The organism is Streptomyces sp. NPDC003379 (genome assembly GCF_053589195.1).
The window spans coordinates 171783-229162 of the sequence record NZ_JBSFRK010000010.1; the positions used below are offsets into that span (position 1 = coordinate 171783).

The 57380-nt window shown below is 71.2% G+C and carries 47 protein-coding genes, 1 other RNA gene, 1 pseudogene and 1 riboswitch (2 of these 50 cut by a window edge); of the genes and pseudogenes, 21 read left to right on the plus strand and 28 right to left on the minus strand.

The window, feature by feature from the left end; translation table 11 throughout:
• Together ACWDVB_RS12210 and ACWDVB_RS12215 are read left to right on the plus strand one after the other, a co-directional pair.
• On the plus strand, window positions 1-1009 hold the 3' portion of the coding sequence (locus ACWDVB_RS12210; RefSeq protein WP_451514571.1) for a DUF6177 family protein. 440 nt of this gene lie to the left of the window's left edge; the window shows 1009 of its 1449 coding nt (coding positions 441-1449); its start codon lies off the left edge, out of view; its stop codon occupies window positions 1007-1009.
• A gap of 8 nt (window positions 1010-1017) precedes the next feature.
• The gene (locus ACWDVB_RS12215) at window positions 1018-1209 is read left to right on the plus strand and encodes a hypothetical protein (protein ID WP_451514572.1); all 192 of its coding nucleotides are present in this window, start codon (window positions 1018-1020) and stop codon (window positions 1207-1209) included.
• Window positions 1210-1875: 666 nt separating this feature from the next.
• On the opposite strand, the gene ACWDVB_RS12220 is transcribed toward ACWDVB_RS12215, so the two are convergent.
• The 10 genes and pseudogenes from ACWDVB_RS12220 to ACWDVB_RS12265 all read right to left on the minus strand — a co-directional run bounded on the left by ACWDVB_RS12220 (window position 1876) and on the right by ACWDVB_RS12265 (window position 17539).
• A complete protein-coding gene (locus tag ACWDVB_RS12220) occupies window positions 1876-4065 on the minus strand; it encodes an AIPR family protein (protein WP_451514573.1) in 2190 nt (729 codons plus the stop codon).
• A gap of 129 nt (window positions 4066-4194) precedes the next feature.
• Window positions 4195-5709, minus strand: coding sequence for an HsdM family class I SAM-dependent methyltransferase (locus ACWDVB_RS12225; protein ID WP_451514574.1), 1515 nt, complete (start codon window positions 5707-5709; stop codon window positions 4195-4197).
• 78 nt (window positions 5710-5787) lie between these two features.
• On the minus strand, window positions 5788-7350 hold the full coding sequence (locus ACWDVB_RS12230) for an N-6 DNA methylase (RefSeq protein ID WP_451514575.1): 1563 nt from the start codon (window positions 7348-7350) through the stop codon (window positions 5788-5790).
• Between the two features lie 5 nt (window positions 7351-7355).
• Window positions 7356-8837: a restriction endonuclease subunit S gene (locus ACWDVB_RS12235; RefSeq protein WP_451514576.1), complete on the minus strand. Its 1482-nt coding sequence runs from the start codon at window positions 8835-8837 to the stop codon at window positions 7356-7358.
• Window positions 8834-12520, minus strand: coding sequence for a DEAD/DEAH box helicase family protein (locus tag ACWDVB_RS12240; RefSeq protein ID WP_451514577.1), 3687 nt, complete (start codon window positions 12518-12520; stop codon window positions 8834-8836). Before ACWDVB_RS12240 ends, ACWDVB_RS12235 begins: the two co-directional genes overlap by 4 nt.
• 711 nt (window positions 12521-13231) lie before the next feature.
• An RNA gene (gene rnpB, locus ACWDVB_RS12245) (RNase P RNA component class A) lies at window positions 13232-13646 on the minus strand.
• A gap of 118 nt (window positions 13647-13764) precedes the next feature.
• Window positions 13765-14547: pseudogene (locus tag ACWDVB_RS12250) on the minus strand (DMT family transporter); the annotation flags it as partial.
• Between the two features lie 19 nt (window positions 14548-14566).
• On the minus strand, window positions 14567-15436 hold the full coding sequence (locus ACWDVB_RS12255) for an AraC family transcriptional regulator (RefSeq protein WP_451514578.1): 870 nt from the start codon (window positions 15434-15436) through the stop codon (window positions 14567-14569).
• Window positions 15437-15492: 56 nt separating this feature from the next.
• Window positions 15493-15894: a TetR-like C-terminal domain-containing protein gene (locus tag ACWDVB_RS12260; RefSeq protein WP_451514579.1), complete on the minus strand. Its 402-nt coding sequence runs from the start codon at window positions 15892-15894 to the stop codon at window positions 15493-15495.
• A gap of 202 nt (window positions 15895-16096) precedes the next feature.
• Window positions 16097-17539: an RNB domain-containing ribonuclease gene (locus tag ACWDVB_RS12265; RefSeq protein ID WP_451514580.1), complete on the minus strand. Its 1443-nt coding sequence runs from the start codon at window positions 17537-17539 to the stop codon at window positions 16097-16099.
• Between the two features lie 744 nt (window positions 17540-18283).
• Between ACWDVB_RS12265 and yaaA the strand changes: the two genes are divergently transcribed.
• Window positions 18284-19084, plus strand: a complete 801-nt coding sequence (gene yaaA / locus ACWDVB_RS12270; protein ID WP_451514581.1) for a peroxide stress protein YaaA — start codon at window positions 18284-18286, stop codon at window positions 19082-19084.
• 351 nt (window positions 19085-19435) lie between these two features.
• Here yaaA and ACWDVB_RS12275 read toward each other — a convergent pair whose 3' ends face one another.
• Window positions 19436-20080, minus strand: coding sequence for a TetR/AcrR family transcriptional regulator (locus ACWDVB_RS12275; protein ID WP_451514582.1), 645 nt, complete (start codon window positions 20078-20080; stop codon window positions 19436-19438).
• Window positions 20081-20208: 128 nt separating this feature from the next.
• Here ACWDVB_RS12275 and ACWDVB_RS12280 point away from each other — a divergent pair, with 128 nt between their 5' ends.
• Together ACWDVB_RS12280 and eda are read left to right on the plus strand one after the other, a co-directional pair.
• On the plus strand, window positions 20209-20652 hold the full coding sequence (locus ACWDVB_RS12280; RefSeq protein WP_451514629.1) for a VOC family protein: 444 nt from the start codon (window positions 20209-20211) through the stop codon (window positions 20650-20652).
• A gap of 89 nt (window positions 20653-20741) precedes the next feature.
• Entirely contained in the window at window positions 20742-21380 is a 639-nt protein-coding gene (gene eda, locus ACWDVB_RS12285) for a bifunctional 4-hydroxy-2-oxoglutarate aldolase/2-dehydro-3-deoxy-phosphogluconate aldolase (protein ID WP_451514583.1), read from the plus strand.
• Between the two features lie 19 nt (window positions 21381-21399).
• Here eda and ACWDVB_RS12290 read toward each other — a convergent pair whose 3' ends face one another.
• The 4 genes from ACWDVB_RS12290 to ACWDVB_RS12305 all read right to left on the minus strand — a co-directional run bounded on the left by ACWDVB_RS12290 (window position 21400) and on the right by ACWDVB_RS12305 (window position 25729).
• Window positions 21400-22878, minus strand: coding sequence for a bifunctional RNase H/acid phosphatase (locus tag ACWDVB_RS12290; protein WP_451514584.1), 1479 nt, complete (start codon window positions 22876-22878; stop codon window positions 21400-21402).
• Between the two features lie 47 nt (window positions 22879-22925).
• The gene (locus ACWDVB_RS12295) at window positions 22926-23669 is read right to left on the minus strand and encodes a zinc ribbon domain-containing protein (RefSeq protein ID WP_451514630.1); all 744 of its coding nucleotides are present in this window, start codon (window positions 23667-23669) and stop codon (window positions 22926-22928) included.
• Window positions 23666-24517, minus strand: a complete 852-nt coding sequence (locus tag ACWDVB_RS12300; RefSeq protein ID WP_451514585.1) for a Nif3-like dinuclear metal center hexameric protein — start codon at window positions 24515-24517, stop codon at window positions 23666-23668. The genes ACWDVB_RS12295 and ACWDVB_RS12300 overlap by 4 nt, the downstream gene beginning before the upstream one ends.
• Before the next feature lie 117 nt (window positions 24518-24634).
• A complete protein-coding gene (locus ACWDVB_RS12305) occupies window positions 24635-25729 on the minus strand; it encodes an ABC transporter substrate-binding protein (protein WP_451514586.1) in 1095 nt (364 codons plus the stop codon).
• 218 nt (window positions 25730-25947) lie between these two features.
• Here ACWDVB_RS12305 and ACWDVB_RS12310 point away from each other — a divergent pair, with 218 nt between their 5' ends.
• Window positions 25948-27006, plus strand: a complete 1059-nt coding sequence (locus ACWDVB_RS12310; RefSeq protein WP_451514587.1) for a hypothetical protein — start codon at window positions 25948-25950, stop codon at window positions 27004-27006.
• 391 nt (window positions 27007-27397) lie between these two features.
• Here the strand turns inward: ACWDVB_RS12310 and ACWDVB_RS12315 are convergent, their stop codons facing one another.
• The 3 genes from ACWDVB_RS12315 to ACWDVB_RS12325 all read right to left on the minus strand — a co-directional run bounded on the left by ACWDVB_RS12315 (window position 27398) and on the right by ACWDVB_RS12325 (window position 30388).
• The gene (locus ACWDVB_RS12315) at window positions 27398-28345 is read right to left on the minus strand and encodes a 3-oxoacyl-ACP reductase (RefSeq protein WP_451514631.1); all 948 of its coding nucleotides are present in this window, start codon (window positions 28343-28345) and stop codon (window positions 27398-27400) included.
• A gap of 16 nt (window positions 28346-28361) precedes the next feature.
• Entirely contained in the window at window positions 28362-29438 is a 1077-nt protein-coding gene (locus ACWDVB_RS12320; RefSeq protein ID WP_451514588.1) for a Zn-dependent alcohol dehydrogenase, read from the minus strand.
• 95 nt (window positions 29439-29533) lie between these two features.
• Window positions 29534-30388, minus strand: coding sequence for a MaoC/PaaZ C-terminal domain-containing protein (locus ACWDVB_RS12325; protein ID WP_451514589.1), 855 nt, complete (start codon window positions 30386-30388; stop codon window positions 29534-29536).
• A gap of 237 nt (window positions 30389-30625) precedes the next feature.
• Here ACWDVB_RS12325 and ACWDVB_RS12330 point away from each other — a divergent pair, with 237 nt between their 5' ends.
• Entirely contained in the window at window positions 30626-31195 is a 570-nt protein-coding gene (locus ACWDVB_RS12330) for a DinB family protein (protein ID WP_451514590.1), read from the plus strand.
• Between the two features lie 72 nt (window positions 31196-31267).
• Here the strand turns inward: ACWDVB_RS12330 and ACWDVB_RS12335 are convergent, their stop codons facing one another.
• The 3 genes from ACWDVB_RS12335 to ACWDVB_RS12345 all read right to left on the minus strand — a co-directional run bounded on the left by ACWDVB_RS12335 (window position 31268) and on the right by ACWDVB_RS12345 (window position 36607).
• Entirely contained in the window at window positions 31268-32716 is a 1449-nt protein-coding gene (locus tag ACWDVB_RS12335) for an MFS transporter (RefSeq protein WP_451514591.1), read from the minus strand.
• 521 nt (window positions 32717-33237) lie between these two features.
• Window positions 33238-34422: a lipid-transfer protein gene (locus ACWDVB_RS12340; protein WP_451514592.1), complete on the minus strand. Its 1185-nt coding sequence runs from the start codon at window positions 34420-34422 to the stop codon at window positions 33238-33240.
• A 13-nt stretch (window positions 34423-34435) separates the two neighbouring features.
• Window positions 34436-36607, minus strand: coding sequence for an acyl-CoA dehydrogenase (locus tag ACWDVB_RS12345; RefSeq protein ID WP_451514593.1), 2172 nt, complete (start codon window positions 36605-36607; stop codon window positions 34436-34438).
• 294 nt (window positions 36608-36901) lie between these two features.
• On the opposite strand from ACWDVB_RS12345, the gene ACWDVB_RS12350 reads away from it, so the two are divergent.
• From ACWDVB_RS12350 to ACWDVB_RS12370, 5 genes are all read left to right on the plus strand, one after another.
• Window positions 36902-38644, plus strand: a complete 1743-nt coding sequence (locus ACWDVB_RS12350) for an MFS transporter (RefSeq protein ID WP_451514594.1) — start codon at window positions 36902-36904, stop codon at window positions 38642-38644.
• Between the two features lie 116 nt (window positions 38645-38760).
• Window positions 38761-39423: a class I SAM-dependent methyltransferase gene (locus ACWDVB_RS12355; RefSeq protein ID WP_451514632.1), complete on the plus strand. Its 663-nt coding sequence runs from the start codon at window positions 38761-38763 to the stop codon at window positions 39421-39423.
• A 10-nt stretch (window positions 39424-39433) separates the two neighbouring features.
• Entirely contained in the window at window positions 39434-40450 is a 1017-nt protein-coding gene (locus tag ACWDVB_RS12360) for an N-acetylmuramoyl-L-alanine amidase (RefSeq protein WP_451514595.1), read from the plus strand.
• A gap of 182 nt (window positions 40451-40632) precedes the next feature.
• Entirely contained in the window at window positions 40633-41496 is an 864-nt protein-coding gene (locus tag ACWDVB_RS12365) for a hypothetical protein (protein WP_451514596.1), read from the plus strand.
• Window positions 41497-41606: 110 nt separating this feature from the next.
• Window positions 41607-42617 (plus strand): LLM class F420-dependent oxidoreductase, encoded by a 1011-nt coding sequence (locus tag ACWDVB_RS12370; protein WP_451514597.1) that lies wholly within the window; start codon window positions 41607-41609, stop codon window positions 42615-42617.
• A gap of 7 nt (window positions 42618-42624) precedes the next feature.
• Here the strand turns inward: ACWDVB_RS12370 and ACWDVB_RS12375 are convergent, their stop codons facing one another.
• Window positions 42625-43173 (minus strand): hypothetical protein, encoded by a 549-nt coding sequence (locus ACWDVB_RS12375; protein WP_451514598.1) that lies wholly within the window; start codon window positions 43171-43173, stop codon window positions 42625-42627.
• A gap of 117 nt (window positions 43174-43290) precedes the next feature.
• Here ACWDVB_RS12375 and ACWDVB_RS12380 point away from each other — a divergent pair, with 117 nt between their 5' ends.
• Entirely contained in the window at window positions 43291-43584 is a 294-nt protein-coding gene (locus ACWDVB_RS12380) for a hypothetical protein (RefSeq protein WP_451514599.1), read from the plus strand.
• Between the two features lie 21 nt (window positions 43585-43605).
• Here ACWDVB_RS12380 and ACWDVB_RS12385 read toward each other — a convergent pair whose 3' ends face one another.
• Genes ACWDVB_RS12385 through ACWDVB_RS12395 form a run of 3 tightly spaced genes read right to left on the minus strand, consistent with a single transcriptional unit; the run spans window position 43606 to window position 46813 of the window.
• Entirely contained in the window at window positions 43606-44688 is a 1083-nt protein-coding gene (locus ACWDVB_RS12385) for a prenyltransferase (RefSeq protein ID WP_451514600.1), read from the minus strand.
• A complete protein-coding gene (locus ACWDVB_RS12390; protein ID WP_451514601.1) occupies window positions 44685-45449 on the minus strand; it encodes a class I SAM-dependent methyltransferase in 765 nt (254 codons plus the stop codon). Before ACWDVB_RS12390 ends, ACWDVB_RS12385 begins: the two co-directional genes overlap by 4 nt.
• Window positions 45449-46813 (minus strand): glycosyltransferase family 4 protein, encoded by a 1365-nt coding sequence (locus tag ACWDVB_RS12395; protein ID WP_451514602.1) that lies wholly within the window; start codon window positions 46811-46813, stop codon window positions 45449-45451. Before ACWDVB_RS12395 ends, ACWDVB_RS12390 begins: the two co-directional genes overlap by 1 nt.
• 204 nt (window positions 46814-47017) lie before the next feature.
• On the opposite strand from ACWDVB_RS12395, the gene ACWDVB_RS12400 reads away from it, so the two are divergent.
• Window positions 47018-47638 (plus strand): TetR family transcriptional regulator, encoded by a 621-nt coding sequence (locus ACWDVB_RS12400; protein WP_451514603.1) that lies wholly within the window; start codon window positions 47018-47020, stop codon window positions 47636-47638.
• Window positions 47639-47663: 25 nt separating this feature from the next.
• Here ACWDVB_RS12400 and ACWDVB_RS12405 read toward each other — a convergent pair whose 3' ends face one another.
• The 3 genes from ACWDVB_RS12405 to ACWDVB_RS12415 form a co-directional block, all read right to left on the minus strand.
• Window positions 47664-47897 carry a ferredoxin gene (locus ACWDVB_RS12405; RefSeq protein WP_451514604.1) on the minus strand — a complete coding sequence of 78 codons (234 nt, stop codon included), beginning with the start codon at window positions 47895-47897 and terminating at the stop codon, window positions 47664-47666.
• Window positions 47897-49363 (minus strand): aldehyde dehydrogenase, encoded by a 1467-nt coding sequence (locus tag ACWDVB_RS12410; RefSeq protein ID WP_451514605.1) that lies wholly within the window; start codon window positions 49361-49363, stop codon window positions 47897-47899. Before ACWDVB_RS12410 ends, ACWDVB_RS12405 begins: the two co-directional genes overlap by 1 nt.
• A gap of 92 nt (window positions 49364-49455) precedes the next feature.
• On the minus strand, window positions 49456-49809 hold the full coding sequence (locus ACWDVB_RS12415) for a DoxX family protein (protein ID WP_451514606.1): 354 nt from the start codon (window positions 49807-49809) through the stop codon (window positions 49456-49458).
• A 193-nt stretch (window positions 49810-50002) separates the two neighbouring features.
• Here ACWDVB_RS12415 and ACWDVB_RS12420 point away from each other — a divergent pair, with 193 nt between their 5' ends.
• The 7 genes from ACWDVB_RS12420 to ACWDVB_RS12450 all read left to right on the plus strand — a co-directional run.
• Window positions 50003-51070 (plus strand): MBL fold metallo-hydrolase, encoded by a 1068-nt coding sequence (locus ACWDVB_RS12420; protein WP_451514607.1) that lies wholly within the window; start codon window positions 50003-50005, stop codon window positions 51068-51070.
• A 60-nt stretch (window positions 51071-51130) separates the two neighbouring features.
• Window positions 51131-51200, plus strand: a riboswitch (cobalamin riboswitch).
• A gap of 143 nt (window positions 51201-51343) precedes the next feature.
• The gene (locus ACWDVB_RS12425; RefSeq protein WP_451514608.1) at window positions 51344-52576 is read left to right on the plus strand and encodes a prenyltransferase/squalene oxidase repeat-containing protein; all 1233 of its coding nucleotides are present in this window, start codon (window positions 51344-51346) and stop codon (window positions 52574-52576) included.
• Window positions 52573-53235, plus strand: a complete 663-nt coding sequence (locus tag ACWDVB_RS12430; protein ID WP_451514609.1) for an SCO2322 family protein — start codon at window positions 52573-52575, stop codon at window positions 53233-53235. Before ACWDVB_RS12425 ends, ACWDVB_RS12430 begins: the two co-directional genes overlap by 4 nt.
• 25 nt (window positions 53236-53260) lie before the next feature.
• Window positions 53261-54448 carry an energy-coupling factor transporter transmembrane component T gene (locus ACWDVB_RS12435; protein ID WP_451514610.1) on the plus strand — a complete coding sequence of 396 codons (1188 nt, stop codon included), beginning with the start codon at window positions 53261-53263 and terminating at the stop codon, window positions 54446-54448.
• Window positions 54445-56163: an ABC transporter ATP-binding protein gene (locus ACWDVB_RS12440; RefSeq protein ID WP_451514611.1), complete on the plus strand. Its 1719-nt coding sequence runs from the start codon at window positions 54445-54447 to the stop codon at window positions 56161-56163. The genes ACWDVB_RS12435 and ACWDVB_RS12440 overlap by 4 nt, the downstream gene beginning before the upstream one ends.
• A complete protein-coding gene (locus ACWDVB_RS12445) occupies window positions 56160-57008 on the plus strand; it encodes an ECF transporter S component (RefSeq protein WP_451514612.1) in 849 nt (282 codons plus the stop codon). The genes ACWDVB_RS12440 and ACWDVB_RS12445 overlap by 4 nt, the downstream gene beginning before the upstream one ends.
• Before the next feature lie 336 nt (window positions 57009-57344).
• Window positions 57345-57380 carry the start of an aggregation-promoting factor C-terminal-like domain-containing protein gene (locus ACWDVB_RS12450; protein WP_451514613.1) on the plus strand. It continues 408 nt past the right edge of the window, so only the first 36 of its 444 coding nucleotides appear in the window; the start codon lies at window positions 57345-57347; its stop codon lies beyond the right edge, outside the window.

Here is a 57380-nt window from a genome sequence, read left to right on the forward strand (position 1 = left end):
CACGGACAAGGCCGCGGTCGTCATCCAGGACCGCCCTGTCGTCGCGATGACCAGCTGGCTCGCCGACGCCCTTCGTACCGCCGCTACGAGCGACCGCGCCCTGCAGATCGTCACCCCGCCCCACACCAGCCTCACCCTCCCCACCCGCAACGCGCTGCACGGCCACCCCAACCGCTGGGTCGTCCAAGACCCCGACTGCGGCTACTACGACGGTCTGACCGGCGTCGAACTGCACTGGCAAGAGGGCCACTTCACACCCGTAAAATCCGCAGAGGGGAATCCACGGCTCGCGGAAGCCTTCAAACCCGAGCCCGCCACCGCCACCGCCACAGCCACCGCCTCCGACGCTTCGGGCGAACGCCAACTGCTCCTCTCCCTCCACACCGCACACCCCGCCGACGAAGACCTCCTGCTCGGCGGCGCCTTGGAGGCGGCCTGGCAGACCCTCACCGACGCCCCACCGGCCGGCTGGTCCACAGCCGAACCCATCGCCCTACCCTGGTCCCGGCGTCAATTGACCGAACTTGCGCGCGCCCGCGCCCAGAAGAACGCCCCCACCTGGCTGACCACCATCGGCACCCAGGACCGCCCGGCCATCGCCACCACCCACATCACTCACACCACGGCAGGCATCGAGGAACACACCACCCTCGCCCTCGGCTACGCCCCCGACGAAGCCCCACCCCTGGACGCCATCACCCCACTGGCCGAGACCCTCGCTACCGAGCACAACCTGACGTCCATGCTCACCACCCTCCGCACCGCCCGCCGAGACCTCACTGTCCCGCCCCGGTTCGAAGCCCCGCCCATGCCCCTGTCCTTCACTTTGGGGGCAGCCGCCGTGCACGACATCGGCCTCACTCACGCCCAACACCCACCCCAGGGCCCCAACCCCAGCTGCCTCGGCCCCACTGCGCGGCCCGCACTCCACTACGTCCTGGGCCACGGCACCGACCCGAACTCCTGGACCGCGCTCCAGCAGCTCGCCCAGCACCTGAAGCAGACATAGGAGCGGGCATGGCGGACACCGCAGGGACGCCCCCGAGCCTGGACAAGTGGACACGCGACGCGCCCAACGCCATCCAGGCGATGGTCGAGTCCATCCGGGGAACCTCACAGCTTTCGACCGCGCCCCCCTCACCTTCCAAACGCCCCTGGAACGACTGCGTCATCCGCCTGCCCTGGTGGGACTTCGCGGAGGAAGACTAGCTCTGGCTCCGCGCCAACTCGTCGCGTGCGCCGCCGGGATATTCGCCCAAACTTGCGGCGGACGATGGATGAGAGTGCCCGGTGCCTCCGCGTCCTCTGAACGCCGGTGCCTGATCTGCCCCACCGGACGGGACCGAATTACCCCGCTAGGCCGATCTCTCTGCGCCCGTGCTCAACTCCACCCGGTCTCGCAGTGGATCCGCCGGGTAATCGAACGGGCCCTGGACGCCGGTGGCTTCGGCCCGAACTGTCAATCCCCGGGCTTCGTGGAGACGTTGGTTATGCGGTCCGGCTCTCCTGAATTGACGCCCAGAGCCTTCCGACGGTCTCCACCAAGGAGCACACCGAGCCTCCTATGGGACCCTTATCATCCAGGCTTTGGGCTTAGCTGACAGAGACTCGACGGTACACCGCGTCGCCCAACGGAGCTCTGCCTCGTCCGTCAGGCCATCGGCGAACAGCACCCCATCCAGCTCGCCGAAGCGGCCGAGCAGACACTTGCGGCCAACCCCTCCGAAACTGACGTGACCGAGTCCGCCGACCTGTACTCAAAGTCCGCAAACATACCCGTATCAGCTTGTGACGTTATGGGCGGTGCCTTATCAGCAGCACCCTCCGTGCGTGCGACTTCCACGCCCTGCCGCAGCGCCAGAGAATACGACCCGATCAGCTTGTCTCTTGCTCGCCCACTCCTTCGCCCTCTGTGTCTTCGAGCAGCCGACGAGCGAGGTCAACGAGGGTGTCTCCGCCCTCAGTCGCCCAACGCGCGGTGCCCTGGTTGGAGACGGGACGCTCCTCCCATTCGGCGAGTTCCCACATGCGGGCGATAAGCCCGGAGGGCGAGTAGCGGTTACCGTCGGCGGCCCACAGAAGCGGCTTGGTGTGATGGTTGACCCACGTGGCTCGTGCACGCAGTTCGTTGGCGGCGAGCCAGGGTTCCAGAGCCCTGCGCTCGGGCTCGATGTAGGTGTGCAGGAACATTGGTGCTCCGTCCTTCAACGCACCCTGACCAACGATGACGTGCACAGCATTGGGACGACGGCGTTTGCGTTCCTTGGTCGGACGATTGCGGTACTTCTCTGGTAGCTCGCTATCGCCGGACGCTCCCGAGTCAAGAGTGTCGAGTACGTCCGTCACCAGTGCACGCACCGACCCGCCATCCGCGCACAGATACTGGATACGGGAGCGCTCGCCGATCGCATCCATGGCCATGACCAGAGCGGGGACCGTATGAGCAAGCAGCTCAGGCACCTGCCGGATAGCGTTCTCCGCCCACGCAAGCGTGGGATCGGGCTCCTCGATGGTCCCATCGGCCTCGTCCGCGTCACGGAGCTGCCGGAATACCAAGTGGGCGATGAGGTATGTTCCGTGCTCGACAGCGGCGGCAGCCCGACCTGAGTAGCTCTTGCGGAGTTCAGCCAGTCCCGCGCGTACGGCACGCAGCACCCTTACCGCGTTCCACAGCAGGAAGACGCTTGGCTGCGGGCGGAAGAGCGCGTCGTACACGCCCTGCCCACCCCGCTCCCACAGAACGTCCAGGTTCGACGCGATGCGGGCCGCGTACTGGCTTCCCGAATGTGCACAGGCAAGGGCACATGCCGCCTCCACCACGGAGCAGCCAGCGTCTTGCATCGGCTCCAGTTCACCACGCCGCACCCCGTATACGAGGCCGAACTCGGCCTCCATCTCCTCGATGAGAGCTGCCTGCACGGGGTCGAGGGCGATGAAGTCCCTGGCCTCCACGCTGTTCTGGCGGTTGGTGGCACGGGTGGCCTGCTTCGCGAACTCTGTCGCCCCACCCGTGACAATGACCCTGATCCCGACGTCCGCCGCATACGCGTCGTTGCCGCCCTTGGCGACGGCATCGGCGATCGAGCGGACAGTCTGGGCGCCGTTGACGACGCTCGCTCCATGGATCTTCAGGTTGAGCGGATACCTCTCCGGCACTCCGATCTGCCGGTGCGTCGCCTCTAGGGACTCGCATAGGACAGTGATCCCGTTGTTGAAGTACCAGAAGTGATTGGGCTCTTCGACGAGCGTGGTGACAAGTTCGTTGTTGATTGAGGTCAGACCAAGCGGGTTACGGATGTTGCGTGCGAAGAGGCCATTGCCCACCTGCGCCCAGGAAGCGACCTGATCCGCTGACACCACGCCCTGATAGGACTCGTACAGGTTGGGGAGCTTGAACCAGGGGCTGAGGTCCGCTTCCAAGTTGATGGGCTGGTCTGTAATGTCGTCGCGCACCAGAGCGTAGATCTCGCGGGCGAGGATCACCTTATGGTCGAGCCGGTCACCGTGGTGGTTGAACTCCCGCTCACCGTTGACCAGAGCCTGGTTCAGCTCCGCCGACAGCGGATCGGTCCCCATGAGCACGATGACTTGCGTAACCGGAACCGGGCCGCTTCCCATCAGCTGCTTCGCCTGCTCCGCGAGGAGCCGCCCGCGCGGGTTGAACTGAGCGAACTGCTCGCTATCGATCAGCCGCAGGCCGGCGAAGAGGCCATGGATCACCGGGAGTTTCGCAGTGGCATTCCCCTTGTTGGACCACTTGCTCTGCACCAGGTAGACGTGCTTGCGATCGTGGTCCACTGCGATCGCGTCGATGCCCTGGTCGGCTCCGCCGTCGATGACGGTAAGAGCGGCATCACTCGGGCTCCAGCCGGTGACGATCCGTACGGCGTGCGCGGCCAGCGCCCGGCTGCGGAAATTGCTGACCCTGCTTTCGTCAGAGTGATTGGCGAAGTCGCTGACATCGATGAGGTCGGCATAGGTCTCATCCAGGGCCCGTGCGACCTGACGGACCTGCGTAGGCACATCCTGACTGGACGGACGAGAGGTGCGGTTCGGTGCGGGCATGCGTGCGAAATCCCCGATCTTCCGTACGACGGCGGGCTCAGTCGACGTGTTGCGACTGTGTGCGGCTGATACGGGCAGAGAACTACCCGGCGATGCGACAGGTTCCCCCTGCCTGGGCCTCACCCCGCTTTACGCGAGGCTCTCCGCCACTGTGCGGAAGCGTTTGCCCGCCTCGTCAAGATGCTCGGCAATAGACAGAGCGATATCTCCTGGGGAGCCAAAGTCGTCGAGAGTTTCGGCGAGGCTGGCCCGCAAGTCAAGGCTGACACCTGGCCTTTGGAGCAGTTCGCTCACGGGATACGAACGGAAACGTGGGGACGAGGTGCGCCCTCGGTGGTCGAGCTCGCCAGGCCGGTACGCGGCGAGGAAGTCCGCGAAATCGGCCTCGGTGAGGGGCCTTCCCGTGTCCGTGTGGTGATTGTCGGTCCGGGCGTCGTACACCCATAGCTCGCGGGTGGCCGGCTCATCGGTCGGCCGGGGCACGGACTTGGTGAAGAAGAGGATGTTCGACTTGGAGTTGGTGCCGTGGAAGATTCCTGTGGGCAGCCGCAGCAGGGTGTGAACGTCACAGTTCTTGAGGAGCGCTTGGCGGACCGTGGCGGCGGCACCGCTACCGAAGAGGACTCCGTCGGGAACGAAAACGGCAGCCCGTGCGCCCTGCGGCAGCGTGATGGCAAGGTGCTGGAGGAAATTGGTTGGCAGGTCGGCCTTCTGCGCCCAGAAGTCGTCGCGCTGGTCGGTGTCCGGGACGATATCGCCGCTCTTGAACGGCGGATTACAGATGGCCACGGTCGCGGCCACGTCCCTGTGGTAGCGGCGGACGGCGACGTCCTTCGCCTTGAGGGAGTCGGCGCGCAGGACGGGCGGCATCTCCGAGAGGACTCGTCCTGTGTTGAGCAGGATGTTCATCGTAGCGAACCGGCACATCTGTGCGTCGATGTCGGCCGCCGCGATGGCAGTCGAGTCGACGTACATGCCGGAGGCAGCCATCTCTCGGTGCGCGGCAATGAGCGTGCTACCGAGACCACCAGCCGCGTCGATCACCCTGTCTTCCCTTGTGACGGCGAGAGCCTTGGCAACGACAGCGAGGAGTGACGGAGGGGTGAGGATCTGCCCGGTCTGCCGCTTGGTGAGGAAGTCCTCACGACAGTCAGCGAGCATGGCGGAGAACGCCTCGCCGAGAGCGCCCGACGGGACATCGGTCCACCGGTAAGGGGCAAATTCCTCGACGATGAGCTGCCTGAGCTCGGACATCCGGTCGATGTTCCAGGGCTGGGCATCGTGGAAGAGGACGCTCGCGGTGGCCCTGCGCGGGTCGGTGGGGTTCGGAGTGCCGAGCTCATCCATCAGGTCTGCGAGGAAGGTATGGAGATCCTCGCCATTGAGGTCGGTGAGCTTGGGCCACGTGCCGACCGGCGCGACGGGCGGCTTGGCAAACCGTCTGGGGCGCTGCGTGTGTTCGTGGTCGAGCTTGAGGAAGAGCAGGTAGGCAATGTGCTCGACGAACTCGAGACGGGTCAGGGCCTTGAAGCTGGGCTTCTCACGATAGAACTTCCATAGGCGCTCCGTGATCCGCCTGCTCGTCCATGCGCCTTCTTGCGGCTCCCCGACCGCTCTCCGACCACTGCCCCGCCCGACCGTCATGCTTCGCCCTGCCTTCCGTCGTGCTCCCGAGCGGGCCTGGGCCTCACGGCTCCGTCGACCCGCTCGGGTGACGGCGGCTTACCGCTCTTGTGCTTCTTCACCTTCGGTGGTGCTGTCGTCCTCGGTCTGCACACCCGTCTTGAGTGCACGGGCCACTGCGGTGAACTGAGCCAGGGCCACCTCCAGTTCGCCCACGATCTCCTGGGCGATCACGTCGGGGGACGCGAAGACCGTGTCGGAGGCCGAGTCGGGCTGAAGGACCGTCAGGTCCAGATTCACCTTGTCGCGAGCGATCAACTCATCGTAATCGAACGCGCGGAACCGTTCACTGGGCTTTCGCGACGAGTAGTCAGAACCACCGGAGTGATAGGCCGCGACGAAGTCGTCGAGGTGCTCGCGGCGCAGCTGACGCTGCTTGAGGGTGAAGCGCTGATCGGTGCGGAAGTCGTAGACCCAGAGTTGGCGGGTGCCGGGGCGGCCCCCGGATCGCTGGCCCGTCTTGTCGAAGAAAAGGACGTTTGCCTTGACTCCGTTGGCGTAGAAGATGCCGGTCGGGAGCCTGAGGAGGGTGTGTACGTCGCACAGGTCGAGGAGGTTGCGGCGGATCGTGGTACCAGCGCCACCCTCGAAGAGGACGTTGTCTGGCAGGACGAGGGCGCCGCGCCCGTTGGTCTTCAGCAGGTTGTAAATGTGCTGGACGAAGTTGAGCTGCTTGTTGGTGGTCGGGGCCCAGAAGTCGGTACGGGCGGTATACGCCTCACCGGTCACTGAGCCGACGCCGAAGGGAGGGTTGGCGAGCACGATGTCGTAGTGCTTGTGGATCGGCTTTGCCAGCGAATCCTGAATGGTGATCAGCGGCTTGGCTTCGGAGGTTCCGATGCCATGCAGCAGCATGTTCATCAGGGCGAGGCGAGCGGTCTCGCGGACCAGCTCGTAGCCTGTGATCGAACCGGTCTGAAGCTTGCGGCCCTCATCGCCATACAGATCGTCCTCGTAGCGGGTGGCGATGTGGGCGTGCGCCGCGATGAGGAAGCCGCCGGTGCCGCAGGCCGGGTCGGTGATTGTCTCGCCGATTTTCGGCTGGACACAGTCGACCATGGCGTCGATGAGCGGTCGGGGGGTGAAGTACTGGCCCGCACCGGTCTTCCGGTCTTCCGCACCACGCTGGAGAAGGCCTTCGTAAGCGTCACCCTTAAGGTCCTGGTTCTCGGTGGTCCAGGTGTGCGGGTCGATCAGATCCTTGATCAGGCGTTCTAGTACGGCCGGCTCATGGATTTTGTTCGACGCCTTGGTAAAGACCTCACCGAGCATGGTGCCGCCGCGCTGGCCGAGGTCCTTGAGGATGAACTCGTAGTGATCGAGCAGCGCTTCGGCGGACTTGGTGGTGAGGCTCGTCCAGTCGCGCCCCTCGGGGACGAGCGGTGCTTCGGGGACATTGCGGCGGAACTTGGCGGGGCGCTTGGCGCGCTCGTCAGCCATCTTCAGGAAGAGGAGGTACGTGAGCTGCTCGACGTAGTCGAGAGTCGAGACCCCGGAATGGCGCAGCAGCTCGCAGTACGACCAGAGACGGTTGACGAGGGCGGAGGTCGGGATCTGCTGGTCAAAGGACTGGATCGGGGTCGCCGACTTGTCAGTACTCATGGTGCTCACTGAGGAAGCTCTTCCTGGCCCGGGGGGGCCGACTTGCGCGGGACACGCTTACGAACGGGCTTGGCGGTAGTCAGGCGCTGGGCGCGGATGCGGTCGAACAGGACCGAGGCAGGCTCGTCATCAGGGTCCTGGGGGACAAGCGCACCGCTAAAAGCTGCATGAAGGAGCGCGCTGCGTAGCTCCGCTGCCTGTGCAAGGGCCCCCTGCGCCAACTGGTGCGCGGCAGCTGCTTCCTCTACGTGCCTCTGAATGACCTTTACGAGCTCTTCCTGCGCTTCTCGCGGCGGGACCGGTACGGGAAGCAGTTTTATCTTGCGCAGACTGATCGACGCCAGGTTGACCGTCTGTTTTCCGTTTCGATCACACCAGCTCTTCCCGAAGCTGTTCGCGTGCCAGGCCAGCAGGAGAGGGTCGAGGACATCGTTTACGATCCTCGCTCGGAACACGTGATTCTGATGAATGCAATCTTCGATCTGCTCTTCCCAGATCCATCCGCGCCCGAGCTTGTCGCGGTCTCCTCCCTCGTTGAGGAGAACATCACCCTTCACGAGCCTCAATGCGTCAGCCTTGACTGCCGGGACGCGAATTTTCTCGATTCGGTCGAGCGCGAGACGACCACGCTGGACATTCGCAACCCTGAGGTAAGGCACCTCAACATAGTTAGGGTCACTCTGCTTCTTGCTGTCCTTGGTCACACCCCCTGCGACTGCGGCGATTTCCCCGAGCCGGGCCCACCTCCACCCCAAGGGGAGATTGGGAAGCGCGCCGTCATCAGCATCCGCTTTTTCCAGCGCAGCAGGGAAAAGTTCGGCGCCATCCAGGCCCCCGCAGGCACCCTGCCCCGTAATCCGGTCTCGGAGGATCTCAGAACTCGCCAGTGCCGTACGCGCTGCCTCTTCGCCAGCCTCTATGTGGGCGAGCTGTTCGCCCAGCTTGGCGATGATTCGGTGCTGTTCAGGGAGGGGTGGGACCAGGATCTCAAGGTTCGCCAGGTAAGGACGCGGGACTCGACGTTGCCCCACCGCGCCAGACATGTGCTGCTCGGCGACACGTCGCACGTTTCGCTGAAGAAGATAATGCATGAGATATTCAGGGAGAACTACTCCCGTACTGCGGAGTACGTGGAACTCAGTGCTTCCCAACGCCCGACCGCCAACCAGGCCTTGCGCCTTGGCGATCTTCCCATTTTCCATACACGGCGTAATCTTCGCGAAAAGAACGTCGTTCTCCTGGAACCTGGTCAGCGATTTCTTCTTAAAGTCGCCGAACCGCACCTGTGTCGAAGCATCCATTCGACCCGATTCTGCCTCAACAAAGGCCATCGGCACCTGGGAAATCAGGTCATCGTCGTCCGGCTCTTCGTCGAACGCTCGCGGATTGACGTCACACAGATCCCCAATTCGCGCCCGGATCCAGCCCTCCGGCAGCTTACCCCCCGGCGCGATCGCCACCGCGTCCCCCGCGCCCGAATCCGTCACGCGCCCAGCTCCTTGTCCAGTTCGTCAATGATTTCTTCCGCCCGATTCGCGCCGAATTCGGCGAGGAATCCGTCCGTTCCGTTGCGTGTCGTGAACGGGGCGTAGTCAAGGTCGGCGGTGTCGAAGCGTACACGCTCGATGGTCGCGCCGACGATGTGGTCGAGCCACCAGCGTTCGCGTGTGCTGAAGCTGACGCCTGACTGTTCCTGGCGGGCGAGCCAGGCCGTATAGCGCTCCCGTACAGCCTCGTCGTGGGGGCGAGGGGCTGGGGCTCCGCGTTCTGCGCCGCCGGCAAGTTCGTAGCGCAGGAGGACGAGTAGGTCGGCGGCGGTGCGCTTGGCCCGCTCGCGTACCAGCGCTTGGCCGAGGTTCTCGTACGCCTTCCAGAGAGTGTCGGGGGTCCAGGAGCGCGGTGGGCGGGCGATGCTGCGGGCCACGTCCTGGAGACGGCGCAGGGCGGCGGCGGGTGGGACGTCGGAGTCGGCGCCGAAGGCGATGGTCAGGGCCGCGATCTCGTCACGGTTATCGTCGATGTACTGCTTCCAATCGCGGACGGTGTCCTGGGCGCTTTCCTCGTCATCGATGGCTGCGCCCGCCCGGACTAGCGCATCGCGGCTGTTCTCGTCGTACAGGATGTCCTTGGCGCGGCGCATCTCAAGGAGCCTGGTACGCAGTGCTGGTGCGGCTGCAAGTGGCTTCAGAGCACGTTCGATGAGGCCGCGGACCGCACGTTCGGGGTCGCGACCGGTGCGTTCGGCGGCCTCGCGGGCCTCCTGCTGGTCATCAGTCGAGACCGCTTTGACCATGCCGTGGACGATGTCCTTCAGCGGTATGCCACCGCTGATTCGCTCAATCTCGGCGCGCTCCTCGCTCGTCATCTGAAGGTCGAGTTTGGCGAGGCGGGCGGCGAGGGTGGAGACCTCTTCCTCCTCGATCGTGTGCGCGGCGGTCTTGCGGAGCAGCTTCTCCAAGCTGATCTGCTTGTCGCTGTGGCGCTCCAGGGGAGCTGCATCCACCTTCGGCTTTCGTGTGACGCCGACCGCGTCAACCATGACGAAGCGGGTCTTGGGGCCGACGCCGGGTGTCACCCGTTCAAAGTCGGTGAGGGAGAGCGTGCGCGCGCCCCGGCCCTTCATCTGCTCGAAGTAGGCCCAGCTCTTGACATCCCGCAGGAAGATCAGACATTCGAGGGGCTTGACGTCCGTGCCGGTGGCGATCATGTCGACAGTGACCGCGATGCGGAGCTGGGGAAGGTTGCGAAAGTCGGCGAGCCGTTCGGCTGGTTTCCGGGCCGCGTGCGTGATCTTGACGCAGAAGTCGTTACCCTTACCGAAGACATCCCGTACGACCTCGACGATTTCTTCGGCGTGGTTGTCGTTCTTCGCGAAAACCAGGGTCTTTGGGACGTACATCTCGTCCCAAAGAAGCACCCCGGTGTCCGGGTCGTGCTTGGCCCGTTCCGGGAAAATCTCCGTGAAGAGCCGGTCCCTGAAGGTCTGGATCACCGTGCGCAGCTGGTCCTTGCTGATGATGCCGACGCCGACCTCCTTCGCCCCATAGTCGATATCCTCGGCGATGTCCTCGTAACGCTCACGGCGGGTGCGACGGTCGCGGACCGGGACCGTGCCCTTGGCGATGACCCCACCCTCGCCTGTTATCCGCGTCTCGATCTCGTACACGGAGAAGTCGACGTTGACTCCATCGGCGACGGCCTCCCGATAGGTGTACTCACTGACCAAGTTGCCGTTGAAGTAGCCGAAGGTCTGGGCGACGGGGGTCGCAGTGAGGCCGACGATCGGGGCATCGAAGTACTCCAGGACCGAGCGCCACTTGCCGTAGATGGAACGGTGGCACTCGTCGACGACGATCAGGTCAAAGGCTTCGGGAGGGATGGTGTCGTTGTAACCGACCTCGATGTCTCCAGGCACGTCGTACGGCAGGTCGGCTTCGTCGCCCTCACCTTCAGGGGCCCCTTCGGGAAGGCGACGGCCGGTGAGCTCCATGTAGAGACGCTGGACGGTGGAGATCACGACCTTCGAGGAAGCGAGCATCCCCTCAGCACCCAGCCGCTGCACGTTGAAGAGGTCTGCGAACTTTCGGTGGGTATCCGGGGTGGTGAAGTTCTCGAACTCCGCGAAGGCCTGTGCGCCCAGGTTGTTGCGGTCGACGAGGAAGAGCACCCGTTCGGCTTTTGCGTACTTGAGCATGCGATAAGAGAACGTGACGGCCGTGTATGTCTTGCCGGCTCCGGTGGCCATCTGGACTAGGGAACGGGACTGCCCCATACCGTGTTGCCCCCTGCCGAGGGCGACGGAGTTTTCCACCCCGTGGACGGCGGTGATCTGAGCCGGTCGCAGCGGGCGCGCGTCAAGCTCGGGCATCCGCAACCGCAGCCGTGCCCGGTAGCTGGGGGCCTGCGGATCCTCGTCGGCTTGGCGCATCCACCGTGCAAGGGTGCGCGGCTGGTGGAAGGAGAAGATCCGGCGGGTGCGGGAGTCCGGGTCGAGGGTGGAGCGGAAGCGGGTCTCGCCACCATCGCTGACGTACCGGAACGGCAGCGGGGTACGCCAGGCAACCAGACGCTGCTGTGCGTCGGTGAGGTGGTCGGCATACCCATTGGCCTGGGTCTCCGCTGCCGAGAGGTCGGCGCCCTCTCTCTTGGCCTCGATGACGCCGACGAGCTTCGCCTCCACATGCAAGGCATAGTCCGCCCGGCCACGTGCAGTGGTCACCTCGCGTACGGCGACTCCGCTCCCGCGCCGGTCGCCCAGGACATGGAGGTTGAGGCCCGATGCGGCATCCTGGACGTCCCAGCCAGCCTGCGTCAGCATCTCGTCAAGCCTGGAGCGGACCTGGGCCTCAGTGAGAGGCTCCCGGGAGGCCTGCTCTGCGTTGTCAAGGAGGCGAGCGCGCTCTGCGACTGCGGCGGAGGCAGCGGCCGCGCTGGTGGCATCGGCACGATGCCGATGAGCACGCTCCTGACCGGCCGCCGTCTCCAGGTCCGCCAACTTGGCCTGCATCGCGGCTACCTGACGCGCCAGCTCCTCACGCTCGGTCTGGGCCTGCGCGAGCTCGCGCTCGGCCGCGGTGCGAGCAGTTTGCTCGACCTGGGTCTGGGACGCCTGGTCCTTGTAGCTGACCCGAGCTTCCTCTAGCGCCTTGCGGGCAGCGGCGACCTCGTCAGCCAGACGGGCGTTCCGAGCGACTGGCGTTCGGTCCGGACTCGGCGGTACAAAGGTGAGCTGTTCACGGGAACCAGTGAGCAGACGGTGATACCAGGCGCCGAGACGGAAACAGGTACGCAAGGCGCGGAAAGCATCTTCGGCGCTGTCGTGACCCTTGTGATTGGCGTCATTGCCGAGTGCACGCACCTCGTGGAAGGCCTTGCCGACGTCGCCGTGGAGATAGCCCTCCCGGTCCAGGGCCCTGAGCCGGTCGAACTGGGTACTTCCTTCGGCCCGGACCCGGCCGCGACTCACCAAGTCCTCCGCGAGGGCTTCTCCGAACTGCCTCGACTTGATCAATGAGGTGTTGGGATCGTCGAAGACGTGGCTCTCGGCAGCGGCCCCGTAGGCGACGAGGAGCGGAAGGTCGGACAGAAGGAATCCAAAGTTCCTGGAATGCTGAGCGAGCCGTACCAGCCTGGGGTCCGCCGTGGAACCGCCTGCATCGCCTGCGCTCATGTGGCCCTTCCGCCTTCTCCAAGCAGTCCGCGCCCGCTCATCAGGCCTCGGATGTGATCACGCCTCTCACCAGACGCGTGCGTCATCTCAATCGACCCTAACGGGGCAGGTCCGCACACCGCCAAGGTTTCCGGCGACGCCTGGCGGGCACTGAGCCCGGCCCTTTCCCTCCCCGCCCGTCGAGCCGCAGTGACCGACCCACATCAGCCAGAGTGGAACAGCAGACCACATCACCTCGGGTGCCAGGCCTTTGCCGTGCGCGGTGGCATCAAGAGCAACTCGCCCGCACGCCCCGCCTCATGCGGTCGAGGCTCTCCGACAACACCTTCGAACTGGGCTACGTCTTCGGCACGACAGCACCCAGCGCCCATTCCACCGCAGCCCCGTAGGTGGGCATCGGGACCATCCGCTCCCGTCCCTCCACCGTCCCCGTGGCCCGAATCCGCAGGCCAACTGCTGCGCACACTCCTATAGCCCGCTCAGGACTCGAACTTGCGGTCAAGCCATCCATCGTTTGAGCCAACCCTAATGCGGTGTAGCCCGCCCGCCCCATCGACCGGATCGCGCCCGCAGCACACCGCCCCGCGTACACCAGGCGTGCACAATCGCGCGGGAACCCCCAGGAAACCGCAGCGCAGGTAGAAGCGGGAAGCGCCCCTACACGAAATGTGGCCCTGACCAAGGGAAACCCACTGGCCAGGGCCACAATGACAGACGAGTCGGGCTGTACGCCGGGTTCTGTACCGCGGGTCCTCGCGGACGTCGCGGTGACGGCCATCCATCTAGGGCCAGCATTGCTGCCGGCCTCGTGCGGTCTACCCGCGGACTCGGGCGGGCAGCCCTCGATCGTCCGCGCAGAGGCGCCCCGTATCCATGCGGGCGTCTCCTTTTGACCTTGCTCCGGGTGGGGTTTACCTAGCCGCCTGAGTCACCTCAGGCGCTGGTGGTCTCTTACACCACCGTTTCACCCTTACCGAGGGCCGAAGTCCCCGGCGGTCTGTTTTCTGTGGCACTGTCCCGCGGGTCACCCCGGGTGGCCGTTAGCCATCACCCTGCCCTGTGGAGCCCGGACGTTCCTCGGGAAGGTCCCCCGAAGGGGTCTTCACGCGGCCGTCCGCCCGGCTCGTCTGCCGTGCCGACCATGTTACCCGCCGGGTCCCCGAGGTCCGCGCCGTAGCCGCCGTCGCCAGGAAGGAGCCCGCGAGGATCAGTGCGAAGGCCGCCGCGACGTCCGCCGTGAGCGGCTCGGAGAGGAAGGTGACGCCCGCCGCCACCGCCACGGCCGGATTGACGTACGTGAAGACGACCGCCCGGGTCGGGCCCGCCTCCCGGATCAGTTCCAGGAAGACCACGAAGGCCAGGGCCGTGCAGATGACGCCGAGGCCCGCGAGTGACGCGAGCGTCTCGTCGTCCGGCATCGTCTCCGGCCAGGTGGCCGCCGCCGCGGGGGCGTAGACGAGGGCGGCGAGGACCAGGCAGGGCGCGATCAGCTGGAGGGTGGGGACCTCGCGGAGGTGGCGGGCCACGATCAGCGGGGCGATGGCGTAGCCGAGGGCGGTCAGCATGACCTCCGTGAGGGACCACGCGTCGCCGCCCGTCAGGTGCGGCACGGTCAGCACCGCGACGCCCGCGAGGCCGAGCCCGAGACCGGTGAGGCGGCGCGGACTGAGGCGTTCCGTGTCGCCGAAGAAGCGGGCGAGGAGCGCGCCGATGATCGGGACGGCGGCGATGAGGAGCCCGGCCGTGGAGCTGGAGATGCGCCGCTCGGCGTCGGTGAGGGTCCACCACGGGCCGAGGATCTCCACGCAGGCGAAGACCAGCATGGGGCGCCAGTGTGTCTTCAGTACGTGGGGCAGTCCGCCCTGTCGTACGGCGAAGGGGAGCAGGAGCGCCGCGCCGAGCGCGCAGCGCGTGAAGACCACCATCGACGGGGACAGGTCGCTGTCCACCGCCACCTTGATCATGAGATAGGGGATGCCCCACAGGACTCCCATGAGCGAGAAGAGAAACCAGCCGCGTGCCGTCATGCGGGCAGTTTCGGCCGCCTCACCGCCGGGTGTCTTGAACGCTGTTGCGGTACGCCGCCGGGGTCACCCCGAGCACCCGGCGGAACCAGCGCGTGAGATGCGCCTGGTCGGCGAAGCCCACCAGGGAGGCCGCCTCGGCGGGGCGCAGGCCCGCGTCCAGGTGCGCGCGGGCGAGCGTCACGCGGTGCTGGGCGAGCCAGGCGTAGGGCGGCATCCCCGTCGACGTACGGAAGGCGCGCAGGAGTTGGTAGCGGGACAGGCCGAGCGGGGCGGCGAGTTCGGTGAGGGTGGGTGGGGTCAGGAGTTCGTCGGTGAGGCGGCTGCGCACGGCGCGGGCGATGTGGTCGGCGCCGGGGACGCGGTCGGCGAAGGGGGCGCCGGCAGCCGCCCGGGGGCGGTCGGCGCTGTGTCTGCGGGTGAGGGCGGTGAGCAGCCAGGGGAGGCGGGACTCCGCCTCCAGCGGGTCGGCGTGGGCGCTCAGTTCGGTGTGGGCGGCGCGCAGGGCGGCCGCCAGTTCGGGGTCGTCCACCACCGGGTCGGGGAAGTGCGGCGGGGTCTCGGTGCCCTCGGCGAGGAGGGGCAGCGTGGGGTACATGGCGCGGTAGGCGTAGCCGCCGGTCGCGCCGGGGCCGCCGGTGTGCACCTCGCCGGGGGCGAGGACGACGATGGAGCCGGGCCCCACATGCAGCCGGTCCCCCCGGTAGTCGATGAGCTCGGAGCCGCCGACGCAGACGCCGACGGAGAACTCCTCGTGGTAGTGCGGGGCGTAGCGGTGCCGTTCGAAGCGGGCGGTCAGCAGGTCGAGGCTCTCGCCGTCGGGGCCGAGGGGCGCCCTGGACCAGAGCGCCTGCTCGCGGGGGCGTCCCGCCTCTGCCGCCTGGTCGTTCATGTGCCGCCCCCCGCTCCCCGTGGTGCGCCACGCGGGGCCGACACCCGCGCGACCTGTCACGGGTGCAACGCCCGCGTGCCCTTCTTCCATGCCGCGCCGAGGTCGACGCCGGCCGGGAAACGTCCGTGGATCTCCAGGATCACCATGCCGTGCGCGAACGCCCAGGCCGCGCGGGCCAGGTCGACGTCTCCGGCGCAGGCCCGCATCAGGGGCGCCGCGGCCCGCTCCTCCAGGCCCTCGGGGAGGGCGTGGCGCGGGAGGGGACGTTCGGTGGCGAGGCGGTAGAGGTGGGGGTGGCGCAGGGCGTACGCGCGGTAGGCATCGGTGAGGGCGTCGAGGGAGCCGGGGGCCCGCGCCTCGGCCGCCTCGGAGGCGGTCGCGGACTCGTCCAGCATCTGCGCGACCAGCTGCACCTCCACCGCGGCCTTGTCGGGGAAGTGAGGCGTACGCCCCCGCACTTCTCTGTCGGTGCTGGTCGTCGACCTCTACGGCGTCCTTCTGCTCATCGGGATCCACGCGGCGTCCGTGACCCGCTCGCACGTGCGAGCGGCGCTACGAGCGACCGTACGGCTGCACGCCGACGAGCCGGCGGAGCTGCTGGCGGCGCTCCGGGCGGGTCAGGCGGGTCAGGCGGGTCAGGCGGGTCAGGCCGACCGTTCCTCACGCCGGGACGAACTGAACCTTTGCTGTCGTCGGGTCCGCCTGTGTGAGGCGGACCCGCAGGTGTTCGCCCAAGGGGAGTCCCGTCGGGCCGCCCTCGATGCGGGCCACGATCGCCGGGGCGGTCAGCTGAACGGTGCCGACGGCCGGGTCGCGGTCCTTCACGTCCACCACCACCGCGTCGAAGATCTCGCCGACCCGGTCCTTGAGCAGGGCGGCCTCGACGATGTCTACGCACTCCCGCTCCACGGCATTGCCGCGCCGGGCGCCGTCCGCCATCTCCTTGGGCAGGCCGTCCAGGGCGGCGAGGACCCACTGCGGGACGCCCGCTCCCGCGCAGGCGGCGAGGCACAGCTCGGAGGCGTAGCGGTCGACGAGGCGGCGCAGGGGGGCCGTGCAGTGGGCGTAGGGGGCGGCGACCGCGGCGTGCAGGGTGAGGGCGGGGGTCTCGCCGCCGGTGAACGCCGTGTAGCCCGCGCCGCGCAGCAGCGTCGTGCACTCCTGGAGGAAGGCGGCGTGGTGCGACTGGCGGGGGTCGAGGGAGCGTACGAGTTCCGCGTACGGGACGTGGTGCGGCCAGTCGATGCGCAGCGCCTTGGCGGTGCGGCGCAGGCGTCCGACGGCACCGTCCGGCGCGGTCGGCAGGGTGCGCAGGATGCCCGTGCCCGAGCCGATCATGAGCTCGGCGGCGGCCATGCCGGTGAGCAGGGAGATCTGGGCGTTCCAGCCGTCGGCGGGCAGGGGCGCGCGGTAGGCGAGTTCGTACGTGCCGTCGCGCTCGACGATCTCCTGCTCGGGCACGTTGAGGGAGATGCCGCCGCGCTCGACTTCCAGCCGCTCGCGCAGCGTCCCGATGTCCCGCAGCAGCGCGACCGGCTCCTCCGCGGTGCCGTCGTCGATGGCCCGCTGTACGCCCCCGTAGTCGAGCTTCGCCCGGCTGCGTACGAGGGCACGGCGCACGTCGACGCGTTCGGTGCGGCCGTCGTCATCCAGGTCGAGCGTCCACAGGACGGCCGGGCGGCTCTGGCCCGGCAGCAGGCTGGCGGCGCCCTCGCTCAGGGCCGTGGGGTGCAGCGGGACCTTCTCGTCGGGGAAGTAGAGGGTCGTGACGCGGCGGTGGGCCTCGGCGTCGGTCGGGCCGCCGGGTGTGACGTACGCGGCGACGTCGGCGATCGCGTACCGCACGCGGTAGCCGCCGCTCTCGCGGCGCGCCAAGTGCATGGCCTGGTCCAGGTCGACGGAGGTGGGCGGGTCGACGGTGAAGAGGGGGATGTCCGTGGCGTCATGCTCCGGGAGGCGGGGCGACGCGGCGGCCCGCTCCGCCTCGGCGAGGACGTCGGCCGGGAAGGCGTCGGGCACGTCGAGTGTCGTACGCAGTTCACGCAGCGCGGCCCGCAACGGAGCCTCCGCTGCGCCGGTCACGTGGAGCTGACGGCGGGGCATGCCCCGAGCGTAGGGCGCACCCCGGGCCTTGGCACCCCGTGAGCCGACCCTGCCGCCGGGCGCTCCGCGACATCCGCCACCCACCACGGCGCTTGGCGCGCCTGGCCGCCGGTCGGGGGCCGGCGCGCCTGGTTTTCCTGGCCGCCGGTCCGGGCGGACGCGCCTGGCGTTCCCGGCCGCCGGTCCGGGCGGACGCGCCCGGCGTTCCCGGCCGCCGGTCCAGGCGTTCCTGGCCGCCGGTCCGAGGCCGTCCGGCGGCGCGCGAGAGACGCCGTCCTGGAGACGCCGCCCTGGGCTGCCCGAAGATGCCGTCCTAGGCCGCCCCAGGGGTGGCGCCCGAGGTGCCGCCCCAGACGCCGCCCGGGGTGGCGCCCGAGGTGCCGTCCGAGGAAGCGCCCGAGGTGGCGCCCTCAATGCCTCCAGGTCCGCCCTAAATACTGCCCCAGGGATGCCGTCCTACGTGCCGCCCCAGGGATGCCACCGAAGGTGCCGCCCGGTGCACAGCCCGAGGATGCCGCCCTAGGCGCCGCCCGACGCACCGCCCAAAGGTGCCGCCCGAAGGTGCCGCCCGGCGCACCGACCGAAGGTGCCGCCCTGAAGGTGCCGCCCGACGCACCCCCCGAGGCACCGTCCTAGGTGCCACCTCAGGGCAGGGCGAGCCCACGGCACCGGGCGCCGCTTTCGTCCCCGTAACCTTTTCCCAGGGGCCGCGCCCCTCCCTCGTACCGCCTAAGGAGTCCGATCGTGCTCGTCCTGCTGCCGCCGTCCGAAGGCAAGGCCTCGTCCGGGCGGGGTGCCCCGCTCGAGCCCGAGAGCCTGTCGCTGCCGGGGCTCGCCGAGGCGCGGCAGGCGGTGCTCGACGAGTTGGTCGAGCTGTGCGCCGCCGACGAGGAGAAGGCGCGGGTCGTGCTCGGCCTGAGCGAGGGGCTGCGCGGCGAGGTCGCCAAGAACACCGGTCTGCGCACGGCGGGCGCGCGTCCCGCCGGGGAGATCTACACGGGCGTCCTGTACGACGCCCTGGACCTGGCCTCGCTCGACGCCGCCGCCAAGCGCCGCGCCGCACGCTCGCTGCTCGTGTTCTCCGGACTGTGGGGCGCCGTCGGCGTGAACGACAGGATTCCCTCCTACCGCTGCTCGATGGGCGTGAAGCTGCCGGGCCTCGGCGCCCTCGGGGCCTACTGGCGTACGCCGATGGCGTCCGTCATGCCAGAGGCGGCGGGCGACGGGCTCGTCCTGGACCTGCGGTCGTCGGCGTACGCGGCGGCGTGGAAGCCGAAGGGCGAGGTGGCCGGGCGGACGGCGACCGTGCGGGTGCTGCACGCGCAGCTGGTCGACGGGGTCGAGAAGCGGTCCGTGGTCTCGCACTTCAACAAGGCGACGAAGGGCCGGATCGTACGCTCCCTGCTGACCGCGGCCGCCCAGCCGAAGGACCCGGCCGAGCTGGTCGAGGCGCTGCGGGATCTGGGCCACGTGGTGGAGGTGGAGGCTCCGGCGAAGGCGGGGAAGGTGTGGGGGCTGGATGTGGTGGTGCGCGACCTCCACTGAGCCTGGCCTCTGGGCCTTGACCTGTGACCTCTGCCCCGCCCCTGGGCCTTTGGCGGCTGCGGTCGTCCCCGGACTGGGCCGCCGCTTCGCGGCGGATGTCCCCCACCCACCCATCCACCCGTTCGCCCCGCAGTAAAGGGTGGGAGGGGGTGGGTTCCGGTGCCGCTCGATGCCATGAACGGGCGGGTGGGTGGGAAAGACCCGCCGCGAAGCGGCGGCATAGGGCGCTGCTCTGGGAGCGGTCTCTGGTACGCCGGGAAGCGGCGGCGTATGGCACCACTTCGGGTGCGGTCTCCGGCACGCCAGGAAGCCGCGCATAGGGCGCCGCCCCGGCCAGGGTCCCGCCCCCTCTCAGGAACCCCCCGCACGGAGTCCGCCCAGCAGTCGGTCCAGGGCAAGTTCCGTCTGGGCCAGTGTCTCCGGGGCGTCCGCGTGGGCCAGCCACAGTGCCGCCTCGTTCATCGCGCCGGAGAGCAGGCGGGCCAGGGGCTCGACCGGCTGGGCGGTGATGATTTCGGAGCTGACCAGCGTGTCCAGCGCCTCCGCCAGATGCCGGGCGGAGGAGTTCTCGTCCATGGCCCGCCACTCGTCCCACCCGAGCACCGCCGGCGCGTCCACCAGGACGATGCGCCGCACCACCGGATCGCGCCCGGCGGCGAGGAAGGCCCGGCAGCCTGCCCGCAGCTGCTCCCAGAGGTCCTCGTGCTGCCCGGCGGCGGCCGCGACCCGCTCTCCCAGGTCCGCCTGCACCTCGGCGACCACCGCGCGGAACAGCCCCGCCTTGCTCTCGAAGTGGTGGTAGGCCGCCCCCTTGGTGACCCCCGCCGCCCGCGCCACCTCGGCGAGGACCACGGCGTGATAGCCGTCCGCGGCGAACCTCCGCCGCCCCTCGCCCAGCAGGGCACGCCGTGTCGCCGCCCGCTGCTCGGCCCTCGTGACAGCCTCCGCCCTGACAGTCCCCGACCCCGTCCCGGCAGTCCCCGTCGTGACAACCATCGCGCCCGCCCATCCTCTCTTCGTCGATCTCCCTCCCTCTTTCGCATACCCCGGGTATGTTAGCGTCCCAGCCCACATACCCGGGGTATGTGAACACGATCGCGTACGAGCAGAGGGAGCCGCACATCATGAAGGTCAAGCTCGGAAGCTTCTATCCGGTGATCGCCACCCGCGATGTCGCCGCCTCACGCGACTTCTACGTCCGCTACTTCGGTTTCGAGGCGACCTTCGAGGCCGACTGGTATGTGAGCCTCCACCGCCCGGACGCCCCGCATTACGAACTCGCCCTGCTCGACCACGCCCACCCCACCCTCCCCGACGGGCACCGCGCGCCGCTCCAGGGCGGCCTCCTGCTCAACTTCGAGGTCGACGACGTGGACGCCGAACACCACAGGCTGGTCGGAGGGGCGGGCCTGCCCGAGCTTCTCTCCCTGCGCACCGAGGAGTTCGGGCAGCGGCACTTCATCGTCGCGGCGCCGGACGGCGTGCTGATCGACGTCATCACCGTCGTGAGCGCGAGCGAGAAGTACGCGGAGCAGTACGCCCCCGGCCATGCCCCACGAGACAGTTAGATTGCGGCCGCAGGTTGATTGCAGCGTGCAGGTTGCAACATGCGCAACGCCCTTTGCGCGCACTGCACCGTCACGGGCACTATTCCCCCATGGTTCCTGAGCCCCCCGCCGCCCCCTCCTCCGTCCTCGATCTCGCGCCCGTCGTCCCGGTAGTGGTCGTCGACGATCTCGGTGACGCCGTGCCGATGGCGCGGGCCCTGGTCGCCGGGGGGCTGCCCGCGATCGAGGTGACTCTGCGGACGCCCGTCGCGCTTGACGCGATTCGGGTCATCGCCGCCGAGGTGCCGGGCGCCGTCGTCGGTGCCGGGACCGTGATCTCCGCGCGGAACGTCGCCGACTCCGTGGCGGCCGGCGCCCGTTTCCTCGTCAGTCCGGGCTGGACGGACGCGTTGCTGGAGGCGATGCGGGGGTCGGGCGTGCCGTTCCTGCCGGGGGTCTCGACGGCCTCGGAGGTCGTGGCGCTGCTTGAGCGCGGCGTCAGCGAGATGAAGTTCTTCCCGGCGGAGGCCGCCGGTGGGACCGCCTATCTGAAGTCCCTCGGCGGGCCGCTCCCCCAGGCCCGTTTCTGCCCGACCGGCGGGATCACCTCCGGCTCCGCGCCGTCGTACCTCGCGCTGAAGAACGTCGGCTGTGTCGGCGGCAGTTGGATGCTTCCCGCCGACGCCGTCGCGGCCAAGGACTGGGCCCGGGTGGAGTCCCTCGCGCGCGAAGCGGCGTCCCTGCGCTGACCCCGCGAAGAGGCACCCCTCACAAAGAGGGGGGCCAGCGCAAGTGTGACGTGTCGTTCAGGAGACGCAGCGAGGCGTTGCCGTCGGCGTAGTACGCGACCGCCGAGACGGAGGCCGCCGCGAGTTCCATGCGGAACAGGGACTCCGGCGGGGCGCCGAGCGCGAGGCGCACCAGCGTTTTGATGGGCGTGACGTGTGTGACGAGCAGGACCGTGCGGCCCGCGTACGCCGAGGTCAGGCGGTCGCGGGCGGCCGCGACCCGGCGGGAGACCGCCGCGAACGACTCGCCGCCCGGCGGCGCCGCCTTCGGTGAGGCCAGCCAGGCGTTCAGCTCCTCGGGGTGACGCTCGCGCACCTCGCCGAAGGTCAGCCCCTCCCAGGCCCCGAAATCCGTTTCGCGCAGGCCCTCTTCGAGGTGGACGTCGAGTCCGAGCCGGGCGGCGACGGTGTGCGCGGTCTCCTGGCAGCGCTTGAGCGGCGAGGAGACGATCGCCTGGATCGTGCCGCGCGCGGCGAAGGCCGCCGCGGCGCGCTCGGCCTGCTCGCGCCCCACGCCGGAGAGGGACGGGTCGCCGCCGCCGCTTCCGGAGAAGCGTTTCTCGGGCGTGAGCGCGGTCTCGCCGTGCCTCAGCAGTACGAACGTCGCGGGCGCCCCCAGGTCGGCCGGCGCCGCCCAGCCGACGGGCGGTGCCGACGCGCTGTGCGCGACGCGGGCATCGGCGGCCCCTACCGGGCCGCCCTCCGCCGCCCCGCCGCGCGAGGAGGACGTGGAGGACGCGGGGGCCGCCGTGGAGGACGCCGTGGAGGCCGCGGGGACACCCGTGGAGGCCGCGGGGACACCCGTGGAGGCCGCGGGGACACCCGTGGAGGCCGCCGTGGAGGCCGCGGAGGACGCCGTGGAGGCCGCGGAGGACGCAGGAGCCGCGGAGGCCGCCAGTGCCGCCCGCGCCCTCGCCGCGCCCGCCGCCGCGTCCCCCGGCGGGCCCAAGGGCTCGGGGGCAGAGGTAGGGGCAGGGGCGGGAGCCGCGGCCGATCGTGCGGCTCGCGCGTCCAGTTCCGCCGTGGACGCCGACGGCGACCACCGTTCACCCCGCTTGCCCGCGTCCATCGCCTCGTTCGCGAGCCGGTCCGCGTGCTTGTTCTTCTCGCGCGGGATCCACTCGTACGTCACCTGGGACGACGGGAAGACCCGCGCGGCCTCGGCCGCGAGTGGCTTCATGCCGGGGTGCTTGATCTTCCAGCGGCCCGACATCTGCTCGACGACGAGCTTGGAGTCCATGCGGACGTGGACCGACGCGGCCGGGTCGAGCTGGTGCGCCGCCTTCAGACCGGCCACCAGGCCCTTGTACTCCGCGACATTGTTCGTCGCGACGCCGATGTACTCCGCGGCCTCCATCAGGGTCTCCCCCGTGGCCGCGTCGATGACCACCGAGCCGTAGCCCGCGGGCCCCGGGTTGCCCCGGGAACCCCCATCGGCCTCGACGATGAACTCGCGCATGGAGAGGGTCCTTATCGGGGCAACCGGGATGACCAGGACAACCGGGACTACAGGCCGGACTCGGACGTACGGATCAGGATGCGGCGGCAGTTCTCGCACCGCAGGACGGTGTCCGGGGAGGCCGCCTTCACTTCGTTGACCTCGGTGATGTTGAGCTCCAGGCGGCAGCCCTCGCAGCGTCGCTGGTAGAGCTTGGCGGCGCCGACGCCGCCCTCCTTCTCGCGCAGCTTGTCGTAGAGCTTCAGCAGGTCGGCCGGGACCGAGGCCGCCACGACCTCGCGCTCCTTGGTGACCGTGGCCGCCTCGCCGTCGATCTCCTCGAACGCGGCGTTCCGGCGGGCCGTCGCGTCGTCGATCTTCGACTGGACCGAGGAGACCCGCCCGGTCAGCTCGGTGACCCGCTCCTGCGCGGACTCACGGCGCTCCATGACCTCCAGGACCACGTCCTCCAGGTCGCCCTGGCGCTTGGCGAGCGAGGCGATCTCCTTCTGGAGGTTCTCCAGGTCCTTGGGGGAAGAGACCGCGCCGGAGTCCAGGCGCTGCTGGTCGCGGACCGCGCGCTGGCGGACCTGGTCGACGTCCTGCTCCGCCTTGGTCTGCTCGCGGGCGCAGTCGCTCTCCTCGGTCGTCGAGGCGACGAGCAGGTCGCGCAGCTGCGTGAGGTCCTTGGTCAGCGACTCGATCTCGGCGTGCTCGGGCAGGGACCTCTTCTTGTGCGCGAGCTGCTGGAGGCGGGTGTCCAGGGCCTGGACGTCGAGCAGTCGGATCTGGTCGGCGGGCGCGGCGTTCAGTTGGGGGCTCCAGGTGTGTCGTGAGGAGAGGCCGCGTGGGCGGTCCAGGGGTCGGTGACCGTATGCGAGACGTGGACGCGGAGTCCCCATCCGTTCCGGTCGGAGATCTCGTCGAGCTGGGCTGCGGCCAGCTCGCACCACGGCCACTCGGTGGCCCAGTGCGCGGCGTCGAGCAGCGCGAGCGGCGTGCGCTCGCGGGCCTCGGACGCCGGGTGGTGGCGCAGGTCCGCGGTGAGGAAGGCGTCCACACCGGCGGCGCGTACGTCGTCGAAGAGGCTGTCGCCGGAGCCGCCGCTCACCGCGATGGTCCTGATCAGCGCGCCCGGGTCGCCTGCGACCCGGATGCCCTGCGCGGTGGCGGGCAGCCGCTTCGCCGCGCGCTCGGCGAGCTCGGCGAGGGTGAGGGGGTGTTCGAGTTCGCAGATCCGGCCGAGGCCGCGACGGCCCCGCTGGTCGGCGGGGTCCGGCACGAGGGGACGTACGACACGCAGGTCGAGGGCGCCCGCGAGCGCGTCGGAGACGCCCGGGTCGGCGCGGTCGGCGTTGGTGTGCGCGACGTGCAGCGCGATGTCGTTCTTGATCAGGTCGTGGACGACGCGGCCCTTGGAGGTGGACGCCGCGACCGTCGTCGTACCGCGCAGGTAGAGCGGGTGGTGGGTGACCAGGAGCTGGGCTCCGAGCCGCACCGCCTCGTCGGCGATCTCCTGGACCGGGTCGACGGCGAAGAGGACGCGGGAGACGTCCGCGTCGGGGTCTCCGCAGACCGTGCCGACCGCGTCCCAGCTCTCGGCCAGACCGGCGGGCCACAGGGCGTCGAGGGCGGCGATGACTTCAGACAGACGGGGCACGGGGAAAGGCTACCTGGCCCTCTCGTGCACCTGAACCGGCGCCGCTCTCGCGGACCTGGCCGAGCGGCGCCGGGGTTCCTCAATCGAGGGTCGCGGTGATCTCCGTCACGGGTTTCCTCACTTGGCGAGGTAGCCGCGGAGGTCGTCCAGGACGGAGTCCGCCGCGGTCACGCCGAGACCGAGGTACCAGGTCTCGTCCGGGACGTCTTTGGCCTGCCCCTTCTTCACCGCGCCGAGCCTCTTCCACAGGGGGTTCTTCTCGGCCTCGGAGCGGCCGGTCTTCGTCGCGTCGCCGTAGACGCCGGTGAAGATCCAGTCGGCGTCGGCCTGGTCGATCTTCTCGGGGCTGATCTCGGCGGCGAGGTCGTTGACCTGCTGGTTCTTGGGCCGCGGCAGGCCGGCGTCGTCGAGGATCGTGCCGATGAAGGACGCCTTGGCGTAGAGGCGGATACGGTCCGGCATATAGCGGAGCATCGTGACGCTCGGCTTCCTGCCGCCGTGGGCGGCGCCGATGTCCTCGCCGAGCCGCTGTGCCGTCTTCTCGTACGCGGCGAGCTCCTCCTTGGCCTCGGCGGTCCTGTCGAGCGCGGCCGCGTTCAGGAGGTAGTTCTCCTTCCACGTGAAGCCGGGGCGGATGGAGAAGACCGTCGGGGCGATCTTGGCGAGCTGCGGGTAGAGCTTGGCGGCGCGCAGCTCGCTGCCGAGGATCAGGTCCGGCTTGAGGCCCGCGATCGCCTCCAGATTGAGGGAGTTGATCGTGCCGACGTCCTTGGGGTCGCCGGCCGCCTTCTTGAGGTAGCCGGGGACGCCGTTGTCGCCCTCGGTGGGGGCGTAGCCGACGGGCTTGACGCCAAGGGAGACCACGTTGTCGAGCTCGCCCACGTCGAGCACCACGACGCGCTGGGGCCGCTTCTTCAGCTCGGTCCTGCCGCGGGCGTGCGTGATGGTGCGCGGGAACTCGCCCGGCTTCGCCGCGGTGCCCATCTTCGCCGTCTGCTCGGCTGCCTTGGCGAAGTCGTCGCCGCCCTGGGCGACGGCCTTGCTGCCGCTGCCGTTGTCGGACTTCGCGGAGCCGTCGTCGCCCGACCCGCAGGCCGCGAGCGTGAGCGCGGCGGTCACGGCGAGGGCGACCGCGGCGGTGCCGCGGCGGCGACCGCGCCGAGAGGGCCGTACGAATCGTGCGGATCGTGCGGGCCGCGGGGACAGGGACATCGGGACTCCAGGGGGTGCGCTGCCCGGCTCGACCGAGGCGAGAGCCCGACCGGACTTAGGTTCGCCTTACTTTAAGCAGAGCCGCCTCGCGCAGCACAACCGCCCCCGACCTCTCAGGCCAACCGGGACATCTCCACCCTTCTGTGTGAAGCGGACAGCCATGCAACCCACGCCAGTGCGTACGAAAACTAGCTTCGGGGCCGGAGGTGGCACCGACGATGACAGCGGTAACGATCACGGTGGACGGTTCCTACGCGGCCAGGCTCGCCAGGCGGGGCGCGTCCTTGCTCCCCGAGCGCTGGACGCTCGACTCCCCCGAGCCCTACGTGGTGCCGCTCGCCGGCCACCAGCCCGAGGAGCCCGGTACGGAAGTGCTGCCGATGAGCGACGGACGCGTCCTCATCCACCGCCTGGTCGACGGGCGGCACGCCTTCGCGCTGCTCTACCCGACGGGCCCGGGGACCGGCGAGATCCCACTGGGCACCGTGGAGTGCCGGGGCACCCTGCGGCTGCTGCCGCCCGCGCCGGACGGCACCCGCGCCTACGCCCTCGCAACCGGGACCCACTCGTCGGACGTGTGGCTGGTGGCGGGCGGCTCCTTCGGGCCCGAGCATGTGGCGGAGGTGCCGGGGCGCTGCTCGGGCGGCGTCTGGCTGGACCGCGAGGGCCGGATACTGGCCCTCGACCGGGAGTCGGGCGGCCGCGTCAAGACGGTCGTGGTCGACCTGGAGCGGGGCGGCGAGGTCTCGCCGCTGCTGCAGATCACGGAGGAGAGCGACGACCGGCTGCTGCTCGCCGACGCGGACAGCGGCCTGCTCCTCATCCGCTCGAACGCGCCGGGCCACGACCGGCTCGGCTGGGGCGTGCTCGGCAGCGCCCTCCCCCTGCGCTTCCCCGAGTCGCTGCGGCTCGCGGACTGCGCGGTCACGCCGTTCGCGATCCAGCCGGGGCAGACGCTGCTCCCCGAGAGCTGCGCGGTGGCGCTGCGGATCGACGGCGCGGCGGGCACCTGGCTCGGCGTCTGGCGGCCCGCCGAGCGGCGCATGCGGCAACTGCGGGCGCCGGACGGCTGGTTGGCCGGCTCGGGGTGCTGGACGAGGGAGGGCGTCCTGCGCCTTCCGTACGCGACGGGCACGGTGCCCTGCGGTGTCGCACGCGTACCGGCGCCCGCGCAGGACCTTTCGGAGCCGTCGCGGCGCGACCCGTCGCCGCCCGGCGCGACCCGGCCCGTTCCGTTGCAGCAGGCGCCTCTCGCCGGGCGGGTGACGGCCGGTTAGAATCGCTCGGCTGTACGAAGGATCTTCATTACGGGGTGAGTAGCGAGATGTCGACCGAGACCAGTACGGAGACTCGATGGAACACCGAGCCGTGGCAAGCGGCGACCGCGAGCGCGACCGCGCAGTCACGCGGCGCCGGTAGGCACCGGGGGCCGGTGGCCGAGCACGACGAGGCCACGGCGCCGCGGGGCCGCCACCGCAAGCAGGCGTCGAATTCCTGACGCGACGCGACGCGACCCGAAGTGACGCGACGCGACGCACATCACGGAAAAGCCCCGCCGACAGGCCGCCAAAAGCGGCGTACCGGCGGGGCTTTTCCGTGCCGCCGTGCCGCCGTGCCACCGTGCTGCCTCGATGCCTCGATGCCTCGATGCACCACCCTGCCGCCCCGCTATCCCCTCTTCAGGCCGAGCACCTCGGACGCCGCGAACGTCTCCCCCGGCGGGCGGTCCGCGTAGTACGGCGAGATCAGCTCATCCAGCTCGTCGTACGTGAACGCCTCCTTCGCCGAGTCGAACTTCGCCGCCACCTTGGGGCGTTCCACGATCGCGACCATGCCTCCGTGCACCACGAGCAGCTGCCCGTTGACCTGGGCGGCGGCGGGCGAGGCCAGATAGCCGACCAGCGGTGAGACGTGTTCGGGCGAGAGCGGGTCGAGGCGGCCGTCGGACGGCTCCTGGAAGCCCTGGAAGACGTCCTCGGTCATCCGCGTACGCGCGCGCGGGCAGATCGCGTTGGCCGTCACGCCGTACTTGGCGAGCGCCAGCGCCGTCGACGTCGTCAGGCCGACGATGCCCCCCTTCGCCGCCGCGTAGTTGGGCTGGCCCGCGGACCCGGCGAGGAAGGCCTCCGACGACGTGTTCACGATCCTGCCGTACACCGGGCCGCCCGCCGCCTTGGAGCGCTCACGCCAGTGGACGGACGCGAAGTGGGTGGTGTTGAAGTGGCCCTTGAGATGGACGTGGATGACCGAGTCCCACTCGCTCTCGCTCATCGAGAAGATCATCCGGTCCCGCAGGATGCCCGCGCTGTTGACCAGGACATCGAGCTTTCCGTACGCGTCGATCGCCAGCCCGACCAGGCCACGGGCCTGTTCGTGGTCGGCGACGTCACCGGTGTGCGCGACGGCCTGTCCGCCCGCGGCCCGGATCTCGGCGGCCACCTCCTCCGCGGGCGCCGCCGACGCCTCGCCGGAGCCGTCGCGCCCCGGCTGCCCGAAGTCGTTGACGACGACGCTCGCGCCGAGCCGGGCCAGTTCCAGCGCCTCGGCGCGGCCGAGCCCGCGGCCCGCGCCGGTGACGACCGCGGCCAGGCCCTCAAGTGGCAGTGGCAGTGACAGTGACATCAATGTCCCCTCAGATCTCGATGCACGTACGCAGGGCGGTCCCGGTGCGCATCTGGTCCAGGGCCTCGTTGATCTCGGCCAGCCGCACGCGGTGCGTGATCATGTTCTCCAGGTCGATGCGGCCCGCCTGCCAGAGCGCGATGGCCCGCTCGTACGACTGGAGGACGTCGCCCCCGCCGTACATGGAGGGCAGGATCCGCTTCTCGTCGAAGAACAGCTCGAACATGTTGAGCCGGAGGTGGTCGTCCATGGCCCCGGCGCCGACGACGCAGAGCGTGCCGCCGCGCCGCGCCGCCTCGTACGCCGTGCGGGCCGTGACCGACTTGCCGACGACCTCGAAGACGTAGTCGAACCCCTCACCCGCCGTGATCCGCTGCTTGGCGTCGGCCAGTTCGTCGGGGGCGACGGCCTCCGTCGCGCCGAAGCCCAGGGCGGCCTCGCGGCGCGAGGTGACCGGGTCGACGGCGACGATCTGCGCCGCGCCCTTGAGCCGGGCGCCCTGGATCGCGGAGATGCCGACGCCGCCGCAGCCGATGACGGCGACCGACGAACCGGCCGCCACATCGGCGGTGTTGATGGCCGCGCCGAGCCCCGTGGTCACCCCGCAGCCGATCAGCGCCGCGATGTCGAAGGGCACCTCGTCCGGGATCGGCACGGCGCACCCGGCGTCGACGACGACCTCCTCGGTGAAGGTCCCCGTGCCCGCGAAGCCGAAGACGTCACCGCCGGCGCGCCGGAAGTTGGGGGTGCCCGCGTTCAGGAAACCGGCGAGGCAGAGCTGGGTCTGGCCGCGCTTGCAGGCGGGACAGGTCCCGCACGCCGGCAGCCAGCAGATCAGTACCCGGTCGCCTCGCGCCACACCGGTCACGCCGTCGCCGACGTCGACGATCTCTCCGGCGCCCTCGTGGCCCGGGACGAAGGGGGCGGGCTGCGGCAGCACGCCGTTCATCGCGGAGACGTCGGAGTGGCACAGGCCGGTGGCCCGGACCCGGATCTTCACCTTGCCCGGGCCGAAGCCCAACGCCTCGACGTCGTCGAGCACTTCGAGCTTGTCCTGGCCTATCTCGTGCAGTACGGCTGCGCGCATGGCGTACGGCTCCTCTCGGCGTACGAACCGGACCAAATCGGCGTACGGAATCGGCTTGCGAAGCTTCGGGCGCGGCGGCGGCGGTCCGGAGCGGCTCAGGCGTGGTCGACGACGGTGTCGGTGAGGACCGGCGCGTCGTCCCGTTCGACCGCCGTGACCGTGGCCCGGACGCGGCCCTCGGTGCGCCACATGCGGATCCGCAGGGTCTCGCCGGGGAAGACGATCCCGGCGAAGCGCGTGCCGTAGCTCCGCACCCGGGACACGTCACCGCCGAGCTGGGTGTCGACGACGGCCTTGAGCGTCATCCCGTACGTGCACAGGCCGTGCAGGATCGGTCGGTCGAAACCGGCGAGCTTCGCGAACCCGGGGTCGGCGTGCAGGGGGTTCCAGTCGCCGGAGAGGCGGTACAGCAGCGCCTGGTCCTCGCGGACGGGGCGCTCGACCTCCAAGTGGGGGTCGCCCTCGGGGGCGGGCAGGCGCGCGGAGGGGCCGCGGTCGCCGCCGAAGCCGCCTTCGCCGCGTACGAAGATCTGGGCGTCGCTCGTCCACAGCGGGCCCTCGCCGTCGGCGGCCTCGGAGCGCAGGACGAGGACGGCGGCCTTGCCCTTGTCGTACACCGCGGCGACCCTGGACGTGTTGACGGCCTTGCCCGCGACGGGGATGGGGCGGTGCAGCGTGATGGTCTGGCCGCCGTGCAGCACCGCGGCCAGGTCCACCTCGATGCCGGGGGCCGAGAGACCGCCGACGACGCCCATGCCGGCGCCCGCGACGGTGGCGAAGCTGGGCAGGACGTGCAGCCCGGACTCCAGGGTGTAGCGCAGTTCGGCGGGGTCGGTGGCGGGCCGGCCCGCGCCGAGACTCAGGTGGTAGAGCTGGACGTCCTTGTGGTCCCAGGCGATCTCGGTGGACCGGGGTTCGGCGGCCACGGCCTTCGCGGCGTCAATGGGCATGGGTGGCAGCTCCTTGGGCCTTGGGCCGGCAGCAGAAGACCTCGGTGCGGCCGTCCGCACCGTCGACCGCACCGAGGTCGCAACAGGCCGTTCTAGAACGCGTTCCAGTCCGGCGTCCCATGTATAGCCGAGGGCCGGGGAGTTGTGAAGCCCTACTGACAGGGCGTCAGCTCTGGGCGGTGATGACCGGAGAGGGCCGGGTAAAGAGGTAGCGGGCTCCGGTTCTCGCGGCCGAGTATGGGCCGCATGAGCGACCAACCCGAGCGGTGGACCCAGGCGACCGTCTATCCCGACATGTGGGCCGACCCCGACGACGACCCCCGCAACAGCGAAGGGGGCAGCCCGGACGGGGAGCCGGCGACGCTCCAGGACTTCCTGTCGGGCTACCGCATGACCCTGCGGATGAAGTGCGAGGGCCTGGACGCGGAGCAGCTGGCCCGCCGGTCGGTTCCGCCGTCGACGATGTCGCTGCTCGGCCTGGTGCGGCACCTCGCCGAGACGGAACGCGACTGGCGCAACTGGATCCACGACGGTGACCCGCTGCCGAGGCTGTACGGCAAGAAGGACACGGACTTCCACGGAGCCGTCGCCGAGCAGGCCGTCGTCGACGCCGCGTACGCCGATCTGGCGCGTGAGCAGGCCGCGCTCGACGCCGCGCTCGCCGGGCATCCGGACCTGGGCGTGCGTCTGGGGAAGGAGGGGATCTCGGTGCGGGAGCTGATGGTGCACAGGATCGAGGAGTACGCCCGTCACTGTGGGCACGCCGACCTGTTGCGCGAGTGCGTGGACGGGAGGGTGGGCCAGTGACGGTTCCGTCCTGACGCGCAGAACGGGCTCATCTCTCCTCGGGCGGGCTCATCCCTCTCTCCTCGGACGGACTCATCCTTCGTCGGACGGGATCGTCCTCCGGCCCGGCATCCACAGGAGCAGCACCACCACGCCCGCCAGCAGGATGAACCCGCTCGTGCGGAACGCCATCGCGTAGCCGTCGGTCAGCGCCTGGCGTGACGCCGAGCCGTTCATCTGCGCGGCCGCCACCGTGGAGAGCACCGCGAGGCCGAGCGCGCCGCCCATCGTGCGGGAGGTGTTGATCAGGCCCGAGACGAGTCCGGCGTCACCGGGCCGCGCCCCGGACGTGGCCAGCGAGGCGAGCGGGGTCGTGGCGAGGCCCGCGCCGAACATCATCACGATGCCGGGCAGCATGATCGAGGTCACGTACGCCCCGTCGACGGTCATCGTCGACTGCCAGCCGAAGCCCGCGGCGGCCACCACGATGCCCAGCACGGAGACGTTCTTCGCGCCGATCACCGGCATCACGCGGGGCGCCAGCATCGAGCCGAGGACGATGGTGAGGGAGGACGGTATGAGGGCGAGGCCCGCCTTCAGCGGGGAGTAGCCGAGGACGTTCTGGGCGTACAGGGTCATGAACATCCACATGGCGAACATGCCGCCGCCGCACACGAACATCGCCGCGTTCGCCGCGGACACCGACCGCACCCTGAACAGCTTGAGCGGCATCAGCGGCACCTTCGTACGCGCCTCCACCACGAGGAAGGCCGCGAGCAGGGCGAGTCCCGCCGCCAGCGGCACCAGGGTCGCGGCCGCCGCCCAGCCCTTCTCCTCGGTCTGCACGATGCCGTACGCGAGGGTCGCGAGCCCGGCCGTGACGAGCACCGCGCCCGGCACGTCGAGGCGGCGCGCCTGCCCGGCCCTGCTCTCGGTGAGCCAGGCCATGCCCGCGACGATCACGAGGGCGCCGATCGGTACGTTGATCAGGAGCACCCAGCGCCAGGAGAGCAGGTCGGTGAGGACCCCGCCGACAAGACCGCCGGCCGCGCCGCCGCCCGCGCCGACCGCCGACCAGACGCCGATCGCCCGTATCCGCGCCGGCCCCTCGGGCACCGCGGAGGTGAGGATCGTCAGGGTGGACGGCGCGAGGACCGCGGCGCCGAGGCCCTGCACGGCGCGCGCCGCCAGGAGCTGCCACTCGGCCTGCGCGAGTCCGCCGCCGAGCGAGGCGACGGTGAAGAGGCCGAGCCCGAGGAGGAACATCCGCTTGCGTCCGAAGAGGTCACCGGCCCGTCCGCCGAGCAGCATGAAGCCCGCGAAGGCGATGGAGTAGGCGTTGACGACCCACTGGAGCCCGATGGCGCTCATGCCGAGGTCGGCCCGCATCGACGGCAGCGCGGTGTTCACCACCGACACGTCGAGGACGACCAGGAACTGACCCGCACAGGCGGCGAGGAGAACCGCCCATACCGGCGCGGACCTCTTCGGCGGGGCGGTGGTGGAATCGGGGGTGTAAGTGGTGGAGGGCGTCTGGACCATGACGGTAATCCTCTCAAGTCCCGGCCGCCGCATGCATCGGCATTTAGCGCCAGGCACCTGGGCAGAAGGGCCTAGGCCACTGTGCCCGCGGATCCCCCCGCGCCCACGCGCCTCCGCGCGCGGCCCGGTAAGGGCGCTGATTGCGGAAAAGCCCCACCGTGACTTTCCCGCAACGCACCTCACACCCGCCCCGCGCCGGGCCGGGCCGGGCCGGGCCGGGCCGGGCCGGGCTGGGCCGGGCCGGGCCGGGCCGGGCTGGGCTGGGCTGGGCGGTGCTGGGGCTGGGCTGGGCTGGGCTGGGCCGGGCGGTGCCGGGCCGGGCCACGCCGAACCGGGCCACGCCAGGCCGGGCCACGCCAGGCCGGGCGGTGCCGGGCCGGGCCACGCCGAACCGGGCCACGCCAGGCCACGCCGGACCAGGCCACGCCGCGCCGCATGGCCCCGCCCCGGCGTCCCGGTCGGTCGGCCGCGCGTCCGGTCGGCCACGCCCCCCAGGCGCGAAGGGCCAGCCCCCCGCCCCCCTACCGCCGCAGCACCGTCACCACCGCCGCCCCGCCAAGGCCGATGTTGTGCGCGAGGCCCACCCTCGCGTCCTTCACCTGGCGGGCGCCGGCCTCGTCGCGCAGTTGCCAGGTCAGCTCCGCGACCTGCGCGATGCCGGTCGCGCCGAGTGGGTGGCCCTTGGAGATCAGGCCGCCGGAGGGGTTGACCACCCAGCGGCCGCCGTACGTCGTCGCGCCGCTCTCGACGAGCTTCCCGGAGTCGCCGGGCGCGCACATGCCGAGCGCCTCGTACGTCAGGAGTTCGTTGATGGAGAAGCAGTCGTGCAGCTCGATGACGTCCACGTCCTCGATGCCGAGGCCCGAGCCCTCGTACGCCTGGCGCGCCGCCTCCCGCGACATCGGCTGCCCGACGGCGTCGACGCACGATCCGGAGGCGAAGGACGCGCCGGTGTCGGTCGTCATGGCCTGGGCCGCGATCTCCACCGCGCGTCCCTCCAGGCCGTGGCGCTCCACGAAGCGCTCGGAGGCGACCACCGCCGCCGCCGAGCCGTCCGACGTCGGTGAGCACTGGAGTCTGGTGAGCGGCCGGTGAACGGTCTTGGCGGCGAGGACCTCGTCGACCGTGTACGCGTCCTGGAACTGGGCGTAGGGGTTGGCCGTGGAGTGCCGGTGGTTCTTGGCGCCGACCGCCGCGAGCTGCGCCTCCGTCGTGCCGTACTTCTCCATGTGCTCGCGGGCCGCGTTGCCGAAGATCTGCGCGGTGGGCGGGGTCGTCTCGAAGCCGTGCCGGGCGGCCATGATGCCGTAGTGGCGGGCGACCGGTGACGTCTTGAAGTCGCCCTCCCCGCCGCCGCCCAGTGAGCCGCGTGCCATCTTCTCGAAGCCGAGCGCCAGTACGCAGTCGTTGAGCCCGCCCTCGACGAACTGCCGCGCCATCATCAGCGCGGTCGACCCGGTCGCGCAGTTGTTGTTGACGTTGTAGACGGGGACGCCGGTCAGGCCGAGTTCGTAGACGGCGCGCTGCCCGGCGGTCGAGGGCTGGAAGCAGAAGCCGACGGGGACCTGCTCGATGGCGTCGTACGAGATTCCCGCGTCGTCCAGAGCCTTCGTGCCCGCCTCTCTCGCCATGTCCCAGTACTGCCACTCCCGCGTCTCGGGCTTCTCGAACCTGGTCATCCCGACACCGACGACGTAGCTCTTCACGAAAGGCTCTCCTTCAGTCCCTGGGCAGGCCGAGGATCCGCTCGGCGACGACGTTGAGCTGCACCTGGGTGGTGCCGCCCGCGATGGTCAGACAGCGCGACATGAGGAAGCCGTGCAGCGCCCGCTCCCCCGGGCCCTCGCGGACCGCGCCCGCCGGGCCGAGCAGCTCCAGGGCCAGTTCGGCGACCTTCTGCTGGTGCGCGGTCTGGACGAGCTTGCGGACGGAGGCGCCCGCGCCCGGCTCCGCGCCCGCCACCTGCTGGATGGTGGTGCGCAGCCCCATGCAGCCGAGCGCGTGCGCCTCGGCGGCGAGCGCTCCGACGCGGGCGCGGTACGCGCCGTCGAGGCCGCCGGCGCGCGCGATGAGCGCTTCGAGCCCGGTGTCGAAGGTGAGCTGGTCGGCCATGTGGACGCGTTCATTGCCGAGCGTGTGGCGGGCCACGCGCCAGCCGTCGTCGATCTGTCCGACGACCGCGTCCTCGGGCAGGAGTACGTCGTCGAAGAACACCTCGTTGAAGAGGGAGTCCCCGGTGATCTCCTTGAGGGGGCGGATGTCGATGCCGGGCGTGTCGGTCATGTCGACGAGGAAGTACGTCAGGCCCTTGTGCTTGGGCGCCGACGGGTTCGTACGGGCGAGGAGGATGCCGTGGTCCGCCCACTGGGCGGCGCTCGTCCACACCTTCTGGCCGTTGACGAGCCACCCGCCGTCGACGCGCTCGGCCCTCGTGCGCAGCGACGCGAGGTCGGAGCCCGCGCCCGGCTCGCTGAAGAGCTGGCACCAGAGCAGCTCGCCGCGCAGGGTGGGCGCGAGGTAGCGCTCCTGCTGCGCCTCGGTGCCGTACGCGATGAGGGAGGGGATCACCCAGGTCGCGATGCCGAGATCGCTGAGCTTCACCCCGGCGGCCCGCAGCTCCTCCTGGATGGCGAGCTGCTGGACGGGGCCCGCGCCCAGTCCGTACGGCTCGGGGAGGTGCGGGGCCGCGTAGCCGGTGGGGGCGAGCGCCTTGCGTGCCGCGGCGGGGTCGAGTCCGTGGGCCCGCGCGATCACCTGGCGGGCCTCGGCGCGGTACGCCCCCGCCTCCTCCGGCAGTTCCAGGCGCAGCCCGCGCCGCGCGCCGCCCTCGGCGAGCCGCACGGCCCGCAGCCGGTGCGCGTCGCCCGCGCCGAGCAGCTGCCGCGCCACGACGGCCCTGCGCAGATAGAGGTGGGCGTCGTGCTCCCAGGTGAAGCCGGTGCCGCCGAGGATCTGCACGCAGTCCTTGGCGCAGGAGTACGCGGCGTCCAGTGCGGTGGCCGCGGCGAGCGCGGCGGCCAGGCCGCGCACCTCGTCCGGCAGGCCGGGCTCGTCGGCGGCGCGGGCCGCGTCCCAGGTCAGGGCGCGGGCCTGCTCGACGCGGACCAGCATGTCGGCGCAGAGGTGCTTGACGCCCTGGAACCGCCCGATGGGCCGCCCGAACTGCTCGCGCACCTTGGCGTGCTCGGCCGCGGTGTGCAGCGCCCACGCCGCGGTGCCGCAGGCGTCCGCGGCGAGCACGACGGCGGCCAGGTCGCGCACGGCCGTGCCGTCCACGGCGAGCGCCCGGTCCGCCGGCACCCGCGCGGCCCGTGCGCTCACCTCGGCGGTCGGCCGCGTCGGGTCGGCGCTGTCGTGCGTACGTGTGGTCAGCGCGGCCGCGTCGACGGCGAGCCACACCGGGCCCGAGGCGGAGGCGGCGGCCAGGATCAGCAGGTCGGCCTCCGCGCCGGAGAGTACGGGTGGCGCGGTGCCGTCCAGGACGTATCCGTCGGCGACGGGGACGGCGGTGAGCGTGCCCTCGGCGAGGGCGACGGCTCCGATGCGGGCGCCACCCGCGAGCTCGGCGGCCATCGCGTGGGCGCCCGCGCGGCGCAGCACCAGCGAGGCGAGGGAGCCGGCCACGAGCGGCCCGGGGAGCGCGGCCCGCGCCGCCTCTTCGAGGACGACCGCCAGATCGAGGAGGTCACCGCCCCCGCCGCCGTACTCCTCCGGCAGGTGCGCGCCGAGCAGGCCCTGCTCGGCGAGGCCGTCCCAGTGGGCGGGGCGACCGCCGCCGCCCCGGGGTCCGTCGAGCAGCTCGCGTGTCTCTGCCGGGGGTGCGGCGCGCGCGATCCAGCCGCGCACGGCCGACGCCAGCTCCCGTTGCTCCGGAGTGATTCCGATCCCCATCGCGATCCCCATGCGCATCCTCGCCGGTAGCAGCTGCCGGGACCGCGCCAGAGTAGAACACGTTTCAATTCGATGGAAGGCTGACGGGGGGTCAGATTCGGGGTGGTGTCTTGCGGACGCACCAGGTGGCGAGCACCGTCCCGGGTGATGGATCGGTTAACAGAAGGTCAAGAGTTCCCCTCGTACGACACCCGTCGGAATAGTCGCCCAGGGAAACAGGTTCGAGCTACACGTACTCCTGTCGACCACCCGCGCTCCCGCCGAGCCCGCATCCCGCCCCGGAGGCCCCACGCAATGTCGATGACGACGACCCACCCACGCGGCATACGCGGAGTCGTCCCCGTACTCGCCTTCTCCGGCATCGTCGTCGCGGTGATGCAGACACTGCTCGTGCCGGTCATCAAGGACCTGCCGACCCTGCTGGGCACCACCCCGTCGAACGCCACCTGGGTCATGACGTCGACCCTGCTCGCGGGCGCCGTCGCCACGCCGATCATGGGCCGCCTCGGGGATCTCTTCGGCAAGCGGAAGATGCTGCTCAGCAGCCTTGCCGTGATGGTCGTCGGCTCGCTGGTCTGCGGTTTCACCGACGATCTGATCGTGATGATCGTGGGCCGCGCGCTCCAGGGCTTCGCCATGGGCGCCATCCCGCTCGGCATCGGCCTGATGCGTGACGAGCTGCCCCGCGAGAAGCTCGGCTCGGCCATGGCCCTGATGAGCTCCTCCATCGGCGTCGGCGGCGGTCTCGCCCTGCCGCTCGCCGCGCTCACCGCGCAGCACGCCGACTGGCACGCGCTGTTCTTCGGCGCCGCGGGCCTCGGTGTCCTCGCGATGCTGCTGACCGTCGTCTTCGTTCCGGAGAGCCCGATGCGGGCCGAGGGCACCTTCGACGTGCTGGGCGCGCTCGGCCTCTCCGCGGGGCTCGTGCTGTTCCTGCTGCCGATCACCAAGGGCAGCGACTGGGGCTGGACCTCGGGCACCACCCTCGGTCTCTTCGCCGCCGCGGCCGTCGTCCTGATCCTGTGGGGCGTGATGGAGCTGCGCGTGAAGGCGCCGCTGGTGGACCTGCGCACCACGGCCCGCCGCCCGGTGCTCTTCACCAACCTCGCCTCGATCATGGTCGGCGTCGCCTTCTACGCCGTCTCGCTCGTCCTGCCGCAGCTGCTCCAGCTGCCGTCCGCGACCGGCTACGGCCTCGGCCAGTCGATGGTCGTCGCGGGCCTGTGCGTGATGCCGCTCGGCCTGACGATGATGTTCACGGCCCCCGTCTACGCCCGGCTCTCGGCCAAGTACGGCCCGAAGACCACCCTCATCCTCGGCATGGTGATCATCGCGGTCGGCTACGGCGCGGGCCTCGGCCTGATGAGCGCCGCCTGGCAGACCATCGTCATCTCGGTGGTCCTCGGCGCGGGCATCGGCCTCGCCTACTCCTCGCTGCCCGCGCTCATCATCGGCTCCGTCGACCCCTCCGAGACCGGTGCGGCCAACGGCCTCAACACCCTGATGCGCTCCATCGGCACCTCGGTGTCGTCCGCCGTGATCGGCATGGTCCTCGCCAACACCGCGGACCACGTCGGCGGGGCCGCCGTGCCCACCATGCACGGCTTCCGCGTCTCCTTCCTCATCGCCACCGGCGCGGTCGTCATCGGGCTCCTCTTCGCCCTGCTGCTGCCCTCCGCGCGCCGCTCCACCACCACGCAGCTGCGCGCCAGCAGCGAGGAGGACGCCAACCTGGAGCGCGCGACCAAGGCCCTCGCCGGCTTCCAGGGGCAGGTGCACAGCGCCGACGGCGCACCGCTGGCCCGCGCCAAGGTGACGCTGATCGACCGCCGCGGCAAGCAGGCGGGCGCCGCCCTCACCGACGACGAGGGCCGCTACGCCCTGGCCGTCCCGGCCGACGGCTCCTACGTCCTCGCGGCCACCGCCTCGGGCCACACGCCGCGCGCCTCGGCGGCGGCCTACCACGGTGACGAGCGGCCGGTGCGGGTCGACCTCGCCCTGTCCGGCTCCCGGGACGGCGGCGACGTACCGGCCTGAGGTCCGCCCCCTCCCCGCACCCCCGTCACTCCGGTGGCGGGGGTGGCGTGCATCATGGGCGCCCATACCTGCGTACGACCTGGAGGAACCCCATGGCCACCGAGCTGGAGGAACCCATGGCCGCCGAGCCCGAGCCGGAGATCCTCGCCGCGTTCGAGGCCGCCAAGGGCTTCATGCCGCGCGGCGAGGGGCTCGCGCTGTACGCGGCCGCGACCGAGGCCGCCGCGCTCGGGCTGCCGCTCCTGGAGGTCGGCACGTACTGCGGCCGCTCCACGATCCTGCTCGCCGACGCGGCCCGGCGGGCCGGGGGCATCGCGATCACCGTGGACCACCACCGCGGCAGCGAGGAGCAGCAGCCGGGCTGGGAGTACCACGACCCCCGGACGGTCGATCCCGAGGTCGGCCTGATGGACACGCTGCCCACCTTCCGGCGCACCCTGCACCGGGCGGGCCTGGAGGACCACGTGATCGCGGTCGTCGGCCGCTCGCCGCAGGTGGCGAAGGCGTGGGGCGGTCCGCTCGGCCTGGTCTTCGTCGACGGCGGCCATACGGACGAACACGCCACCGCCGACTACGAGGGCTGGGCGCCGCACATCGCCGAGGGCGGGCTGCTCGTGATCCACGACGTGTTCCCGGACCCCGTCGACATCATGACTGGTCAGGCGCCGTACCGCGTCTACCTCAGGGCTCTGGCGTCCGGCGCGTTCACCGAGGTCTCCGCGGTCGACTCGCTGCGCGTGCTGCGGCGAACGGGAGCGGGGATCGGACCGCGCGGATAGGCTCGCTCTCGTGTCGTACGTAGGTCCGGAATTCGATCCCTCCCAGCCGCCCAGGCGCCGCCTCGGCCACCCGCTGACCGTGACGGTGGCCGCGCTGGTGCCCACCTTCCTGGCGGGCTGGCTGATCTACCAGGCGGCGGACGGCCCCGGCGGGAACGAACCGGCGAGATCCATGCCGGCGTCCCCGAGCGCCTCCGCCGAGCGGTCCACCCCTTCCGGAGCCGACTCCCCCTCCTCGGACTCCAACAAGGGGAAGGAGAAGGGGAAGGAAACGGACAAGGACGGCAAGGACGGCAAGGGCGACGGCAACGATTCGAGTACGAAGCCGTCCCCGCACCGGCCCGCCGCGAACGGCCCCCTCAAGGGCAAGATCGTCGTCGTCGACCCCGGCCACAACACCGGCAACTTCAGCCACACCGCCGAGATCAACCGCCAGGTCGACATCGGGACGAACCGCAAGGAGTGCGACACCACCGGCACGTCCACCAACGACGGCTACACGGAGGCGAAGTTCACCCTGGACGTCGCCCGCCGCCTGCGCACGCTGCTCGAGGAGCAGGGCGCCACGGTCAAGTTCACCCAGGACGGCGACCGCCCCTGGGGCCCGTGCGTCGACGAGCGCGCCCGGATCGGCAACGAGGCCAAGGCCGACGCGGTGGTCTCCATCCACGCCGACGGCTCGGGCGCGGGCAACCGCGGCTACCACGTGATCCTGCCCGCGAAGGTGAAGGGCGGCGCGGCCGACACCTCCGCGATCGTGGCGCCCTCCAAGGAGCTGGGCGAGCGCATCGCCGGAGCCTTCGTGGGCGCGACCGGAAGCGCCCCCTCCAACTACGTCGGCGGCGGCACCGGCCTCGACGTCCGCAGCGATCTCGGCGGCCTCAATCTGTCGACCGTGCCCAAGGTGTTCATCGAGTGCGGCAACATGCGGGACGCGAAGGACGCGGCGCTCCTGAAGAGCGACGTGTGGCGGCAGAAGGCGGCGCTGGGCATTTCTGAGGGAATCGGCGGATTCCTGCGGGGGTAGCGCGTGAACGTCCTCGTATCAAGGCGTGCACGTCTTTATCCCGAGCAGACACCCCGTGTGTACGGACGATATTGTCCTCCCTACGATGAGGGGCCACCCCCGCGCTTCGCGCACCGCGACACGAACGCGACTACGGCGACAGCGACGCCTCCACTGACGAGACGACTGACGAAGGACCTGAAGTGAATTTCCGCTCCCTCACTCGAGGCGACGGCGTGGTGATCGGAGCAGCGGTGTTGCTCTTCATCGCCTCGTTCCTCAACACGCTGGACCCCGACGGCGCCGACAGCGACAAGTTCCCCAACGCCTGGGAGAACGGCAACCTGCTGATCAGCGTCTATCTGCTCGGCATCATCGGCGCGGCGCTCATCGTCATGGGCCGCGCGCTGCCGCAGCAGCGCAAGGTCGCGGGCCTGGACCTCGGCCAGCTCGGTGTGGCGTTCACCATCGCCGCCGCCCTCAGCTCGCTCGGCGCGATCTTCGACACCGACCAGTCGTACGGCTTCTACTTCGACATCGTCGGCGGCAACAGTGACTCCCCCGACGCCGGTGTGGGCCTCATCCTCGGCCTGATCGCCGCCCTGGTGCTCGCCGCCGCCGCGGTCGCCACGCAGCTCGTCCCGGCGCTGAAGGCCCCGCTCATGGGCGCCCCGCGGCCGGCCGCCCCGCAGCCCTACGGCGGTCAGCCGCAGGGTGGCTACGGCTACCCGGGCGCCGGTGCGGGCCAGCCGCAGCCGGGTGCTCCCTACGGCGGCCAGCCCGGCCAGCCGCAGGGGCAGTCCTTCGGCGGTCAGCCGCAGCCGCAGGCCGGGCAGACCCCGCCGCCCGCGCAGGCGCAGCCGGCCGGTGACTTCTCGCCGTTCTGGTTCGCCGTGCCGGTGCCGCGTCCGCTGTACGCGGAGGACGGCTCGCCCACGCCGATCGCCGAACTGGCGCCTGGCACCTGGTACTTGGCCGTCGAGCAGCGCGGCCCCGGCCTGGTGGCCCAGACGCAGGACGGCCGCCGCGGCGTCCTCCAGGACACCACGGGGATCCAGCGCGGCTGATCCGCCCCGGCACCTCGCGGCCCCTCGCCCTTCCGGGCGGGGGGCCGTTGTCGTACAGTCACCCAGCACTTGACGTACCGTCAGTTCCGCTCCGGTGTCTGGGAGGGCGCATGCGGCTCGGGCTCGCACTCGGCTACTGGGGGCGCGGCCCCGACCCCGGGCATCTCGCCCTCGCCCAGGAGGCCGAGCGGCTCGGCTACGACTCGGTGTGGACCGCCGAGGCCTGGGGCTCGGACGCCTTCACGCCGCTGACCTGGATCGCCGCGCACACCTCACGGATCAAGCTGGGCACGGCCGTCGCGCAGATGGCGGCGCGCTCCCCGGTCACCACGGCCATGCACGCGCTCACGCTCGACCACCTCTCCGGCGGCCGGATGCTGCTCGGCCTCGGTCTCTCCGGGCCGCAGGTGGTGGAGGGCTGGTACGGGCGGCCCTTCCCGAAGTCGCCGCTGACCGCGACACGCGAGTACGTCGACGTCGTCCGCCAAGTGCTGCGCCGCGAACGCCCGGTGGAGCTGGCCGGCCGCTTCCACGCCCACCCCTACCGGGGCGAGGACGGCACCGGCCTCGGCAAGGCGCTCAAGCCGATCACCCATCCGCTGCGGGCGGAGCTGCCGGTCCTGCTCGGCGCCGAGGGGCCCAGGAACATCGCGCAGACGACCCGGATCGCGGACGGCTGGCTGCCGCTGTACTGGTCGCCGACGCGCACGGACGTCTACGACGCCTCGCTCACCGGGCTGCGGGACGACTTCACGATCGCCCCGATGGCGCGGGCCAGGGTCTGCGACGACGTCGCCGAAGGTCTGCTGCCCGTCAAGGCCATGCTCGGCTTCTACATCGGCGGCATGGGGGACTCCGCCCGCAACTTCCACGCCGACCTGATGGCGCGCATGGGGTACGAGGAGGAGGCGCGGCACATCCAGAAGCTGTTCCTCGCCGGGCGCAGGGAGGAGGCCGTGCTCGCCGTGCCCGACGCCTTCGCCGACGAGATCTCCCTGGTCGGCCCGCGCGAGCGCATCGCCGAGCGCCTGGCGCTGTGGCGCGCGGGCCCGGTCACCGACCTCCTGGTGCTCGCCCCGGACCCGCACACCCTGCGTGTCCTCGCCGAGCTCAACTCCTAGGCGCGGGCTAGCCCTTGCGCAGTTCGCCCGCCGAGGGCACCTTGTCCTTGACCTCCGCGCCCGCGCTGCTGCCCGCGCCCTTGACGTCCTTGATGATTTCCTCGAAGGAGTTCACGACCGAGTCCGTCCCCTCGCCCTTGCGGAGCTTGGACGGCAGGTCCTTCAGCGCGTCGATGCCGGCCGTGAGCGGCGCCACGGCCTTGGAGAGCGTCGGGTCGCCCTTCGCGTTCTTCGTCGCCGCCTTCAGCCTGTTGTACGTGAACGCGCCCGCGAGGCCCGCCTTGACCAGGGCGACCTTCCGGCCGCTCGCGCCCTTCTTGAACTTGCCCGCGCGGAACGGCTTCACGATCCACTGATACGTCGCCCCTGCGGCGAGCCCCGCGTTCGCGACGAACCGCGTCTTGGCGAACTTCTGCTTCTCGGCGCTGTTGCTGGGGGACGGCGCGGCGGCCTTGGTCTCCTTGCCGTCGTCGCCGCAGGCCGTCGCGCCGACGAGCAGGGTGCAGCACAGGGTGAGGGAGACTCCGGCACGGCGGACGGGTACGGAGCTGAGCACGGCAGCGGCCTCCAGAGGTGAGCGGTCCTCCGGGCAGCCTCACCCCGGCCGCCGGGTGCCGCCACCGGGGCGGGCCCGTCCGGGTTTCGCCGGGCGCGAGCCCGGTACCCGGCCGGCATGTCCCCCGGTCGACGCACACGCGGCAACAGCGCAGCGCAGATCATCATGGTCATCGCGGATGTCATGGCCCTGATCCTCGGGCTGTGGATCCTGATGTACCTCTTGGACGCCAATCGCGCCAACGACCTCGTCCAGTTCGTCCACGACGTGGCCCGGTGGCTCGCGGGGTGGTCCCACGACCTGTTCACCTTCGACGCGGCCTGGGCCAGGGTCGTCGCGGGCTACGGCCTCGCGGCGGTCGTGTACCTGCTCGTCGGCCACGCGGTCGCGGGCCGCCTGCGCCGGTACTGAGGCGCCCGCCGCACCCCGTCGCTACCGCGGCGCCCCGCAGCACTCGGGGTCGAGGCCCCGCGGCAGGTGCTCGCCGGAGAAGACCGCGCAGGTCGCCTCGTCGCCGCCGAGCGCCGCCACGGCCAGGAGCAGCGAGCCCGCCGTCCAGGTCGTCAGCTCCTCGGGCCAGACGGCCTTGTCGTCGAAGACGTAGCCCGTCCAGTACAGGCCGCTCTTCGGGTCGCGCAGGTGCTGGATGGACTGGAGGATCTCCAGGGCGCGGTCCGACTCGCCCACCATCCACAGGGCCATGGCCAGTTCGGCGCTCTCGCCGCCGGTGACCCAGGGGTTGGGCGCCACGCAGCGCACGCCGAGGTCCGGTACCACGAAGCAGTCCCAGCCCTCCTTGATGCGGGCCGTGGCCTCCTCGCCGGTCAGCGCGCCGCCGAGGACCGGGTAGTACCAGTCCATCGAGTAGCGGCCCTTGTCGAGGAAGCGCTCGGGGTGGTGGCGGATCGCGTGCGCGAGGGCCCCGACCGCCAACTCCCAGCCGGGCTGCGGCTCTCCGCGCTGCTCGGCGACGGCGAGGGCACAGCGCAGCGCCTGGTGGATCGACGAGGAGCCGGTGAGCAGCGCGTCGTTGACCGGTGTGCCGTCGGCCTCCCGCTTCCAGCCGATCTGCCCGCCGGGCCGCTGGAGCGCGAGGACGAACTCGACGGCGGCGACCACGGTGGGCCACATGCGGTCCAGGAACGCCTCGTCGCCGGTGGCGAGGTAGTGGTGCCAGACGCCGACGGCGATGTACGCGCAGAAGTTGGTCTCGCGGCCGCGGTCGGTGACGTCGTGCGGATCCCCGTCGGCGTACGCCGCGTACCAGGAGCCGTCCGGGTTCTGGTGCCGGGCCAGCCAGTCGTAGGCGCGCCCGGCGGCCGCGTGCTCGCCCGCCGCGTCCAGGGCCATGGCGGCCTCGGTGTGGTCCCACGGGTCGAGGTGGTGGCCGCGGAACCACGGGATGGCGCCGTCCTCGCGCTGGACGGCGAGGATGCCGCGTACCGTCGCCGTGGCCTGATTGGCCGTCAGGACGCCGGGCAGGACGAGGTGTTCGGTCCGCTCCGGGCTCGTCACTTGGCGGCCGCCGCGGCGTCGGCGGTGGCGTCGGCCGTGGCCTTCGGGAGGTGCGGCTTGGTCGCGTACGCCACGAAGCTCTTGCCGACGACGGGGTTGAGCAGCTGCTCGGCCACCCGGGTGGCGCGGGGCTTCTTCATGATGTCCCAGACGAGCAGCTTGTGGTAGGCGCGTACGGGGAGCGCCTTGTCGTTGTCGACGCCGAACGCGCACTTCAGCCACCAGTACGGCGCGTGCAGCGCGTGCGCGTGGTGGGTGCCGTACGGCTTGAGGCCCGACTCCCGCATCCTGGCGAGGAGTTCGTCGGCCTTGTAGATGCGGATGTGGCCGCCCTCGACCTCGTGGTAGGCGTCGGAGAGGGCCCAGCAGACCTTCTCGGGGCCGTAGCGCGGGACGGTCACGGCGATGCGGCCGCCGGGCCTGAGGACGCGGACCATCTCGGCGAGTACGCCCTTGTCGTCGGGGATGTGCTCCATGACCTCGGAGATGATCACGACGTCGAACGACGCGTCGGGGAAGGGGAGGTTGAGCGCGTCGCCCTCCATGGCGGTGGCCGTGGCCCCCGCCGGGGCCTCGCCCGCCTCCTTCATCGCGGCGAACCACTTGGCGACCTCGCGGATCTCCTCGGCGTTCCGGTCGAGGGCCACCACCTGGGCGCCCCGCCGGTAGCACTCGAAGGCGTGCCGGCCCGCGCCGCAGCCCAGGTCCAGGACGCGGTCGCCCGCGGCGAGCGGGAAGCGGGTGAAGTCGACGGTCAGCATCAGCGATGGCTCCCGGAGTACGTCGGGGTGGCCGCGGGGCGGCCGGGGTTCGTGGCCGCGGAGCGGCTCATGGCGTCGCGGTAGCGGTCGGCCGTTCCCTTGGCGGCCTGCGCCCAGGTGAACTTCCTCAGCACCCGCTGACGGCCCGCGTGGCCGAGGCGCGCCCGCAGCTCGCGGTCGCCGAGGAGCCGCTTCAGGCCGAGCGCCAGCGCCCCCGCGTCGCCCGGCGGCACCGCGAGGCAGGTCTCGCCGTCGGGGCCCGCGACCTCCGGGATCGCGCCGCCGGTGGTCGCCAGGAGCGGCGTGCCCGTCGCCATCGCCTCGGCCGCGGGGAGGGAGAACCCCTCGTACAGCGACGGGACGCAGGCGACCTGCGCCGAGCGGACGAGGTCGACCAGCTCGGCGTCGGTGATGCCCTTGACGAACTCGACGGAGCCTTCGAGGCCGTGGCGCTCGATGGCCCGGGCGACGGGCCCGTCCTCGGCGCGCTTGCCGACGACGACGAGGTGGGCGCCGGGGTGCTCGGCGCGGACCTCGGCGAGCGCCTCGACGAGGTGGACCAGGCCCTTGAGCGGTACGTCGGCGCTGGACGTCGTGACGATCCGGCCGGACACCTCGGGCACGGCCGGGTCGGGTGAGAAGAGGCCGGTGTCGGCGCCGATGTGGACGACGTCGATGCGGTCCGCGCGCACCCCGAGGTGGTCGATGATCTCCTGGCGGGAGGTGCCGGAGACGGTCAGGACCGACGGGAGGCGGCGCGCGACGCGCTTCTGCATGCGCGTGAACGCGTACCAGCGGCGGACGGACATACGGCGCTTGAAGTCGGGCGCGGCGTCCAGCTCCAGCTGCCGGTCGACGGTGATGGGGTGGTGGACCGTGGTGACCAGGGGCGCGCCGAGGTCGCCCAACAGGCCGTACCCGAGGGTCTGGTTGTCGTGTACGACGTCGAAGTCGCCGCGCCGGGCCCGCAGGTGGCGCCGGGCCCGCAGGCTGAACGTGGCGGGCTCGGGGAAGCCGCCGGTCCACATGGTCGCCACTTCGAGGGCGTCGACCCAGTCGCGGTACTCGTCGCGCCTCGGCGTGCGGAAGGGGTCCGGCGAGCGGTAGAGGTCCAGGCTCGGCAGCTCGGTGAGCTTGAGTCCTTCGAGCCCCTCGCCCTCGTCGAGGACGGGGTAGGGCTGGGAGCCGATCACTTCGACGCTGTGGCCGAGCCGGGCGAGCTCGCGGGAGAGATGACGTACGTAGACGCCCTGTCCCCCGCAGAACGGGTTCCCCTTGTACGTGAGGAGGGCGATGCGCAACGGACGGTCGCCGTCGGCGTCGGAACCCTTCCGGGGACCCGCCTCCATGGCCTCAGCGGTCACTCTCGGCCCCCTTCTCCGTGCAGTTGTCCGCGAGGTTACGCCGGGACGGTAATCTAGAACAAGTTTCAGACTTGATCGTTGGACGAGCTTTGAATCTACCGGCAGGTAGGCGAGGTGTAAGGCCCGGATCAGGTGATTCGCGCCACGACGGGCTCCCTGCCATGCTGTGCGATCTCGTGAGGCGTTTTCCAAAGGGGCATCTACATGACAGCGGAAGCCAAGGCGGCCAGCCCTGCGACGCCGGCCCTCACCGAGCGCCAGGAGGCGCGCCGCCGCCGCATCCTGCACGCCAGCGCCCAACTGGCCAGCCGGGGCGGTTTCGACGCGGTGCAGATGCGCGAGGTCGCCGAGGCCGCCGGGGTCGCCCTCGGCACGCTCTACCGCTACTTCCCCTCCAAGGTGCATCTGCTGGTCGCCACCATGCAGGACCAGCTCCAGCACATGCACACGACGATCCGCAAGCGCCCGCCGGCCGGCGAGACGCCCGCGGAGCGGGTCGCCGAGACGCTGATGCGGGCCTTCCGCGCGCTACAGCGCGAGCCGCACCTGGCGGACGCGATGGTCCGGGCCCTGACCTTCGCCGACCGCTCGGTGAGCCCCGAGGTCGACACCGTCTCGCGCCTGACGACGGCGATCATCCTGGACGCGATGGGGCTGACCGAGCCGCCGACCGCCCGGCAGCTCTCCGCCGTGCGGGTCATCGAGCACACCTGGCACTCCGCGCTGATCACCTGGCTGTCGGGGCGGGCGTCGATCGCCCAGGTGAAGATCGACATCGAGACCGTCTGCCGCCTCATCGATCTGACGGCAGAGCCCCGGGCGTAAGGCGCGGGTGTCTGTTCGCCGTGCCTCAGTCCTCCGGTGGGAAGACCACCTCCCCGCTGTCGGCCAGCGTGATGGTGATCGCCTCGACCGGGCAGCCCTCGGCGGCTTCGAGCACCTGCTCGTCGGCGTCGCCCTCGGGCACGGTGGGGTGGGACTGCCGGGCGGTGTCCAGCGTGAAGCCGCCGGGCGCGGTGAGCACGCACATGCCCGAGCCGATGCAGACCGACCGGTCGACCTCGACGTGCCAGCGGTCGCCCATCAGGCACCGGCCCCTTCGTACCCGGCCGGCAGGTGGATCATCTTGTGCTCGAAGTACTCGCCGTACCCCTCGGGCCCGAACTCGCGCCCCAGGCCGGAGTTCTTGTAGCCGCCGAAGGGTCCGAGCATGTCGAGGCTGAAGGTGTTCACGGAGTACGTTCCCGTGCGCACCCGGCGCGCGATGTCGATGCCGCGCTCGACGTCGGCGGTCCAGACGCTGCCGCTGAGGCCGTAGTCGGAGTCGTTGGCGATCTGTACGGCCTCGATCTCGTCGCCGTACGGCAGCAGGCAGATGACGGGGCCGAAGATCTCCTCGCGGGCGATGCGCATCGAGTTGTCGACGCCGCCGAAGAGGGTCGGCTCGACGTACCAGCCCTGGTCGAGTCCGGCGGGGCGGCCGCCGCCCGCGAGGATCTTGGCGCCCTCCTCCTGGCCGATGCGGATGTAGTCCAGGGAGCGCTGCTGCTGGCGCCTGGCGACGAGCGGGCCGAGTTCGGTGGCGGGGTCCATGGGGTCGCCGACCTTCAGTGCGGACGCGGCGGCGGAGAAGGCCTCGGCGAACTCGTCGTAGCGGGCGCGGGGCACGAGGATGCGGGTCTGGGCCACGCACGCCTGACCGTTGAGCATCCAGGCGAACGGCACGATGCCCGCCACCGCGCTCGCCGCGTCGGCGTCGGGGAGGATCACCGCGGCGGACTTGCCGCCCAGCTCCAGGGTGACGCGGGTGAGGTTGCGGGCCGCGACCTCCATGACGCGCTTGCCCGCGCCGACGGAGCCGGTGAAGGACACCTTGTCGACGCCGGGGTGCCCGACGAGGTACTCGCTGACCTCGCGGTCGGCGGAGATGATCGAGAGCACGCCCTCCGGAAGACCCGCCTCCGCGGCCAGCTCGGCGAGGATGTACGCGTCGAGCGGCGCCTCGGGCGAGGTCTTCAGGACCACCGGGCACCCCGCGAGCAGCGCGGGGGCGAGCTTGGCGGCGGCGGTGAACTGCGGGACGTTCCAGGGGATGACGGCCGCGACGACGCCCATCGGCTCGCGGCGCACGAGCAGCTTCCCGAGGACTCCGTCGCGCGTCTCCTCGTAAGGGAAGTCGCGGGCGACGGTGATCGCCGCGTCCCACACCATCATCGCGGCGAGGGCCTGCACCATCACGCTGGAGGTGTACGGGGTGCCGTTCTCGGAGCTGATGACGCGGGCGATCTCCTCGTGGCGTACCGCGAAGCCGTCCTTGATCTTGGTGATGACCTCGATCCGCTCGTCCAGGGTCATCCGTGGCCAGGGCCCGTGGTCGAACGCCCTGCGCGCGGTGGCGACGGCGCGGTCCACGTCGGCGGGGGCCGCGTGCGGCACACGGGCGAAGACCTCGCCGGTGTGCGGGGAGACGACGTCGATGACGCCCTTGCCGAGCGGGTCCACCAACTCCCCGCCGATGAACAGCTGTCCGTGTTCCACGAGCTCCGTCATGGCTGACTGCCTCCTGCGGGGCGCCTTCTGTCTCCGTCTCGGACCGTTCCTGGAACTGATACCAGTTCTACTTCCAGGAGTCCACGGCGGTGTCAGATCCCCCGGTGAGCGACCCCGGTGAGCAGGGCGGACGCCGCCAACGCCCCGAAGAGCAGCGGCGCTTGGAGCGCGTACACGCGGGCGCGCAGATGAGTGAGGACGGCGCCCGTGAAGAAGAGGACGAGGCCGGCCCCGGCGGCCACGCCGATCAGCGGCACGGCGAGACCCGCCAGGAGACCCGCCGCGCCCGCCAGCTTGGCGTGCGCCAGCGGGAACAGCCAGGGGCGCGGCACGTCCACCCGGTCCATGTTGGCGAGCACCGCGGGATGACGGACGTAGTCCATGACGGCCGCGAAGACATTGGCCAGGACGGCCAGCACGGTGCAGATGACATGGGCGATGAACACGGTCGGCTCCTTGCGGTTCTCGGATGTACGCCCCTACGACGACGCGGCGGCCGAGAAGGTGACCGCGACAGGACCGCTCGAACCAACTCGCGCGAGAACCGGTCGACTTGGGCGACCATTGGAACCAGTTCTAGTTATAGTGAGGGCACCCGGCGACGAGTGAGGCCACCCGGCGACAAGAGACGAGGCGCCCATGACGCAGGTGAGCGGCGAGCGGCCGAACGGCCCGCCGGTGATCGAGCACGGCGGCGGCGTCTGGAGCATCAAGGTCCCCATCCCGGACAACCCCCTCGGCTTCACCCTCGTCCACCTCCTGGACACCGGGAGCGGCCCGGTCCTCATCGACACCGGCTGGGACGACCCGACGTCCTGGGCCACGCTGACCGCCGGGCTCGCCGCGTGCGGCGTCGCGGCCGAGGACGTGCACGGCGTGGTCATCACCCACCACCACCCCGACCACCACGGCCTCTCCGCGAAGGTCCGCGAGGCGTCCGGGGCGTGGATCGCGATGCACGAGGCCGACGCCTGTGTGGTGCGCCGCACCCGCTCCAATCCGCCCGAGCGCTGGTACGGCTACATGGCCGCGAAGCTCACCGCCGCGGGCGCCCCCGCCGAGCACGTCGCCCCCCTGGTCCGCGCCCGGGAACAGGGCCGCCCCCGCGGACTGCCCGGCCTCGACCCCGCCCTGCCCGACCGCGCCATCACCCCCGGCGAGCTGCTCGCGCTGCCCGGCCGCCGCCTGCGCGCGATCTGGACGCCCGGCCACACCCCCGGCCACGTCTGCCTGCACCTGGAGGAGGACCACCCGGCGGGGCTGCGGGGCAACGGCCGCCTCTTCTCCGGTGACCACCTCCTGCCCGGCATCACCCCGCACATCGGCCTGTACGAGGACCCGGACGACGACACCGTCACCGACCCCCTCGGTGACTACCTGGACTCCCTGGAGCGCGTCGGCCGCCTGGACCCGGCCGAGGTGCTGCCCGCGCACCAGCGGGCGTTCACCGACGCCCCCTCCCGCGTCCGCGAGCTCCTGGCCCACCACGAGGAACGCCTGACCGGCCTCCTCACCCTCCTCGCCGAGCCCCTCACCCCCTGGCGGCTCGCCGAGCGCATGGAGTGGAACCGCCCCTGGGCCGAGATCCCCCACGGCTCGCGCACCATCGCGGTCTCGGAGGCCGAGGCCCATGTGCGGCGCCTGGTCAAGCTGGGGCGGGCGGAGGCGGTGGCGGGCAGCGATCCGGTGACGTACGTGGCGGTGTGACCCGAGGGGTCCCCCGGCCCGGGCCGGTAGAGTGGCCGGGTCGTCCTCACGTCCGCGCAGGGGGAAGCCGGTGCGAATCCGGCGCTGACCCGCAGCCGTATGCCACCGGGAGTGGTGAGCCGGAATGCCCCGTGCGGAACGTGACCGGCTCGTTTCATCGGGGCCCCCGATGAGCGGCACCGTCGAGGTATACGGAGCCGGAGCCGCCCGGAAGCCGTGCCCGCACGGCCCGTGCCGCCCCGCTCCCCGCAGGGAGAGGCAACCCGCCGCATCATGAACGTTCGCCGCAGCGCCGCGGTCCTGGCCGCCGTCGCCGTGTTCGGCTCGGCCGCCGCACCGGCCGCCTTCGCGGACGACGCGAAGCCGTCGCCCTCGACCGCGCTCCCTTCCGGCCTCTACGGCAAGACCGACCCCGAGTTCGACGGCGTCTTCCGCCAGTCGTACGCCCTGCTCGCCCAGCACACCGCGGGCGTCGAGCCCGCCGAGAAGGCCGTCGACTGGCTGACCGGGCAGCAGTGCGCGAGCGGCGGCTACGCGGCCTACCGCGCCGGCGCGAGCGAGCCCTGCAACTCCAAGACGCCGGTCGACAGCAACTCCACCGCCGCCGCCGTGCAGGCCCTCGCCGCGCTCGGCCACCAGGACAAGACGGTCAAGAAGAGCGTCCAGTGGCTGAGGTCCGTGCAGAACACCGACGGCGGCTGGGGCTACAACCCCGGCCTGCCCACCGACGCGAACTCGACCGGCATCGTGGTCGGCGCGCTCGTCGCCGCGGGCCAGAACCCCGCGGACGTCAAGTCCCAGGACGGCAAGTCCGCCTACGACGCGCTGCCGAAGCTCGTCATGGACTGCGGCAAGGAACACGGCGCCTTCGGCCTCGCCGACGCCAAGTCCAAGAAGCTCACGCCGAACGCCGACGCCACCGCGGCCGGTGTGCTCGGCAGCCTCGGCAAGGGCCTGGTCGTGGAGCCCGCCAAGAAGGCGGCGAACACCGCGCCCAAGTGCGCGAAGGCGGACACCGCCTCGCAGGCCGCGAGCAACGGCACGGGCTACCTTCTGAAGACGCTCGCCGACCAGGACGACCACCTGTCCGGCGCCGGTGACGTGCCGGACTTCGGCAACACCGCCGACTCCGTGCTCGCCCTCGCCGCCGCGGGACAGCAGGACCAGGCCGGGAAGTCCGCCCAGTGGCTCGCGGAGAACTCCGCGGACTGGGCGGAGAAGTCGGGCCCCGCCGCCTACGCCCAGCTGGTCCTCGCCGCCCACGCGGCGGGCATGGACCCGCGCGACTTCGGCGGCGCCGACCTCGTCAAGCAGCTCAACGCCCAGGGCCCGCCCCCGCAGACCGCCTCGAAGTCCCCGTCCGCCTCGGACTCCGCCTCGGACTCGGACTCGGACGAGAAGAAGGACGACGGCGTCAGCATCTGGTGGATCATCGGCGTCGGCATGGTCGCCGGCATCGGCATCGGCTTCCTGTACAGCGGCAACCGCAAGAAGCGGCAGCTGTGACGCGGGGCCGTGTGCGGCGCGGCCGCCAGGTGGTCGTGGCGCTCGTCGCCGCGCTGCTGGGCGTCCTCGCCGCCGCGCCCGCCCAGGCCGCCGACTACCGCTACTGGTCGTTCTGGGAGCGGTCCGGTTCCACCTGGACGTACGCCAGTCAGGGGCCCGGCACCGCCCGGCCCGAGGACGGCGACGTGCAGGGCTTCCGCTTCTCGGTCTCCGACGACTCGAAGGACTCCGCCGAGCCGCGCGGCCCCGCCGGCTTCAAGGACATCTGCGCGAGCACTCCCGCCGAGGACGGCCGCAAGCGGGTGGCGCTGGTCATCGATTTCGGCACGCCCAAGGACGCCCCCGCCGGCGAGACGCCGCCCGCGCCCCGGATGGCGTGCGCGCGGGTCGCCGAGGACGCCACCAGCGCGGACGCGCTCGCCTCGGTCGCCAAGCCGCTGCGCTACGACAGCAGGGCGCTGCTGTGCGCCATCGACGGCTACCCGGAGTCGGGCTGCGGCGAGCTGGTCTCCAGCGACACCGTGACCACAGAGGCGCAGCCGAAGACGGACGAGGACGAGGAAGACGGCGGGCCCTCCCTCGGCATCGTCGCCGGGATCGCCGCGATCGTGCTGCTCGGCGGTGCCGCGTTCTGGCAGGCCCGGCGCCGCCGCGGCTGACGCGGCCCGGGACACGGACAGCACGATGACGACGGACCACGGCAGCGGCGCGCCCGGCCTCCTGCGGCGCCGCCTCGCCCCCGAGGCGCACCGGAGCAACGCCCTGCACCCGGGCGCCTGGTGGCTGTGGGCGCTCGGGCTCGGCACCGCCGCGTCCCGGACGACCAACCCGCTGCTGATCGGAATGCTGATCGGCGTCGCGGGCTATGTCGTGGCGGCCCGGCGGACCTCGGCCCCATGGGCCAAGTCGTACGGCGCGTTCGTGAAGCTGGGTCTGATCGTCATCGGCATCCGGCTGGTCTTCGCGATCGTGCTCGGCTCGCCGATCCCGGGCACGCACATCCTCGTGACGCTGCCCGAGGTGCCGCTGCCCGACTGGGCCAAGGGCGTGCGGATCGGCGGCCGGGTCACGGCGGAGGGCCTGGTCTTCGCGCTCTACGACGGGATCAGGCTGGCGGGCCTGCTGATCTGCGTCGGCGCCGCCAACGCCCTCGCGAGCCCGTCCCGGCTGCTGAAGTCGCTGCCGGGCGCGCTGTACGAGGTGGGGGTCGCCGTCGTCGTGGCGATGACCTTCGCGCCGAACCTCGTCGCGGACGTGCAGCGGCTGCGGGCCGCGCGGCGGCTGCGGGGGCGGTCGGACAGCGGGATGCGCGGGCTGCTCCAGGTCGGCCTCCCGGTCCTGGAAGGCGCCCTTGAGCGGTCGGTCGCGCTGGCCGCCGCGATGGACGCGCGCGGCTTCGGCCGCAGCGCGGCGGTACCGGTGGGCGTGCGCAGGCTCACCGCCGTGCTGACGCTGGGCGGTCTGACGGGCGTATGCGTGGGCGCGTACGGACTGCTGACCGCGCAGGGTACGTCCTACGGACTGCCCGCCCTGGCCGCCGGGCTGCTCGCCGCGCTCGCGGGGCTGCGGCTCGGCGGGCGCCGCGCCGTGCGCACCCGCTACCGGCCCGACGCGTGGGGCGTGCGGGCCTGGCTGGTCTCCGGCTCGGGCCTCGCCGTGGCGGCCCTGACGATCTGGGCCGCGTCGTACGACTTCACGGCCCTGCACCCCGGCGTCGTCCCGCTCACCACCCCGACGCTCCCGCTGTGGCCGGCGGCAGCAGCCTTGATCGGCCTGCTGCCTGCCGTCGTGGCGCCGGTACCCACGGGGGAACAGGCCCCCGCCTCCGCCCCCGTGCCCCTTCCCGTTCCTCCCGAGGAGGAGACCTCATGATCCGCTTCGAGGACGTCTCCGTGACGTACGAGGGGAGCGCGGGGCCCACCATCCAGGGGGTCGATGTCACCGTCCCCGAAGGCGAGCTGGTGCTGCTCGTCGGCCCGTCCGGGGTCGGCAAGTCGACGCTGCTCGGCACGGTCAGCGGGCTCGTGCCGCACTTCACCGGCGGCACGCTGCGCGGGCGGGTGACCGTGGCCGGTCGCGACACCCGTACGCACAAGCCCCGCGAACTCGCCGACCTCGTCGGCACGGTCGGCCAGGACCCCCTCGCGCACTTCGTGACGGACACCGTCGAGGACGAGCTGGCCTACGGCATGGAGTCGCTCGGCCTCGCCCCCGAGGTGATGCGCAGGCGGGTCGAGGAGACCCTGGACCTGCTCGGCCTCGCCGAACTGCGCGACCGGCCCATCGCCACGCTCTCCGGAGGACAGCGCCAGCGCGTCGCGATCGGCTCCGTCCTCACCCCGCACCCCGAGGTCCTCGTCCTCGACGAACCGACCTCCGCGCTCGACCCGGCCGCCGCCGAAGAGGTCCTCGCCGTGCTCCAGCGGCTCGTCCACGACCTCGGCACGACCGTGCTGATGGCCGAGCACCGGCTTGAGCGGGTCGTGCAGTACGCGGACCAGGTGCTGCTGCTCGCGGCGCCGGGCGAGCCTCCGGTGCTCGGCGACCCGGCCGCCCTGATGGCCCGCTCCCCCGTGTATCCGCCGGTGGTCGCGCTCGGCCGCCTCGCGGGCTGGTCGCCGCTGCCGCTGACCGTGCGGGACGCGCGGCGCAGGGCGGGCGCGCTGCGGGAGCGGCTCGCCGAGGAGCGGCCACGCCAGGAGACGACGGCCGTACGGCCCCCGGAGCGGGCCCCGGGCCGGTGGCGGCGGCCCCGGCTGCGCAGAGAACAACGTACGCCCGACCGGGCGGCACCCGCCGCGGCCGTCGAACGCCTCGCCCTGCGCCGCGGCCGCGTCGAGGCGCTGCGCCGCGTCGACCTCACCGTCACCTCCGGCGAGACCGTCGCCCTGATGGGCCGCAACGGCGCCGGCAAGTCCACCCTCCTGTCCACCCTGGTCGGCCTCCTCGAACCCACCTCGGGCACCGTCCGCGTCGGCGGCGCCGTCCCCCACCGCACCGCTCCCCGGCAGCTGATCCGGCACGTCGGCCTGGTCCCGCAGGAACCGCGCGACCTGCTGTACGCGGACACCGTGGCCGCCGAGTGCGCCGCCGCCGACCGGGACGCGGACGCCGAGCCCGGCGCCTGCCGCGCCCTGGTGAGCGAGCTGCTGCCCGGCATCGCCGACGACACGCACCCCCGGGACCTCTCCGAGGGCCAGCGCCTCGCGCTCGCCCTGGCGATCGTGCTGACCTCGCGCCCTCCCCTTCTCCTCCTGGACGAGCCGACCCGCGGCCTGGACTACGCGGCCAAGTCCCGCCTGGTGACGATCCTGCGGGGCCTCGCGGCCGAGGGACACGCGATCGTGCTGGCCACGCATGACGTGGAACTGGCCGCCGAGATCGCCCACCGCGTGGTGATCCTCGCGGACGGCGAGATCGTCGCGGACGGCCCGACCCCACAGGTCGTGGTGTCCTCACCGTCCTTCGCCCCACAGGTCACAAAGATCCTGGCGCCGCAGGAGTGGCTGACCGTGACGCAGGTACGGCGGGCGCTGGACGCGACGCAGGTGCCCCACCCGCCGGACACAGCGGAGGGGGCCTCATGAGAGCCGTCCCCCGGACCCGCGTGGGGGTCGCCCCGCGAGTTCGGCCCGTCCGCCTAGGGCCCCGCTCCGTCGCCGCGCTCGCGCTGGTCAGCGCGGTGGGCGTGGTCGTCTTCGGGTGGCCGCTCCTGGCGGGCCGCGGCTCGGGGTTCAGTGAGCACGCCGGGGACGCGCCCTGGCTGTTCGCGGCGCTGCTGCCGCTGCTGCTCGCCGTGGTCGTGGCGACCATCGCGGACGTCGGCCTGAACGCGAAGGCCATCGCCATGCTGGGCGTACTGGCCGCCGCGGGCGCCGCGCTGCGGCCGCTGGGCGCGGGCACGGCCGGCATCGAGCCGATGTTCTTTCTGATGGTGCTGAGCGGGCGAGTGCTCGGGCCCGGCTTCGGGTTCGTGCTCGGGGCGGTGTCGATGTTCGCGTCGGCGCTGCTCACCGGGGGCGTCGGCCCGTGGATGCCGTTCCAGATGCTGTCGATGGGCTGGGTCTGCATGGGCGCGGGGCTGCTCCCCGGCGCCGACAGCCTGCGGGGGCGCCGCGAGCTGTGGCTGCTCGCGGCGTACGGAGCGGTCTCCTCCGTCCTGTACGGCACGGCCATGAACCTCCAGGGCTGGCCCTACCTCGACAAGATGGCCACCGGCGTCTCCTTCATGCCGGGCGACCCCCTCGCGGAGAACCTCGGCCGCTTCATCGCGTACTGCCTGGCCACCTCGCTCGGCTGGGACCTGCCCCGGGCCGTCGTCACGGTCCTGCTGAGTCTCGCGCTCGGCCCGGCCGTCCTGAAGGCGCTGCGCCGGGCCACGCGCCGTGCGGCTTTCGAGGCGCCGGTCACATTCGAGGCGCCGAAGCCGTAGGGGTTCCTCAGCTCTCCGTCACATCGAGGCCCCGGATCCGTGAGGCCCCCCACAGGACCTTGGTCCTCTACTAAGCAGGCCAGTAGCTGCCGCAGCTTGACGTACACGCATCAATTGCCGGGCTGACCTGGGGGTTGAGAGCCACGTCACAGACGGGACATTCGGCACGAGTGCGGCTTCCACTAGTAAAGGGGGGCATTGCGGCGGCGCCCCGGCCCTGTTTCTCTGGAGGAGTCGCAAGGCGCCGACGACCCCCACGGGGCTCGGCGCCTCCGTATGTCCCCCACGTACCACGCATACGGCGCGACAACCCCGTCCCCCACCGGAAGGTCCTCTGTGTCCGCCTCGCTCATCCGCCGCATCGCTTCTCCG

Bases quoted from the DNA above. Each gene is read 5' to 3' on its own strand.
- ACWDVB_RS12215 (WP_451514572.1), top strand. From the start codon at position 1,018: ATGGCGGACACCGCAGGGACGCCCCCGAGCCTGGACAAGTGGACACGC.
- ACWDVB_RS12220 (WP_451514573.1), bottom strand. From the start codon at position 4,065: ATGCCCGCACCGAACCGCACCTCTCGTCCGTCCAGTCAGGATGTGCCT.
- ACWDVB_RS12225 (WP_451514574.1), bottom strand. From the start codon at position 5,709: ATGACGGTCGGGCGGGGCAGTGGTCGGAGAGCGGTCGGGGAGCCGCAA.
- ACWDVB_RS12230 (WP_451514575.1), bottom strand. From the start codon at position 7,350: ATGAGTACTGACAAGTCGGCGACCCCGATCCAGTCCTTTGACCAGCAG.
- ACWDVB_RS12240 (WP_451514577.1), bottom strand. From the start codon at position 12,520: ATGAGCGCAGGCGATGCAGGCGGTTCCACGGCGGACCCCAGGCTGGTA.
- ACWDVB_RS12255 (WP_451514578.1), bottom strand. From the start codon at position 15,436: ATGAACGACCAGGCGGCAGAGGCGGGACGCCCCCGCGAGCAGGCGCTC.
- ACWDVB_RS12265 (WP_451514580.1), bottom strand. From the start codon at position 17,539: ATGCCCCGCCGTCAGCTCCACGTGACCGGCGCAGCGGAGGCTCCGTTG.
- ACWDVB_RS12275 (WP_451514582.1), bottom strand. From the start codon at position 20,080: ATGGTTGTCACGACGGGGACTGCCGGGACGGGGTCGGGGACTGTCAGG.
- ACWDVB_RS12280 (WP_451514629.1), top strand. From the start codon at position 20,209: ATGAAGGTCAAGCTCGGAAGCTTCTATCCGGTGATCGCCACCCGCGAT.
- eda (WP_451514583.1), top strand. From the start codon at position 20,742: ATGGTTCCTGAGCCCCCCGCCGCCCCCTCCTCCGTCCTCGATCTCGCG.
- ACWDVB_RS12290 (WP_451514584.1), bottom strand. From the start codon at position 22,878: ATGCGCGAGTTCATCGTCGAGGCCGATGGGGGTTCCCGGGGCAACCCG.
- ACWDVB_RS12305 (WP_451514586.1), bottom strand. From the start codon at position 25,729: ATGTCCCTGTCCCCGCGGCCCGCACGATCCGCACGATTCGTACGGCCC.
- ACWDVB_RS12310 (WP_451514587.1), top strand. From the start codon at position 25,948: ATGACAGCGGTAACGATCACGGTGGACGGTTCCTACGCGGCCAGGCTC.
- ACWDVB_RS12320 (WP_451514588.1), bottom strand. From the start codon at position 29,438: ATGCGCGCAGCCGTACTGCACGAGATAGGCCAGGACAAGCTCGAAGTG.
- ACWDVB_RS12325 (WP_451514589.1), bottom strand. From the start codon at position 30,388: ATGCCCATTGACGCCGCGAAGGCCGTGGCCGCCGAACCCCGGTCCACC.
- ACWDVB_RS12330 (WP_451514590.1), top strand. From the start codon at position 30,626: ATGGGCCGCATGAGCGACCAACCCGAGCGGTGGACCCAGGCGACCGTC.
- ACWDVB_RS12335 (WP_451514591.1), bottom strand. From the start codon at position 32,716: ATGGTCCAGACGCCCTCCACCACTTACACCCCCGATTCCACCACCGCC.
- ACWDVB_RS12345 (WP_451514593.1), bottom strand. From the start codon at position 36,607: ATGGGGATCGGAATCACTCCGGAGCAACGGGAGCTGGCGTCGGCCGTG.
- ACWDVB_RS12350 (WP_451514594.1), top strand. From the start codon at position 36,902: ATGTCGATGACGACGACCCACCCACGCGGCATACGCGGAGTCGTCCCC.
- ACWDVB_RS12355 (WP_451514632.1), top strand. From the start codon at position 38,761: ATGGCCGCCGAGCCCGAGCCGGAGATCCTCGCCGCGTTCGAGGCCGCC.
- ACWDVB_RS12370 (WP_451514597.1), top strand. From the start codon at position 41,607: ATGCGGCTCGGGCTCGCACTCGGCTACTGGGGGCGCGGCCCCGACCCC.
- ACWDVB_RS12380 (WP_451514599.1), top strand. From the start codon at position 43,291: ATGTCCCCCGGTCGACGCACACGCGGCAACAGCGCAGCGCAGATCATC.
- ACWDVB_RS12390 (WP_451514601.1), bottom strand. From the start codon at position 45,449: ATGCTGACCGTCGACTTCACCCGCTTCCCGCTCGCCGCGGGCGACCGC.
- ACWDVB_RS12400 (WP_451514603.1), top strand. From the start codon at position 47,018: ATGACAGCGGAAGCCAAGGCGGCCAGCCCTGCGACGCCGGCCCTCACC.
- ACWDVB_RS12405 (WP_451514604.1), bottom strand. From the start codon at position 47,897: ATGGGCGACCGCTGGCACGTCGAGGTCGACCGGTCGGTCTGCATCGGC.
- ACWDVB_RS12410 (WP_451514605.1), bottom strand. From the start codon at position 49,363: ATGACGGAGCTCGTGGAACACGGACAGCTGTTCATCGGCGGGGAGTTG.
- ACWDVB_RS12420 (WP_451514607.1), top strand. From the start codon at position 50,003: ATGACGCAGGTGAGCGGCGAGCGGCCGAACGGCCCGCCGGTGATCGAG.
- ACWDVB_RS12425 (WP_451514608.1), top strand. From the start codon at position 51,344: ATGAACGTTCGCCGCAGCGCCGCGGTCCTGGCCGCCGTCGCCGTGTTC.
- ACWDVB_RS12435 (WP_451514610.1), top strand. From the start codon at position 53,261: ATGACGACGGACCACGGCAGCGGCGCGCCCGGCCTCCTGCGGCGCCGC.
- ACWDVB_RS12440 (WP_451514611.1), top strand. From the start codon at position 54,445: ATGATCCGCTTCGAGGACGTCTCCGTGACGTACGAGGGGAGCGCGGGG.
- ACWDVB_RS12445 (WP_451514612.1), top strand. From the start codon at position 56,160: ATGAGAGCCGTCCCCCGGACCCGCGTGGGGGTCGCCCCGCGAGTTCGG.